At 71.6% G+C, this 56,823-nt stretch carries 52 protein-coding genes and 2 pseudogenes (2 of these 54 only partly in view); 26 read left to right on the top strand and 28 right to left on the bottom strand.

The window, feature by feature from the left end; genetic code table 11:
* The 5 genes from ABTX62_RS18260 to ABTX62_RS18240 all read right to left on the bottom strand — a co-directional run.
* A protein-coding gene (locus ABTX62_RS18260; RefSeq protein ID WP_352117112.1) for a carbohydrate ABC transporter permease crosses the window boundary here: on the bottom strand, window positions 1-193 show its 5' end (the start). The gene continues 659 nt to the left of window position 1, outside the view; 193 of the gene's 852 nt are visible here — the first part of the coding sequence; its start codon is at window positions 191-193; its stop codon lies beyond the left edge, outside the window.
* Window positions 190-1,131, bottom strand: coding sequence for a carbohydrate ABC transporter permease (locus tag ABTX62_RS18255; protein WP_352117111.1), 942 nt, complete (start codon window positions 1,129-1,131; stop codon window positions 190-192). Before ABTX62_RS18255 ends, ABTX62_RS18260 begins: the two co-directional genes overlap by 4 nt.
* Window positions 1,128-2,501 carry an ABC transporter substrate-binding protein gene (locus ABTX62_RS18250; protein WP_352117110.1) on the bottom strand — a complete coding sequence of 458 codons (1,374 nt, stop codon included), beginning with the start codon at window positions 2,499-2,501 and terminating at the stop codon, window positions 1,128-1,130. Before ABTX62_RS18250 ends, ABTX62_RS18255 begins: the two co-directional genes overlap by 4 nt.
* An 82-nt stretch (window positions 2,502-2,583) precedes the next feature.
* Window positions 2,584-3,354, bottom strand: a complete 771-nt coding sequence (locus tag ABTX62_RS18245; RefSeq protein ID WP_352117109.1) for a DeoR/GlpR family DNA-binding transcription regulator — start codon at window positions 3,352-3,354, stop codon at window positions 2,584-2,586.
* A gap of 258 nt (window positions 3,355-3,612) precedes the next feature.
* Complete coding sequence (locus ABTX62_RS18240; RefSeq protein WP_352117108.1) at window positions 3,613-4,437, bottom strand: NAD-dependent epimerase/dehydratase family protein; 825 nt, start codon at window positions 4,435-4,437, stop codon at window positions 3,613-3,615.
* Between the two features lie 224 nt (window positions 4,438-4,661).
* On the opposite strand from ABTX62_RS18240, the gene ABTX62_RS18235 reads away from it, so the two are divergent.
* On the top strand, window positions 4,662-5,603 hold the full coding sequence (locus ABTX62_RS18235; protein ID WP_352117107.1) for a 5-dehydro-4-deoxyglucarate dehydratase: 942 nt from the start codon (window positions 4,662-4,664) through the stop codon (window positions 5,601-5,603).
* Window positions 5,600-6,763 (top strand): hypothetical protein, encoded by a 1,164-nt coding sequence (locus ABTX62_RS18230; RefSeq protein WP_352117106.1) that lies wholly within the window; start codon window positions 5,600-5,602, stop codon window positions 6,761-6,763. Before ABTX62_RS18235 ends, ABTX62_RS18230 begins: the two co-directional genes overlap by 4 nt.
* On the opposite strand, the gene ABTX62_RS18225 is transcribed toward ABTX62_RS18230, so the two are convergent.
* On the bottom strand, window positions 6,700-7,938 hold the full coding sequence (locus ABTX62_RS18225; protein WP_352117105.1) for an MFS transporter: 1,239 nt from the start codon (window positions 7,936-7,938) through the stop codon (window positions 6,700-6,702). The genes ABTX62_RS18230 and ABTX62_RS18225 overlap by 64 nt on opposite strands.
* 132 nt (window positions 7,939-8,070) lie before the next feature.
* Here ABTX62_RS18225 and ABTX62_RS18220 point away from each other — a divergent pair, with 132 nt between their 5' ends.
* The 16 genes and pseudogenes from ABTX62_RS18220 to ABTX62_RS18145 all read left to right on the top strand — a co-directional run.
* Complete coding sequence (locus ABTX62_RS18220) at window positions 8,071-8,667, top strand: TIGR03086 family metal-binding protein (protein WP_352117104.1); 597 nt, start codon at window positions 8,071-8,073, stop codon at window positions 8,665-8,667.
* A 150-nt stretch (window positions 8,668-8,817) separates the two neighbouring features.
* Window positions 8,818-9,477 carry a GntR family transcriptional regulator gene (locus ABTX62_RS18215; protein ID WP_283972184.1) on the top strand — a complete coding sequence of 220 codons (660 nt, stop codon included), beginning with the start codon at window positions 8,818-8,820 and terminating at the stop codon, window positions 9,475-9,477.
* Entirely contained in the window at window positions 9,474-10,385 is a 912-nt protein-coding gene (locus ABTX62_RS18210) for a dihydrodipicolinate synthase family protein (protein WP_352117103.1), read from the top strand. The genes ABTX62_RS18215 and ABTX62_RS18210 overlap by 4 nt, the downstream gene beginning before the upstream one ends.
* On the top strand, window positions 10,382-12,115 hold the full coding sequence (araD, locus tag ABTX62_RS18205; RefSeq protein WP_352117102.1) for an L-arabinonate dehydratase: 1,734 nt from the start codon (window positions 10,382-10,384) through the stop codon (window positions 12,113-12,115). Before ABTX62_RS18210 ends, araD begins: the two co-directional genes overlap by 4 nt.
* Before the next feature lie 112 nt (window positions 12,116-12,227).
* Window positions 12,228-13,163 (top strand): carbohydrate ABC transporter permease, encoded by a 936-nt coding sequence (locus ABTX62_RS18200; protein WP_283972074.1) that lies wholly within the window; start codon window positions 12,228-12,230, stop codon window positions 13,161-13,163.
* A complete protein-coding gene (locus tag ABTX62_RS18195) occupies window positions 13,160-14,059 on the top strand; it encodes a carbohydrate ABC transporter permease (protein WP_283972075.1) in 900 nt (299 codons plus the stop codon). The genes ABTX62_RS18200 and ABTX62_RS18195 overlap by 4 nt, the downstream gene beginning before the upstream one ends.
* Window positions 14,056-15,345, top strand: a complete 1,290-nt coding sequence (locus ABTX62_RS18190; RefSeq protein ID WP_352117101.1) for a pectate lyase family protein — start codon at window positions 14,056-14,058, stop codon at window positions 15,343-15,345. Before ABTX62_RS18195 ends, ABTX62_RS18190 begins: the two co-directional genes overlap by 4 nt.
* Window positions 15,342-16,499, top strand: coding sequence for a Gfo/Idh/MocA family protein (locus ABTX62_RS18185; protein ID WP_352117100.1), 1,158 nt, complete (start codon window positions 15,342-15,344; stop codon window positions 16,497-16,499). The genes ABTX62_RS18190 and ABTX62_RS18185 overlap by 4 nt, the downstream gene beginning before the upstream one ends.
* Window positions 16,496-17,338: a DUF6807 domain-containing protein gene (locus ABTX62_RS18180; protein ID WP_352117099.1), complete on the top strand. Its 843-nt coding sequence runs from the start codon at window positions 16,496-16,498 to the stop codon at window positions 17,336-17,338. The genes ABTX62_RS18185 and ABTX62_RS18180 overlap by 4 nt, the downstream gene beginning before the upstream one ends.
* Window positions 17,335-18,855, top strand: coding sequence for a glycoside hydrolase family 43 protein (locus ABTX62_RS18175; protein ID WP_352117098.1), 1,521 nt, complete (start codon window positions 17,335-17,337; stop codon window positions 18,853-18,855). Before ABTX62_RS18180 ends, ABTX62_RS18175 begins: the two co-directional genes overlap by 4 nt.
* A 29-nt stretch (window positions 18,856-18,884) precedes the next feature.
* Window positions 18,885-20,888 carry a pectinesterase family protein gene (locus ABTX62_RS18170; protein ID WP_502997972.1) on the top strand — a complete coding sequence of 668 codons (2,004 nt, stop codon included), beginning with the start codon at window positions 18,885-18,887 and terminating at the stop codon, window positions 20,886-20,888.
* Window positions 20,889-20,946: 58 nt separating this feature from the next.
* Window positions 20,947-22,302 (top strand): ABC transporter substrate-binding protein, encoded by a 1,356-nt coding sequence (locus ABTX62_RS18165; RefSeq protein WP_352117096.1) that lies wholly within the window; start codon window positions 20,947-20,949, stop codon window positions 22,300-22,302.
* Window positions 22,303-22,492: 190 nt separating this feature from the next.
* Entirely contained in the window at window positions 22,493-23,308 is an 816-nt protein-coding gene (locus ABTX62_RS18160; protein ID WP_352117095.1) for a rhamnogalacturonan acetylesterase, read from the top strand.
* Between the two features lie 32 nt (window positions 23,309-23,340).
* Entirely contained in the window at window positions 23,341-24,651 is a 1,311-nt protein-coding gene (locus ABTX62_RS18155) for a pectate lyase family protein (RefSeq protein WP_352117094.1), read from the top strand.
* Window positions 24,652-24,750: 99 nt separating this feature from the next.
* Window positions 24,751-25,884 carry a pectinesterase family protein gene (locus ABTX62_RS18150; protein WP_352117093.1) on the top strand — a complete coding sequence of 378 codons (1,134 nt, stop codon included), beginning with the start codon at window positions 24,751-24,753 and terminating at the stop codon, window positions 25,882-25,884.
* A 4-nt stretch (window positions 25,885-25,888) separates the two neighbouring features.
* Window positions 25,889-26,401: pseudogene (locus ABTX62_RS18145) on the top strand (hydrolase); the annotation flags it as partial.
* 135 nt (window positions 26,402-26,536) lie between these two features.
* Here ABTX62_RS18145 and ABTX62_RS18140 read toward each other — a convergent pair.
* The 4 genes from ABTX62_RS18140 to ABTX62_RS18125 all read right to left on the bottom strand — a co-directional run bounded on the left by ABTX62_RS18140 (window position 26,537) and on the right by ABTX62_RS18125 (window position 31,620).
* Window positions 26,537-28,753, bottom strand: a complete 2,217-nt coding sequence (locus tag ABTX62_RS18140; protein ID WP_352117092.1) for a glycoside hydrolase family 43 protein — start codon at window positions 28,751-28,753, stop codon at window positions 26,537-26,539.
* A 502-nt stretch (window positions 28,754-29,255) separates the two neighbouring features.
* Window positions 29,256-30,089: a pectate lyase gene (locus tag ABTX62_RS18135; RefSeq protein WP_352117091.1), complete on the bottom strand. Its 834-nt coding sequence runs from the start codon at window positions 30,087-30,089 to the stop codon at window positions 29,256-29,258.
* Between the two features lie 95 nt (window positions 30,090-30,184).
* Window positions 30,185-31,024 (bottom strand): hypothetical protein, encoded by an 840-nt coding sequence (locus ABTX62_RS18130; protein ID WP_352117090.1) that lies wholly within the window; start codon window positions 31,022-31,024, stop codon window positions 30,185-30,187.
* Window positions 31,021-31,620, bottom strand: coding sequence for a SigE family RNA polymerase sigma factor (locus ABTX62_RS18125; RefSeq protein WP_352117089.1), 600 nt, complete (start codon window positions 31,618-31,620; stop codon window positions 31,021-31,023). The genes ABTX62_RS18130 and ABTX62_RS18125 overlap by 4 nt, the downstream gene beginning before the upstream one ends.
* Window positions 31,621-31,890: 270 nt before the next feature.
* Between ABTX62_RS18125 and ABTX62_RS18120 the strand changes: the two genes are divergently transcribed.
* The gene (locus ABTX62_RS18120) at window positions 31,891-33,348 is read left to right on the top strand and encodes an NCS2 family permease (RefSeq protein WP_352117088.1); all 1,458 of its coding nucleotides are present in this window, start codon (window positions 31,891-31,893) and stop codon (window positions 33,346-33,348) included.
* Between the two features lie 73 nt (window positions 33,349-33,421).
* Here the strand turns inward: ABTX62_RS18120 and ABTX62_RS18115 are convergent, their stop codons facing one another.
* From ABTX62_RS18115 to ABTX62_RS18100, 4 genes and pseudogenes are all read right to left on the bottom strand, one after another.
* Window positions 33,422-34,876 carry a peptidoglycan D,D-transpeptidase FtsI family protein gene (locus tag ABTX62_RS18115; RefSeq protein WP_352117087.1) on the bottom strand — a complete coding sequence of 485 codons (1,455 nt, stop codon included), beginning with the start codon at window positions 34,874-34,876 and terminating at the stop codon, window positions 33,422-33,424.
* 73 nt (window positions 34,877-34,949) lie between these two features.
* A pseudogene (locus ABTX62_RS18110) lies at window positions 34,950-35,309 on the bottom strand (LuxR C-terminal-related transcriptional regulator); the annotation flags it as partial.
* Between the two features lie 103 nt (window positions 35,310-35,412).
* Window positions 35,413-35,886, bottom strand: a complete 474-nt coding sequence (locus ABTX62_RS18105; protein ID WP_352117086.1) for a GNAT family N-acetyltransferase — start codon at window positions 35,884-35,886, stop codon at window positions 35,413-35,415.
* Window positions 35,887-35,889: 3 nt separating this feature from the next.
* Window positions 35,890-36,663 carry an IclR family transcriptional regulator gene (locus ABTX62_RS18100; protein WP_352117085.1) on the bottom strand — a complete coding sequence of 258 codons (774 nt, stop codon included), beginning with the start codon at window positions 36,661-36,663 and terminating at the stop codon, window positions 35,890-35,892.
* Window positions 36,664-36,795: 132 nt separating this feature from the next.
* Between ABTX62_RS18100 and ABTX62_RS18095 the strand changes: the two genes are divergently transcribed.
* The 5 genes from ABTX62_RS18095 (at window position 36,796) to ABTX62_RS18075 (ending at window position 41,543) form a co-directional block, all read left to right on the top strand.
* Window positions 36,796-38,325, top strand: coding sequence for an aldehyde dehydrogenase (NADP(+)) (locus tag ABTX62_RS18095; RefSeq protein WP_352117084.1), 1,530 nt, complete (start codon window positions 36,796-36,798; stop codon window positions 38,323-38,325).
* 123 nt (window positions 38,326-38,448) lie between these two features.
* Entirely contained in the window at window positions 38,449-39,057 is a 609-nt protein-coding gene (locus ABTX62_RS18090) for a DUF1349 domain-containing protein (RefSeq protein WP_352117083.1), read from the top strand.
* A gap of 46 nt (window positions 39,058-39,103) precedes the next feature.
* A complete protein-coding gene (locus tag ABTX62_RS18085) occupies window positions 39,104-39,598 on the top strand; it encodes a GNAT family N-acetyltransferase (protein ID WP_352117082.1) in 495 nt (164 codons plus the stop codon).
* A 73-nt stretch (window positions 39,599-39,671) separates the two neighbouring features.
* The gene (locus tag ABTX62_RS18080) at window positions 39,672-40,394 is read left to right on the top strand and encodes a DsbA family oxidoreductase (protein ID WP_352117081.1); all 723 of its coding nucleotides are present in this window, start codon (window positions 39,672-39,674) and stop codon (window positions 40,392-40,394) included.
* A 96-nt stretch (window positions 40,395-40,490) separates the two neighbouring features.
* Window positions 40,491-41,543 carry an aminotransferase class V-fold PLP-dependent enzyme gene (locus tag ABTX62_RS18075; RefSeq protein WP_352117080.1) on the top strand — a complete coding sequence of 351 codons (1,053 nt, stop codon included), beginning with the start codon at window positions 40,491-40,493 and terminating at the stop codon, window positions 41,541-41,543.
* Window positions 41,544-41,790: 247 nt separating this feature from the next.
* Here the strand turns inward: ABTX62_RS18075 and thpD are convergent, their stop codons facing one another.
* The 6 genes from thpD to ABTX62_RS18045 form a co-directional block, all read right to left on the bottom strand.
* Window positions 41,791-42,690 carry an ectoine hydroxylase gene (thpD, locus tag ABTX62_RS18070; RefSeq protein WP_352117125.1) on the bottom strand — a complete coding sequence of 300 codons (900 nt, stop codon included), beginning with the start codon at window positions 42,688-42,690 and terminating at the stop codon, window positions 41,791-41,793.
* Window positions 42,691-42,706: 16 nt separating this feature from the next.
* Window positions 42,707-43,105 carry an ectoine synthase gene (locus ABTX62_RS18065; protein ID WP_352117079.1) on the bottom strand — a complete coding sequence of 133 codons (399 nt, stop codon included), beginning with the start codon at window positions 43,103-43,105 and terminating at the stop codon, window positions 42,707-42,709.
* A gap of 44 nt (window positions 43,106-43,149) precedes the next feature.
* Window positions 43,150-44,421 carry a diaminobutyrate--2-oxoglutarate transaminase gene (gene ectB / locus ABTX62_RS18060; RefSeq protein WP_283972103.1) on the bottom strand — a complete coding sequence of 424 codons (1,272 nt, stop codon included), beginning with the start codon at window positions 44,419-44,421 and terminating at the stop codon, window positions 43,150-43,152.
* A gap of 59 nt (window positions 44,422-44,480) precedes the next feature.
* Entirely contained in the window at window positions 44,481-44,987 is a 507-nt protein-coding gene (ectA, locus tag ABTX62_RS18055) for a diaminobutyrate acetyltransferase (protein ID WP_352117078.1), read from the bottom strand.
* Between the two features lie 339 nt (window positions 44,988-45,326).
* Entirely contained in the window at window positions 45,327-45,863 is a 537-nt protein-coding gene (locus ABTX62_RS18050) for a DinB family protein (RefSeq protein ID WP_352117077.1), read from the bottom strand.
* A gap of 72 nt (window positions 45,864-45,935) precedes the next feature.
* A complete protein-coding gene (locus ABTX62_RS18045; RefSeq protein WP_352117076.1) occupies window positions 45,936-47,036 on the bottom strand; it encodes a pyridoxal-phosphate-dependent aminotransferase family protein in 1,101 nt (366 codons plus the stop codon).
* Window positions 47,037-47,335: 299 nt separating this feature from the next.
* Here ABTX62_RS18045 and ABTX62_RS18040 point away from each other — a divergent pair, with 299 nt between their 5' ends.
* Window positions 47,336-48,427 (top strand): amidohydrolase family protein, encoded by a 1,092-nt coding sequence (locus ABTX62_RS18040; protein WP_352117075.1) that lies wholly within the window; start codon window positions 47,336-47,338, stop codon window positions 48,425-48,427.
* A gap of 162 nt (window positions 48,428-48,589) precedes the next feature.
* Window positions 48,590-49,555: an SCO1860 family LAETG-anchored protein gene (locus ABTX62_RS18035; RefSeq protein ID WP_352117074.1), complete on the top strand. Its 966-nt coding sequence runs from the start codon at window positions 48,590-48,592 to the stop codon at window positions 49,553-49,555.
* An 88-nt stretch (window positions 49,556-49,643) separates the two neighbouring features.
* On the opposite strand, the gene cobC is transcribed toward ABTX62_RS18035, so the two are convergent.
* The 8 genes in view from cobC to ABTX62_RS17995 are tightly spaced (at most 29 nt apart) and all read right to left on the bottom strand, a layout consistent with a single transcriptional unit that may run on beyond the window.
* Window positions 49,644-50,699, bottom strand: a complete 1,056-nt coding sequence (cobC, locus tag ABTX62_RS18030; RefSeq protein WP_352117073.1) for an Rv2231c family histidinol phosphate aminotransferase CobC — start codon at window positions 50,697-50,699, stop codon at window positions 49,644-49,646.
* Window positions 50,689-51,612 (bottom strand): sirohydrochlorin chelatase, encoded by a 924-nt coding sequence (locus ABTX62_RS18025; RefSeq protein ID WP_352117072.1) that lies wholly within the window; start codon window positions 51,610-51,612, stop codon window positions 50,689-50,691. The genes cobC and ABTX62_RS18025 overlap by 11 nt, the downstream gene beginning before the upstream one ends.
* Window positions 51,609-52,196, bottom strand: coding sequence for a precorrin-8X methylmutase (locus tag ABTX62_RS18020; RefSeq protein WP_352117071.1), 588 nt, complete (start codon window positions 52,194-52,196; stop codon window positions 51,609-51,611). Before ABTX62_RS18020 ends, ABTX62_RS18025 begins: the two co-directional genes overlap by 4 nt.
* A complete protein-coding gene (gene cobJ / locus ABTX62_RS18015; protein ID WP_352117070.1) occupies window positions 52,193-53,884 on the bottom strand; it encodes a precorrin-3B C(17)-methyltransferase in 1,692 nt (563 codons plus the stop codon). Before cobJ ends, ABTX62_RS18020 begins: the two co-directional genes overlap by 4 nt.
* On the bottom strand, window positions 53,881-55,119 hold the full coding sequence (gene cbiE / locus ABTX62_RS18010) for a precorrin-6y C5,15-methyltransferase (decarboxylating) subunit CbiE (protein ID WP_352117069.1): 1,239 nt from the start codon (window positions 55,117-55,119) through the stop codon (window positions 53,881-53,883). The genes cobJ and cbiE overlap by 4 nt, the downstream gene beginning before the upstream one ends.
* The gene (gene cobM, locus ABTX62_RS18005; protein ID WP_352117068.1) at window positions 55,116-55,934 is read right to left on the bottom strand and encodes a precorrin-4 C(11)-methyltransferase; all 819 of its coding nucleotides are present in this window, start codon (window positions 55,932-55,934) and stop codon (window positions 55,116-55,118) included. The genes cbiE and cobM overlap by 4 nt, the downstream gene beginning before the upstream one ends.
* Before the next feature lie 29 nt (window positions 55,935-55,963).
* A complete protein-coding gene (gene cobI, locus ABTX62_RS18000) occupies window positions 55,964-56,695 on the bottom strand; it encodes a precorrin-2 C(20)-methyltransferase (RefSeq protein ID WP_352117067.1) in 732 nt (243 codons plus the stop codon).
* On the bottom strand, window positions 56,692-56,823 hold the final stretch of the coding sequence (locus tag ABTX62_RS17995; RefSeq protein WP_352117066.1) for a cobyrinic acid a,c-diamide synthase CobB. Its footprint extends 1,245 nt past the window's final position; 132 of the gene's 1,377 nt are visible here — the last part of the coding sequence; its start codon lies beyond the right edge, outside the window — the gene reads right to left on this strand; its stop codon occupies window positions 56,692-56,694. Before ABTX62_RS17995 ends, cobI begins: the two co-directional genes overlap by 4 nt.

Here is a 56,823-nt window from a genome sequence, read left to right as displayed (position 1 = left end):
CGCGGTAGCCGTCCAGGGTCAGCGAGGCCGCGAAGGACGGCGGGTTGGTCGCCGCGTCCGCCTCCGAGTGCAAGGACGTCAGCGCCATCCACGCGATGGGCAGGAAGAACGTGATGCCGAGCAGCCAGGCCAGCAGGCCCAGGCCCGCTCCCTTGCCACGGACACGGCGGGCACGCGGTGCGGTGGTGCTCATGCGCGGGACACCTCCTCGCGGAACAGGGACGACACCACGCGCAGGGCGAAGGTCGCGATGACGATCGAGCCGATGACCACCAGGACGCCCGCGGCCGAGGCGAGTCCGTTCTCATGGGCCTGGTAGAAGCTCTGGTAGACGGTGTAGGGGAGGTTGGCGGTGCCCAGGCCGCCGGACGTGATCGTGAAGACCGCGTCGAAGTTCTGGACGATGTAGATCGAGCCCAGCAGGGCGCCCAGTTCGAGGTAGCGGCGCAGGTGGGGGAGCGTCAGATGGACGAAGATCTGCCAGTCGCCCGCCCCGTCGACCCGGGCCGCCTCGATCTGCTCGTGGTCCCGGCTCTGCAGGCCGGCGAGCAGGATCAGCATCATGAACGGCGTCCACTGCCACACGAGGGAGGCCTCGACGGCGAGCAGCGGGGTGGTGGAGATCCAGTCGGGCTGTGGGCCGCCCACATAGTGCAACAACCCGTTCAACAGGCCGTATTCAGGGTTGTAGAGCACATGTTTCCAGAGCAGGGCCGCCGCGACGGGCACCACCAGGAAGGGCGCGATCAGCAGGGTCCGTACGAGGCCCCGGCCGCGGAACCTCCGGTCCAGCAGCAGGGCCAGGACGAGTCCGATGACCAGGCTGGCCAGGACCACCGCCACCGTGAGCAGCACGGTCGTCCACACCGACTGGCGCAGGCCCGGATCGGTGAGGACCTCCCGGTAGTTGTCGACGCCGGTGAAGCGGCGGGCGTCGGGATAGAGGGAGTTCCAGTCGAAGAACGAGATCACCAGCGTGGCCACGAAGGGCAGCTGGGTGACGACGATCATGAAGATCAGGGCGGGCAGCAGCGGGGCGCGGATGGCCCAGGCGCGCAGCCGGGTGGAGGGGCGGCGGACCGGGGTGTGCAGCTCTGGTGCGGCCACGGGGGCCGTCGTGGTGGCGGTCATCGTCCCTCGTACTCCTCGGAGATCTTCTCGGCGAGCGCTTGCGACTTCCTCAGGGCCTCCTCGACGGACTGTCGTCCGGCGATGGCCGCGCTGATCTCCTGGGAGACCTTGGTGCCGAGGTCCGTGAACTCGGGGATGCCGACGAACTGGATGCCGGGGGCGGGCCGCGGCTGCACGCCGGGGTCGTTGGGCCGGGCCTTCTCGATGGCCTCCTTGGTCATCTCCTGGAAGGCACCGGCCTCCTTGCGGTAGTCGGGGTTGGCGTAGGTCGACGCCCGCTTGCCGGCCGGGACGTCGGACCAGCCGGAGGTGTCGCCGACCAGTTCCTCGTAGCCCTTGCCGGACGCCCAGGAGACGAACTTCCAGGCGTCGTCCGGGTTGCGGGAGGCCTTCTGAATGCCCCAGGCCCAGGTGTAGAGCCAGCCGGAGGACTTCGTCTTCTCGACGGGCGCGGGGGCGTAGCCGATCTTGCCCTTGACGGGGGAGTTCGCCGCCTCCAGGGAACCGGCCGCGGAGGTGGCGTCGTACCACATCGCGACCTTGCCCTGGGTCATGTTGTTCAGGCACTCGGCGAAGCCGGACTGGGCGGCGCCGGACTCGCCGTGCTCGCGCACCAGGTCGACATAGAACTTCGTCGCCGCCTCGAAGGCGGGGGAGTCGAGCCGGGCTTTCCAGTCCTTGTCGAACCAGGTGCCGCCGAAGGTGTTCACGACCGTGGTGAGCGGGGCCATCACCTCGCCCCAGCCGGGCAGGCCGCGCAGGCAGATGCCCTTCATGCCGGGCTCGGCGCCGTCCGCCTTCGCCGCGAGGTCCGCCACCTGCCGCCAGGTGGGGTGCGCGGGCATCGTCAGGCCCTTCTTCCCGAACACGTCCTTGCGGTACATCAGGAACGACGACTCGCCGTAGAAGGGCTGGCCGTAGAGCTTGCCGTCGTCGGCGGTGAGGGACTGGCGCATCGGCTTCAGGATGTCCCGCTCGTCGTAGGCCGGGTCCTCGGCGACGTAGCCGTTCATCTCGTGCAGCCAGCCGTTGCGGGCGTAGATCGGTATCTCGTAGTTGGACAGCGTGGCGACGTCGTACTGCCCGGCCTGGTTGGCGAAGTCCTGGCTGATCTTGTCGCGGACATCGTTCTCGGGCAGGACCGTGAAGTTGACCTCGATGCCCGTCTCCTCGGTGAAGTGGGCGCGGGTCAGCTTCTGCAACTCGACCATCTGCGGGTTGTTGACCATGAGGACGTTGATGGCGTCGCCGCCGGAACCGGTCCCGCCCGCGCCGACCCAGCAGCCGGACAGCAGCGGGGCGAGCAGCGTCCCTGCGGCGGCCAGGGCGAGCGTGGCTCGCGGTGGCCGTCGTCGGCTCTGGGTTCGCATGGATCGCTCCTGGATGTATGGGGAGATAAGGGGCAACGCAAGGCGTGGGGGCGCCCTGGGAGGTCGTGGGGCCGATGTGCGGTCAGACCCGGATGACCTGCGGTCCGAGCAGCGAGTAGCGGTGGGCCTCGGCGGTCGGCAGCAGGGTGCTCGTCACGATCGCCTCCAGCGCGGCGACCTCGGCGAACCGGCAGAAGCTGACCGCCCCGAACTTGGTGTGCACGCCCGCGAAGACCACACGGCGGGCCGCCCGGATCGCCTGGGCCTTGACCTCGCTGACGGCCGGGTCGGGGGTGGTGAGGCCGTGTTCGCGGGAGATGCCGTTGGCGCCGATGAAGGCGAGGTCGACGACGAAGCCGGACAGCATCTTCGTCGTCCAGTGGTCGACGGTGGCGAGGGTGCCGCGCCGCACCCGGCCGCCGAGCAGCAGCACCGAGATGTGCTCGGCCTCGGCGAGGACGCCCGCGACCGGCAGGGACGCGGTGACCACGGTCAGCGGCCGGTCCCGGGGGAACGCCTCGGCGATGAGCTGGGGGGTGTAGCCCTCGTCGACGAAGACGGTCTCCGCGTCTCCGAGCAGCTCCGCCGCGGCGGCCGCGACCCGGCGCTTCTCGGGGACGTGGCTGGTGGCCCGGAAGGCGAGCGTCGTCTCGAAGCCGGCGCTCTCCACGGGGTAGGCGCCGCCGTGGGTGCGGCGCAGCAGGCCGTGGTCCTCCAGGACGCGCAGGTCCCGCCGCACGGTCTCCTTGGCCACGCCCAGCTCGGTGGCGAGGACGGTGACGTCGACCGTGCCGTCACGTCGTGCGGCCAGCACGATCGCGCGCCGGCGTTCTTCCGCCGTACTGGTACTCATGCCGACACGTGCCTTCCGCTCTGCTGCCCGTTCGGGCCCTGTGCGGCCCATGGGGGAAGTTCTACAGCGGGCGTGCGGCACTGACCAGGCCTGTTGGGGAATGGATGCTGCCCGGTTGTGCCCGTCTATGCGGGGTTGGGCCCGTCACGGACCTGCGTCGGGGTCCCTCGGGAGGTGGGATCGGGCAGCGGTGATGCCCGAACACGAGGGCGGGCGGGCCCGTTCGGTGCCCGCCCGCCTTCGTGACGACTTCTCCGGTCAGTACGGCCAGATCGGCGGGTCCGTCACGAAGTGGCCGCCCAGGTAGGCGTGCGCCTCGTTCTCCGGGTCCAGCTCGCCCTGCTCGGCGATGAGCTTCTCGGCGAACGGCTCGGAGTCGTCCTGCGGCTCGTAGCCGAGCGCTCGGGCGCTGGTGAGATCCCACCACAGCCGGGTGTTGGCGGAGGAGCCGTGGACGACGGTGTGGCCGACGTGCTCGGCGGTCAGCGCCGCGTGGAGGAGGCGGGCGCCGTCGGCGGGGCTCATCCACACCGAGAGCATGCGCACGCTGGTCGGCTCGGGGAAGCAGGAGCCGATGCGCACCGAGACCGTCTCCAGGCCGTGCTTGTCCCAGTAGAACTGCGCGAGGTCCTCGCCGAAGCACTTGGACAGGCCGTAGAAGGTGTCCGGGCGGCGCGGGGTGCCGACCGGGATGAGCGCGCCCGGATCGAGGGGCGCGTCGCCCCGGGGGCGCGGGGTGTAGCCGACGGCGTGGTTGGAGGAGGCGAAGACGATCCGGCCCACGCCCTCCTCGCGGGCGGCCTCGTACAGGTGGTAGGTGCCCTCGATGTTCGCCTTGAGGATCTTCTCGAAAGGGGCTTCCAGGGAGATGCCCGCGAGATGGATGATCGCGTCGACGCCCCGGACCGCCTCGCGTACGGCGTTCCGGTCGGCGAGGTCGGCGGTGATCGCCTCGGGGGCGCCCTCGATCGGGCGCATGTCCAGCAGGCGCAGGTCGTAGCCGTAGTCCGGGAGCAGGTCCCGCATCAGGGTGCCGAGGCCACCGGCGGCGCCGGTGAGCAGGACGGTGCGGGGAGCGGGCATCCTCGGATCTCCTTGATCGCCAACCATGTGCACATGAGCGCACGGCATTCATATGCGTGGACACGCTAAGGATCAGGGGCGGAGCCCGTCAAGTATGTCGTGGAGAGGGGGAATTCGCAGGTGCGTCGCGGGTGGGCGTGCTTGACCGGCCCTGAGGCGGCGCCTTAGCGTGGACTGGTTCAGAAACATAGACGCCAATCATGCATATGGAACCGGGAGAGCTCGTGACGTCAGCCCCTCTCGCCGCTCGACTCGCCATCCCCAGCGGACCGCTGTTCTTCCCGGTCACCGCCTTCGCGCCCGACGGCTCCGTGGACCTCGACACCTACCGCGCGCACGTCCGCCGCGGGGTGGAGGCCGGGGCCGCCGCCGTGTTCGCCTGCTGCGGCACCGGCGAGTTCCACGCACTGACGCCCGAGGAGTTCGAGGCCTGCGCACGGGCCGCCGTCGAGGCCGCCGGCGGTCGCGTGCCGGTCGTCGCGGGCGCCGGGTACGGCACCGCGCTCGCCGTGCGCTACGCCCGCCTCGCCGAGGCCGCCGGTGCGGACGGCCTGCTCGCCATGCCGCCCTACCTCGTCGTCGCCGGGCAGGAGGGGCTGCTGCGGCACTACCGGGAGGTGGCCGCCGCGACCGCCCTGCCGGTCATCGTCTACCAGCGCGACAACGCCGTGTTCACCCCGGAGACGGTCGTCGGACTCGCCCGCACGGACGGGATCATCGGCCTCAAGGACGGGCTCGGCGACCTCGACCTCATGCAGCGCGTCGTCAGCGCCGTCCGCACCGGAACCTCCGGCGACTTCCTCTACTTCAACGGCCTGCCGACCGCCGAACAGACCCAGCTCGCCTACCGCGCCCTCGGTGTGACGCTCTACTCGTCCGCCGTCTTCTGCTTCGCGCCGGAGATCGCCCTCGCCTTCCACCGGGCCCTCGGCACCGGTGACGACACCACCGTGCGCAGACTGCTGGACGGCTTCTACGGCCCGTTCGTCGAACTGCGCGCCCGAGGCCGCGGATACGCCGTCGCGCTGGTCAAGGCCGGGGTACGGCTGCGCGGCCTCGACGTCGGGGAGGTGCGGCCCCCGCTGCACGAGCCGGCCGGGGATCATGTCAAGCAGCTCGCCGAACTGATCGAGCGGGGCTACGCGCTGCTGGAGGAGACCAAGTGAAGGCGTCGGCGTTCGTCTACCCCTGGGACGTCAACGGGGACCCGGAGGCACCCGCGCGCATCGCCGCGCTCGGCGTGCGGCAGGTGACGCTCGCCGCCGCCTACCACTCCACGCGCGCCCTCACGCCCCGCCATCCGCGCCACCGCATCGTCACCGCCGAGCACGCCGCCGTGCTGTACCCGGCGGACGACCGCTGGGCCGGGCGTGAGCTGCGCCCCTACGCGGCCGGTGCCTGGGCCCCCGGCGACGCCTTCGGCGAGGCCGCCGGCGCGCTCACCGAGGCCGGTCTGGAGGTGCACACCTGGGTCGTCCTGGCGCACAACTCCCGCCTCGGTGCCGAACACCCGGACACCTCGGTCGTCAACGCCTACGGCGACCGCTATCCCTGGGCGCCGTGCATCGCGCAGCCCGCCACCCGCGCGTACCTGACCGACCTGGCGGCCGATGCGGCGGTCCGGCCCGGGGCGCGCGGCACCGAACTGGAGTCCCTCGGCTGGTACGGACTGCAGCATCTGCACGCCCACGACAAGACCGGCGGCATCGGCCTCGGGGACGCCGGGCAGTACCTGATGGCGCTGTGCTTCTGCCCGTCCTGCAGGGAGGGCTACGGCCGGCACGGCCTGGACGCCGACGAACTGGCGGCCGCCGTACGGACCGCGCTGGAGCCGGTCTGGCAGGGCGCCCCCTCCGACGGAGGCTGGACGGGCGTCGAGAAGCTCCTCGGTGACACCCTCGCGAACCTCACGCGCGGGTACCGCGACGACACCGCCCGCACCCTCCAGGAGCAGGCCGTCGCGGCGGTCCGCGCGGCGGCACCCGAAGGTTTCCAGGTGCTGCTGCACGCGGATCCGGTGTCGTACCACGTCGGCGCCAATCCCGGGGTCGACCCGGCGCACATCCTGTCCGTCGCGGACGGTGTGGTCGTGCCCTGCGCGGGCGGCACCGGCACGCTGACACCGTTCGCACGGCAGGACCGACGGGGCGCCGTCATCGCGGCCAACTTCACCGTCGTCTCGGGGATGGGCGGCAGCCCGGGCACCCTCGCCGCCGACGCCGCCGGGGCACGGGAGATCGGGGCCACCGAACTGCGGCTCTATCACGCGGGGTTGGCGTCCGACGGCGACCTGGAGGCGGTCCGCTCCGCCCTCGCCGGGCTCTGACACAGCGCGGCCGCCGCCACCAGCAGGGCCGCGCCCAGGGCCACCAGCACCAGCCGGTGGCTCACCAGCTCGACCAGGGCCGCCCCGGCGGCCAGCCCCACCACGTTCGGTGCGTACACCAGGGTGTGGGCGGTGGCCGTGACCCGGCCCAGCAGCGCACCCGGTGTCTCGTGCTGCACGCAGGTCAGCGCGGCGATCAGCACGGCGGGCAGCCCCACGCCGATCGCCGCGCCGCACACCAGCGCGACCGGCTCGGACGGCACCCCCCGCAGGGCCACGGCGACGGCCAGCAGGGCGATCCCGGACGCCGCGAAGCGCCGAGCGCCCAGATGGCGCAAGGCGGTGCCGGAGAGCAGGCCGACCGCGACCGAACCGGCGCCCTGCACGGCGTACAGTACGCCGGTGTACGCGGGGGAGTGCCCGAGGGCGTCGACGACGGCGTACACCATCGCCCCGTTCAGACCGGCGCAGAGCATGGCGGCGCCGCCCGCCAGGACCAGGGGGCGCAGCACGGGGTGCGCCCACAGGTGCCGGACGCCCTCGGCGGCCCGCCGCCGAGGGCGTCCGGTGGGCGGCGCGGGCTTGTCCTCCTGTACGCGTACGGCCGCGTACAGGGCCGTGGCCAGCACGAACGTCGCCGCGTCCAGGAGGGCGACACTCGCGCCGCCGTACGCCGCGTACAGGCCCGCGCCCGCCGGCGGGGCCAGGAGTTTCATGCCCTCGGCGGCCGTCACGCGCAGACCGTTGAAGTCGCCGAGCAGGGACGGGCCGACGGCGGTCGCGACCAGGGCCGACTCTGCCGCGTCGTGGACGACGCCCGCGGTGCCGTATACGAACAGCACGGCGTAGAGCAGCCAGAGATCCCCCGGGCCGTCGACGGCCACGAGGGCGAGCAGGAGGGCGCCCAGCAGCAGGTTCGCGCCGATCAGCAGCGGTTTGCGGCGGACCCGGTCGGCGAGGATGCCCAGCAGCGGTCCGGCCGGCGTCGGCAGCCACATGGCGAGCAGGCACAGCGCCGCCAGGCCGTCCGAGCCGGTGAGGTCCTTGACCCACACGCCGGATGCCAGCCACAGGGCCGAGGCACCGAAGCCGGAGACCACCACTCCGGAGAGACAGAGCCCCGCGTTGCGGTCGCGCAGGACATGCACCACGGGCCAGGTTGTTGAGGTCGTCATGCCTGGTCATCGTGGTTCTAAGGCCCGTTAGCGGGGATCGGGGAAGTGCCGTAGAGATCGGGCGGCCGGGCGATGAGTTCCGCGGTCGCCCTCGGTCTACCTCCCAGGTACCCGAACCAGGAGGAACAGCCGATGACCGACACCACCCCGACCCTCGACCTCGGACCGCAGACGGCGGTCCTGGCGCGCCTGGCCGAAGGCGTCACCGACGAGCGGCTGACGGACCCGACCCCCTGTCCGGAATACGCGGTGCGCCACCTGCTCGGCCACCTGGTCGGGCTGACCGTCGCCTTCCGTGACGCCGGCCGCAAGGACCTGGGTGTCACCACCGACACCAGCCCGGACTCCGCGCTCCCGGACATCGGGCCGGGCTGGCGCGAGGAGCTGCCCAAGGTCCTCGCCGAACTGGCCGAGGCCTGGCGCGACCCGGCCGCCTGGACCGGCATGACCCGGGCCGGGGGCGTGGACCTGCCCGGCGAGGTCGCCGGCCTCGTCGCCACCGACGAGCTGGTGATCCACGGCTGGGACCTGGCCCGCGCGACGGGCCAGGTGTACACCCCCGATCCGGCCGCGCTCCAGGTCTGCCACGACTTCCTCGCCGCGGCGGTCGGCGACCCCGGCCGGGGCGACATCTTCGGCCCCGTCGTCCCCGTCGGGCCGGACGCGCCCCTGCTGGACCGGGCCGTGGGGCTGAGCGGGCGGGATCCGGGGTGGCAGCCCAGGTCGTAGAAAGCGATTGCCACTTCCTGCGTCAGAAGCATTGACGAAACAAACGCGCCCTCCTACCGTCATCGCGTCGTACTTCGTACGTCATATATGAGACGCGATACGCGAGATCCGATACGCGATCCACCGAGACGCGAGATCCGAGAGGCGCGCATGACCTCTGTGCCCACGCCGATCCCCTCCCGCACGCAGTACGTGCTGGAGGGGATCAAACACCGCATCCTCACTGGGCAGTTGACGCCCGGGCAGGCGCTCGTCGAGACCGAGCTCGCCGCGCAGTTCGGGGTGTCCAAGACCCCCGTGCGGGAGGCGCTCAAGACCCTCGCCGGGACCGGGCTGGTCGTGATGAACCAGTACAAGGGCGTCACGGTGCGCATGGTGGACGCGGACATGGCGCGCGAGGTCTACGACGTGCGGCTGCTGCTGGAGCCCGAGGCTCTGAAGCGGGCCGTGCGGCGCGGGGCCTCCCTGGACGCCGCTCGGGACGCCCTGACCCGGGCCGACGTCGCCACCGACACCGCCGAACGCTCCCTGGCCAACCGGGAGTTCCACCGCGCCCTGTACCTGCCGTGCGGCAACCCGCTGCTCGGCCGGATGCTCGACGAGGTGCGCGACCAGGCCGCCCTCGTCTCGGCCGTCGCCTGGGCCGCCTCGCCCTCCTGGGAGCGGGAGGCCGGCGAGCACCGGGAGATCCTGCGGCTCGCCCTCGACGGCGACGCCGACGGCGCGGCGCGTGCCCTGCACGTCCACATCGCCTCCTTCGTGCAGCGCGCCTTCCCCCAGGCGGCACGGGAACAGGAAGGTCAGCAATGAGCAGCGTGGCGTTCGAGACCCAGCGGGCGGCCCTGGCCGACGTGGTGGCGATCCCGGTGACCCCGTTCGCCGAGGACGGCTCCGTCGAGCAGGGCACCTACCGGGCTCTGCTGCGCCGTCTGCTCGACGGCGGCATCACGACCCTCACCCCCAACGGCAACACCGGCGAGTTCTACGCCCTCACTCCCGAGGAGCGCCGGCTCGTCACCGAACTGACCGTCGACGAGGCCGGAAAGCGGGCCGCGATCCTCGTCGGCGTCGGGCACGACGTCCCGACCGCCGTCGCCTCCGCGCGACACGCCCGGGACCTCGGCGCCCAGATGGTGATGGTCCACCAGCCCGTCCACCCGTACGTCTCCCAGGCGGGCTGGGTCGACTACCACCGGGCCGTCGCCGAGGCCGTGCCCGAGCTGGGCGTCGTCCCGTACATCCGCAACGCGCAGCTCTCGGGCGCCCGGCTCGCCGAACTCGCCGACGCCTGCCCGAACGTCATCGGCGTGAAGTACGCCGTCCCGGACGCGGCCAGGTTCGCCGGGTTCGCCCGGGACGCGGGTCTCGAGCGGTTCGTGTGGGTGGCCGGGCTCGCCGAGCCGTACGCGCCCTCCTACTTCTCCGCCGGTGCCACCGGCTTCACCTCGGGCCTGGTGAACGTGGCCCCGGCCGTCTCCCTGAACATGCTGGAGGCGCTGCGCTCCGGCGACTACCCGGCCGCCATGAAGGTGTGGGAGCAGATCCGCCGCTTCGAGGAACTGCGCGCGGCCAACGGTTCCGCGAACAACGTCACCGTCGTCAAGGAGGCCCTCGCCTCCCTCGGGCTGTGCCGCCGCGAGGTCCGCCCGCCGAGCCGCACCCTCGGGGAGGACGAGCGCGCCGCGGTCGCCGCGATCGCCGCGGGGTGGTCGATATGAGCACACCGAAGAAGCGTCCGGAGGACCTGCGCAGCCACCAGTGGTACGGCACCGAGGGACTGCGCACCTTCAGCCACCGTGCCCGCACCCGCCAGCTCGGCTACCTGCCCGAGGAGCACCTCGGCAAGCCGGTCATCGCGATCCTCAACACCTGGTCGGACATCAATCCCTGCCATGTGCACCTCAGGGACCGCGCCCAGGCGGTCAAGCGCGGTGTCTGGCAGGCGGGCGGATTCCCGCTGGAGTTCCCGGTCTCGACCCTGAGTGAGACCTTCCAGAAGCCGACCCCCATGCTCTACCGCAACATGCTCGCCATGGAGACGGAGGAGCTGCTGAGGTCGTACCCGGTCGACGGGGCCGTGCTGATGGGCGGCTGCGACAAGTCGACGCCCGCCCTGCTCATGGGCGCGGCGAGCGCGGACCTGCCGGCGGTGTTCGTGCCGGCCGGGCCGATGCTGCCGGGCCACTGGCGGGGCGAGACCCTCGGCTCCGGTACCGACATGTGGAAGTACTGGGACGACAAGCGGGCCGGGGTCATCGGCGACTGCGAGATGCAGGAGCTGGAGAGCGGCCTCGCCCGCTCGCCCGGCCACTGCATGACGATGGGCACGGCCTCCACGCTGACCGCCGCCGCCGAGGCGCTCGGTGTCACGGTCCCGGGCGCCTCCAGCATCCCGGCCGTCGACTCCGGGCACGACCGGATGGCCGCCAGGGCGGGCATGACGATCGTCGAACTGGTCCACAAGGACCGCAAGCCGAGCGACATCCTCACCGCCGAGGCCTTCGAGGACGCCGTGACGACCGTGCTCGGCCTCGGCGGCTCCACCAACGCCGTGATCCACCTGATCGCCATGGCCGGCCGCGCGGGCGTCCGGCTCACCCTCGACGACTTCGACCGCGTCGCCCGCACGGTGCCGGTGCTGGCCAACGTACGGCCCGGCGGCCAGACGTACCTGATGGAGGACTTCCATTTCGCGGGCGGCCTGCCCGGGTTCCTCTCCCGGATCACGGACCTGCTCCACCTCGACCGCCCGACCGTCTCGCACGACACGCTGCGGGAGCAGCTCGCCGGCGCCCAGGTGCACAACGACGACGTCATCCGGACCCGGGACAACCCGGTCGCCGCCGAGGGCGGGGTCGCGGTGCTGCGCGGCAACCTCTGCCCGGACGGCGCCGTCATCAAGCACATCTCCGCCGAGCGGCACCTGCTCAAGCACACCGGACCCGCCGTCGTCTTCGACGACTACAGGACGATGCAGCGCACCATCAACGACCCGGCGCTCGGCATCACCCCCGACCATGTGCTCGTGCTGCGGGGCGCCGGCCCCAAGGGCGGCCCGGGCATGCCCGAGTACGGCATGCTGCCCCTGCCCGACTACCTGCTCAAGCAGGGCGTCCGGGACATGGTCCGCATCTCCGACGCCCGGATGAGCGGCACGAGTTACGGCACCTGTGTGCTGCACGTCGCTCCCGAGTCGCATGTGGGCGGACCGCTCGCCCTCGTGCGCACCGGCGACTCCATCACCCTCGATGTCGCGGCCCGCACCCTCCGTCTCCATGTGGACGACGAGGAGCTGGACCGGCGCAGGGCGGACTGGACGCCCCCGCCCACCCGCTACGAGCGCGGTTACGGCGCGCTCTACGACGAGCAGATCACACAGGCCGACACCGGCTGCGACTTCGAGTTCCTGGCTCGCCCGGGCACGGTGCGGGACCCGTACGCGGGCTGAACCACCGCACCGCCCAGATACCTCAGCACGACCCGGCACGACCCCGCACAGCGGGAAAGCGCTTACCGCGCCCGCATGACGTACCACGACGTACTGAGAACGGAGAACAGTCATGGCCCAAGCCGCAGCCGTGGCGAAACCGCCCGCGCCACCGAGGCGGCGCCGTGCCTCCGCCACCCCGCGCAGGCTTCCCTACCTGCTGATCGCACCGGCCGCCCTGCTCATGCTGGGCTTCATCGCCTACCCGGTCATCAGCGTCTTCTACTACAGCCTGCAGAACTACAACCCCACCAAACCGTGGCGGAACGGATTCGCGGGTTTCGACAACTTCGTCCGCATCTTCACCGACGACCCGCTGTTCTGGGACAGTCTCGTCTTCAGTGCCAAGTGGGTCTTCGTCGAAGTGGGCCTGCAGCTGATGTTCGGCCTGGCGCTGGCCCTCATCGTCAACCAGACCTTCGTCGGCCGGGGCCTGGGACGCGCCATGGTCTTCTCCCCGTGGGCCGTCTCCGGCGTACTGACCTCCGCGATCTGGGTGCTGCTCTACAACTCCCAGACGGGCATCACCCGTTACCTCGCCGACATGGGCATCGGCTCCTACGGCACCAGCTGGCTGTCCGACACCTCGACCGTGTTCCCCGCCGCCGTCGTCGCCGACCTGTGGCGCGGTGTGCCGTTCTTCGCGATCCTGATCCTCGCCGACCTCCAGTCCGTCTCGAAGGACCTCTACGAGGCCGCCGAGGTCGACGGGGCCAGCCGGTTCAAGCAGTTCTGGCACATCACACTGCCCCATCTGAAGGACGCCATCATCCTGTCCACGCTGCTGCGCGCGGTCTGGGAGTTCAACAACGTCGACCTGCTCTACACGCTGACCGGCGGCGGACCCGCGGGCGTCACCACGACCCTGCCGCTCTACGTCGCCAGCACCAGCGTCGAGTCCCACAACTTCGGCTACGCGTCGGCCCTGACCACGGTCGCGTTCGTGATCCTGCTCTTCTGCTCGGTCGTCTATCTGCGGATGAGCAAGTTCGGAGGCGAGAACAAGTGAGCACCAAGGTGGCCACCAAGGCCGCGCCCGCCCCCGCACCCGCCACCCCCGAACCGCCGCGGCCGGCGAGCACGTCCCGCCGCGCCTGGGACGAGGCGCCCCGCTGGCAGATCTACCTGCCTCTGGGTATCTACCTCGTCTTCACGCTGATCCCGTTCTACTGGATCCTGCTGTTCTCGCTGCGCCCGGCCGGCTCCACCTCGCTGGTGCCCTGGCCGATGACCTTCGACCACTTCGAGAAGGTGTGGACGGAGCGCAGCTTCGGCGTCTACTTCCAGAACAGCGTGCTCGTCGGCGTCGCCACGCTGGTGATGACGACCCTGGTCGCGCTGGCCGGGGGCTACGCCCTCGCCCGGTTCGACTTCAAGGTCAAGCAGCTCTTCATGCTGGCCCTGCTGTGCTCCCAGTTCGTCCCGGGCGCGCTGCTGCTGGTCCCGCTGTTCGAGATCTTCGCCGAGCTGCAGATGATCAACTCGCTGGGCAGCGTCATCATCGCCGAGACCGTCTTCCAGCTGCCGCTGTCGATGATCCTGATCAGCAACTTCATCAAGAACGTGCCGTACTCCCTGGAGGAGGCCGCCTGGGTCGACGGCTGCAACCGGTTCAAGGCCTTCCGGATCGTCGTCCTGCCGCTGCTGCGGCCCGGCCTGATCGCCGTCGGTTCCTTCGCCTTCGTACACTCCTGGAACCACTTCCTGTTCGCCCTGATGTTCCTCAACAACCAGCACAAGCAGACCATCCCGGTCGGCCTCAACACCCTGATGGGAGCGGACAGCGTCGACCTCGGCGCCCTCGCCGCCGGCGGCATCATCGCGGCCGTGCCCGTGGTGCTCGTGTTCGCCTTCATCCAGAAGTGGCTGATCACCGGGTTCAGCGCGGGGGCGGTGAAGGGATGAGAGCACGTCACCTCGCCGTGGCCACCGGCCTGCTGGGGCTGCTGTGCGTCCCCGCGCACGCCGAGGCCCGGGACATCGGCCGCGACACCCTGCCCGCGCACGACGGCTGGGCGGCGGCCGCGGGCGGCACCACCGGAGGTGCCGCGGCCGACGACGCGCACGTCCACACCGTGACCGACCGCGCCGGGCTGGTCCGCGCCCTCGACGGCGGCAGCGACACCCCGAAGATCATCAAGATCGCCGGGACCGTCGACGCCAACACCGACGACGACGGCGACCGCCTGGACTGCGCCGACTACGCCACCGACGGCTACGGCCTGAAGAAGTACCTCGCCGCCTACGACCCCCGCACCTGGGGCCCGGCCAAGCCCAGCGGCCCGCAGGAGGAGGCCCGCCAGGCGTCGGCGGCCCGGCAGGCCGAGCGGATCGTGCTGCCCGTCGGCTCCAACACCACGATCGTCGGGCTGGGCTCCCGCGCGGTGCTCAAGGGCGCGAGCCTCCAGGTCAAGGACGCGGACAACGTGATCATCCGCAACCTCGACCTGCGCGACGCCTACGACTGCTTCCCCGTCTGGCAGCCCAACACCGGCGGCCTCGGCGACTGGAAGACCGCCTACGACAACATCTGGCTGCGCGGCGCCACGCACGTCTGGATCGACCACGTCACGCTCTCCGACCAGGGGCACCCGGACGAGAGGGAACCCACCCACTTCGGCCGCAACTACCTGCGCCACGACGGCCTGCTGGACATCACCAACGGCTCCGACCTCGTCACCGTCTCCTGGAGCCGCTTCACCGGCCACGACAAGGCCGTGCTCATCGGCAACAGCGACTCGGCCACGAGCGACCGGGGCAGCCTCCGGGTCACCCTGCACCACAACGAGTTCACATCGGTCGTCCAGCGCGCCCCGCGGGTCCGCTTCGGCCAGGTGCACCTCTACAACAACCGGTACGTCGTGCCCGACGGCGCGCCCTACCGCTACTCCCTCGGCGTGGGCACCGAGTCCGCCCTCTACGCCGAGAACAACGCCTTCACCACGCCCGGCCACGTCGAGGCGGCCGACCTGGTCAAGAGCTGGAACGGCAGCGCCCTGCACCAGAGCGGCACCCTCTTCAACGGCTATCCGGTCGACCTGCTCGCGATCCACAACGCCTACAACTCGGGCGGCGAGCGCGACCTGACCGCCGACGTGGGCTGGACACCGACCCTGCACACGAAGATCGACAGCGCCCGGACGGCCGACCGAGTGGTGGCCCGCGGCGCGGGAGCGGGGAGGAACCCGTGAGCACACCCCTGCCCGTCGTCCTCGCCGGCGCCCGCGGCCACGGCCGCTGGCACCTGGAGAACATCCGCCGGCTCGGCCGCGCGGGACTGGTCCGGCTGGTCGGCATCTGCGAGCCGACCCCGCTGACCGAGGACGAGTTCGGCGGCGAACTCCCCGAGCAGTCGGCCGACTTCGGTGCGTTGCTGGAGTCCACCGGCGCCCGGATCGCGGTGATCTGCACGCCGATCCCGACGCACACCGACCTCGCGCTGACGGCCGCGCGCAACGGCGTCCACATCCTCCTGGAGAAGCCGCCCGCGCCCTCCTACGCCGAGTACCGCCGCATGGCCGACGGTGTCGCCGAGGCCGGTGTCGCCTGCCAGATCGGGTTCCAGTCGCTGGGCTCGCAGGCCCTGCCCGCCATCCGTGAACTGATCGCCCAGGGCGCCGTCGGCCAACTCGTCGGGGTCGGCGGAGCCGGTGCCTGGGTGCGCGACGAGGCCTACTTCCGCCGGGCGCCCTGGGCGGGCAAGCGACGGATGAACGGCGCCGACGTGATCGACGGGGCGCTGACCAACCCCCTCGCGCACGCCGTCGCCACCGCCCTCGCCCTCGGCGGCAGCACCCGCGCCGAGGACGTCACCGCCGTCGAGAGCGAACTGCTGCGGGCCAACGCCATCGAGTCCGACGACACCTCCTGCGTCCGCGTCACCACCGCGCAGGGACACCCGGTCACCGTCGCCGCGACCCTGTGCGCCGAACGGGCCGACGAGCCGTACGTCCTGGTGCACGGCAGCAGCGGCCGGATCACCTTCTGGTACAAGCAGGACCGGGTGCTGCTCCAGCGCGCGGACCACGGCCCGCAGGAGTACGAGTACGGCCGCACCGACCTGCTGGAGAACCTCGTGGCGCACCTCACCACCGGGGCCGGCCTGCTGGTCACCCCGGACGCGACCGGCGCCTTCATGAAGGTCGTGGAGGCGATCCGGCAGGCCCCCGACCCGGCCCCGCTGCCCGACACCGCCTGGCACCGGATCCCCGGCGAGAACCGCAGGGTCGTGCCCGGCATCGACGGACTGGTGGCGGCCGCCGCCGACACCCTCTCCCTGTACTCCGAACTGGGTGCTCCCTGGGCGCTCCCGCCCGCCCGCCGGAAAGAGGTGAGCACCCGATGACCACCGACACCGCGGTCCTGCATGTCGCGGGCCGGCCGGTCGGCCGGTACGTCACGCGGCCCGAGCTCCCCGCGCGCCTGTCCCCGCGCCCGTACCTGCACCCCGTCACCACCCTGGCCGGCACGGCCGTGACCGAGCTCGGCCCGGCCGACCACGCACACCACCTCGGCGTCGGTGTCGCCGTTCCCGACGTCGAGGGGCACAACTTCTGGGGCGGGCGCACCTTCGTCCGCGACCAGGGCCCGACCGAGCTGGACAACCACGGCTCGCAGCGGCACTCCGCCTTCCGGCTGCGCGACCCCGACGGCTTCGTGGAAGAGCTGCGCTGGGTGGCGGCGGGAGGTGAGCTGCTGCGTGAACGCCGCACGGTCGCGGCCACCGGACTCACCGACAGCGCCTGGGCGCTGGACCTGACCTTCTCCCTCACCAACGTCACCCCGGGCCCGCTGTCCATCGGCAGCCCCGCCACCAACGGGCGCCCGGGCGCGGCCTACGGCGGCTTCTTCTGGCGGGCCCGCAAGGAATCCGGGGCCCCGGACGTCTTCACCGCCGACACCGAGGGCGAGGCCGGGGTCCACGGACGGCGCGCCGACTGGCTCGCCCTGGCCGGCTCCACCTGGACGCTGGTCTTCGCCGGGGCCACCGCGCGGACCCGGCGGGACCCGTGGTTCGTACGCACCGGGGAGTACCCGGGCGTGGGCTCGTCCCTCGCGCACGACGAGCGGCTGCCGATCCCGCCCGGTGACACCGTCGTACGCCGTGTCGTCACCGTCGTCGCCGACGGCCGCCTCGACCGGGACGCGGCCGCGTCCCTCGTCCGCAAGGCGGTGGGTCCGTGAGCGCCGAGCAGACCGACGTCACGTACCGCAACCCGGTCCTCGACGCCGACTGGTCCGACCCGGACGTCGTGCGCGTCGGCGACGACTTCTACCTGACCGCCTCCAGCTTCGGCCGCGTCCCCGGCCTGCCCCTGCTGCACTCCCGCGACCTGGTCAACTGGACCCTGGTCGGCCACGCCCTCGAACGCCTGGAACCGGCAAACGAGTTCCGGGCACCGCGTCACGACTGTGGCGTCTGGGCGCCCTCGTTGAGGTATCACGACGACCGCTTCTGGATCTTCTGGGGCGACCCCGACCAGGGCATCTTCCAGGTCAACGCCCCGGCGGTCCGGGGCCCGTGGACCCGCCCGCACCTGGTGAAGCCGGGCCGGGGCCTGATCGACCCGTGCCCCCTGTGGGACGGCGAGACCGGCGAGGCGTACCTCGTGCACGCCTGGGCCAAGTCCCGCTCCGGCGTCAAGAACCGCCTCACCGGCCACCGCATGCGCCCCGACGGCACCGAACTCCTCGACGAGGGCAAGGTGATCGTCGACGGCGACCGCATCCCCGGCTGGTTCACCCTCGAAGGGCCCAAGCTCTACCGGCACGACGGCTGGTTCTGGATCCTGGCGCCCGCCGGGGGAGTGGAGACCGGCTGGCAGGGCGCCCTCCGCTCGCGCGGCTTCTTCGGGCCGTACGAGGAGAGGATCGTCCTGGAGCAGAAGGACACCGACGTCAACGGCCCCCACCAGGGCGGCTGGGTGCGCACCCCCTCCGGCGAGGACTGGTTCCTGCACTTCCAGCAGCGCGGCGCCTACGGCCGGGTCGTGCACCTCCAGCCGATGCGCTGGGGTGCCGACGGCTGGCCCGTGCTCGGTCACGAGGGCGCCCCCGTGGCCGAGCATCAACGGCCCGGCCTGCCACCGCAGCCGCCCGCCGCGCCCGCCACCGACGACGACTTCCCCGGCGGACGCTTCGGCCGCCAGTGGCAGTGGACCGCCAACCCCCAGGACGGCTGGGCCCCCCGGCACTCCGGCGACGGACTCCGGCTGACCTGCGTCCGCTCGGCCGACGCGCACGACCTGCGCCGGCTGCCGAACGTGCTCACCCAACGGCTGCCCGGCACGCCCTGCGTGGTCGAGGTGGACCTGTGTCTCACCGGCGAGGAACCCGGCGCGCGGGCCGGACTCGCGGTCCTCGGCGACGCGTTCGGCTGGATCGGGCTCCAGCGCGGCGCGGACGGGACGGTACATCTGGTGCACCGGTTCGCCGAGGCGGTCGCGGAGCAGGAGCGGGACGCCGCACATCCCCGCGAGGCGCCCGAGGGCCGGGCCCGGCTGCGCGTCGAGGTCGGCGCCGGGGCGCGCTGCCGTTTCTCCTGCGACGTCGGGGACGGCTTCCGTCCCTCCGGCCAGGTCTTCGCCGCCACCCCGTGGCGCTGGGTCGGTGCCCTGCTCGGCCTGTTCGCCCTCGCGCCCGCCGGTTCCGGACACGCCGGCGCGGCCATCTTCACGCAGTTCCGGATCAGCCCCCTGTAACCGTCACCACCCGCCTGTTGGGAGCCGCAATGACGCACCTCCGAAGCAAGCGCTTGCCGGGATCCGGCAGAACCATGGCCGCCGTGTTCGGCCTGGTCGCCGCCCTGGCCCTGGGGACGGTGGGGGAGGCGAAGGCCGCCGCCCCCGCCACGGACACGGCGCGGACCACCCCGGCCACCACGACCGCCGACCGTTTCACCGACCGGCCGCACGGTTTCGCCGCCCTCGCCGGCGGCACCACCGGAGGCGCGGGCGGCAAGGTCGTCACGGTCACCGACCAGGCCTCGCTGGCCCGATACGCGGCGGCCGAGGAACCGTACGTCATCCGGGTCAAGGGCTCGATCGCCGTCGAACCCTTCGGCTCGGACATCGTGGTGGCGTCCGACAAGACCCTCATCGGCGTCGGCGACACCGGTGAGATCGTCCACGGCGAGCTGCACCTCAAGCCCGGCACGCACAACGTCATCATCCGCAACCTGACGATCCGGGACTCCTACGTCGAGGGCGACTGGGACGGCAAGACCACCGACTTCGACGCCATCCAGATGGACTCCGTCCACCACGTCTGGATCGACCACAACCGCTTCACGCGCATGGGCGACGGGCTGCTCGACGTGCGCAAGGACAGCGAGTACGTCACCGTCTCCTACAACCGGTTCGCCGACCACAACAAGGCGTTCGGCATCGGCTGGACGGACAACGCCAAGACGCAGATCACCATCGACCACAACTGGTTCACGGGGACGAAGCAACGCAATCCGTCCGCCGACAACTGTGCCTACGCGCACCTGTACAACAACTATTTCTCGCGTCAGGTGGCCGACGGCGACCCGCAGTGGACCTACGGCAGCTGGGCGCGCGGCAGGACCGAGATGGTCATCGAGAACAGCTACTACGACGGCGTGCAGCACCCCCACCAGGCCGATGCCACGGCCGAGTTGGTGCAGCGCGGCTCGATCCTGAAGAACACCACGGGGCGGCACGACACCCGGGGTGACGCCTTCGACCCACGGGCGTTCTACGACTACCGCCTCGACCCGGCCGCGGCCGTCCCCGCGCTGGTCAAGCGCTTCTCCGGCCCGCAGAAGCGGATCGGTGGCGCGGTGACGCTGCACGTCCCCGCCGCGTACCCGACGGTGCAGTCGGCCGTGGACGCCGTGCCGTCCGGCAACGACGTGCCCGTGACCGTCGCGGTCGCGCCCGGCACGTACCGCGAGAAGGTGCTCGTTCCCGCGGACAAGCCGGGGATCGTGCTGCGCGGGACCGGACAGGACCGCTCGGACACCGTCATCGTCTACGACACACCCGCCGAGTACGGCGGCTCCACCGGGAGCGCGACCGTCCGGATCGCCGCGAGCGACGTCACCGCACGCAACCTCACCTTCAGCAACGACTTCGACGAGGCAGCGCACGAGCTGAAGGGCGAGCAGGCACTGGCGATGAAGACGACCGGCGACCGGATCGTCTTCGAGGACACCGCGTTCCTGGGCAACCAGGACACCCTGATGACCGACAGCCCCAGGCTGACCACCGTCAGCCGCGTCTACATCCGCGACTCGTACATCGAGGGCGATGTCGACTTCATCTACGGGCGGGCCACCACCGTCATCGAGCGGTCGGTGATCCGGGCGCTGAGCCGGGGATCGGCGACGAACAACGGCTACATCACCGCCGCCTCGACCTGGAAGGACAACCCGTACGGGTTCCTGATCACCCGGTCGGAGATCCTCAGCGACGCACCCGCCGGATCGTTCCACCTGGGGCGGCCCTGGCACCCGGGCGGCCAGCCGGACGCCATCGCCCAGGTGCTGATCCGGAACACGAAGCTGCCCGCCGCGATCAAGGCCTCGCCGTGGACCGACATGAGCGGCTTCTCCTGGCGGGACGCGCGGTTCGCCGAGTACGGCAACCACGGGCCCGGCGCGTTCCTGACGGCGGACCGGCCGCACCTGAGTGACGCCGAGGCCCGGTCGCACACCGTGGCCCGCTACCTGAACGGGTCGGACGGCTGGGCGCCGTACGACCGCCACTGACACCCCCACACCCCCACACCGCACATCTCCGTTGGATCCGGAAGAAGAGAGCCGACCCATGAGGATCAGCAATCACAGCACCAGCACAGGAAGGCGCCGGACGTCGGCCGCCGTCGCTCTGGGGGCCGTACTCGCCCTGACCGCCACCGCCTGCGGTGACGACGGCAGCGGCGGGGGTGACGGAGCCGAGGGCAGCGGCACCGGGAAGATCGTCTTCTGGGACAACAACGGCGGTGTCCGCACCGACATCTGGAAGGAGATCATCGCCGACTTCGAGAAGGCGAACACCGACATCGAGGTCGAGTACGTCGGGATCCCCTCCACCGAGGTGCAGTCCAAGTACGACACCGCCATCCAGGGGGGCGGACTGCCCGACGTCGGCGGTGTCGGCGCGGCCATGCTCGCGGGCATCGCGGCGCAGAACGCGCTGGAGCCGCTGGAGGACCGGCTGGCCGAGTCCTCCCTGGGCGGCAAGCTCAACGAGGACATGGTCGAGTCGGTCAAGGTGGCCGGCGGCTCCGGCGACAACATGTTCACGATCCCGACCTCCGCGAACAACGGCACCCTCTACTACCGCACCGACCTGTTCGACAAGGCGGGTCTGGAGGCGCCCACCACGTGGGACCGGTTCTACGAGGCCGCCGAGGAACTCACCGACGTCGAGAAGAACGAGTTCGGCTACACCATCCGCGGTGGCGCGGGCTCCATCGCGCAGGCGCTGGACGCCATGTACGGGCAGTCCGGCATCACGTCGTTCTGGGACGCCGGCGGTGAGAAGACCACGCTCAACGACCCGAAAAACGTCGAAGCGCTGGAGAAGTACGCCGGCCTGTACAAGAAGTACACGCCGGCCGCCGACCTCAACAACGACTTCACCAAGATGGTCGCCCAGTGGGACTCCGGCACCATCGGGATGCTGAACCACAACCTGGGCTCCTACCAGGACCACGTGAAGGCGCTCGGCACCGACAAGTTCCGCGGCATCCCGCAGCCGACCGGTCCCGGCGGCAAGCGCGTCCAGGTCTCCAACCCCGTCGACGGCCTCGGCCTGTTCAAGAGCTCCAAGAACAAGGAGGCCGCCTGGAAGTTCATCGAGTTCGCCGCCTCGCACGAGTCCAACTCCAAGTGGAACGAGTCGGCCGGCGCCATCCCGTCCCACACCGAAGCGGCCAAGGACGCCTGGATCTCCAAGGCCGAGCCGACCAAGCTCGCCGCCGAGGCCCTCAACGACGGCTCCACCACCATCGTTCAGTTGCCGTACTACCTGCCGGACTGGAACACCATCTCCAAGGCCGACAACGAGGCCGGCTTCCAGAAGGTCCTGCTCGGCGACATGAGCGCCAAGGACTTCCTGGACAAGATGGCCGAGCAGCTGAACGAGGCCCAGAAGGAATGGAACGAGCAGAAGGGCTGATCCCGGCCCGCTGATCCCCCCACGCCCACCGGATCGGGCCGGCGGCGGACCCATCGCGCCCCGCCGTCGGCCCCACCCCTCAACCCCTCCACCCCCCACCCCACACCCCCCCACCCCCCCACAACCCTCCACACCCGAAGTAAGAGGCACTGCCGAAAGCCCCGAAACACCGCCCTGAAAGGCCGCCCCCATGTCTCTCACCCGCAGACAGGTCGCCGCCGCGGCGCTCATCGCCGCCATCCCCGTCGTCGCCGCCGCCTCCCCCGCGCACGCCACAGCCTCCTCCTACGGCGGCGCCCCGCGCACCCGCACCCTCTACATCGCCGGCGACTCCACCGCCGCCCAGAAGTACGCCGACGCCGCCCCCGAGACCGGCTGGGGCATGGCACTGCCGTTCTTCCTCCGCGAGCCCCTGAAGGTCTCCAACCACGCCGTGAACGGCCGCAGTTCGAAGAGCTTCATCGACGAGGGCCGCCTCGACGCCATTCTCGACGCCATTCGGCCCGGCGACCTCCTGCTGATCCAGTTCGGCCACAACGACGCCAAGTCCGACGACCCCACTCGCTACACCGAGCCCTGGACGACGTACCAGGATTACCTGCGGCGATACATCGCCGGCGCCCGTGCACGCGGCGCGCGCCCCGTGCTGGCCACGTCCGTGGAGCGCCGCAGATTCGATGCGAACGGCAACGCCCGGTCCAGCCACGGCGAGTACCCCGCGGCGATGCGGGCGCTCGCCCAGGCGGAGGGCGTGGCGCTGCTCGACATCCAGGCCCTGTCCCTCGCGCTGTGGCAGGAACTCGGGGTCGAGGAGACGAAGAAGTACTTCAACTGGACCGAGACCGAGCAGGACAACACGCACTTCAACCCGCCCGGCGCGATCGCCGTGGCGCGGCTGGTGGTGCGGGAACTGCTGCGCACCCGGGTGCTGGCACCGCGGGACGTGCGCCGGCTGGACGACGACATCCCGGAATCCTGGATCACCTGGCCCCAGCCCACCGCCTGACCCCACCCGTCCTGTACTAGGAGAGCCGCACCATGAATGCACGCAACTGGCATGGGCATGCCACAGTGAGAGCCGCCGCGCTCGTCGGATGCACCGCCCTGGTGCTGTCCCTGACCGGCGCCACCGCTCAGGCGGGCGGCCGGGACCTCGGCCGTGAGGTACTCGCCGCGAAGGACGGCTGGGCCTCTCAGGGGACGGGCACGACGGGCGGCTCGGCCGCCGACGCCGCGCACGTCCACACCGTCACCACCTGGGAGGAGTTCAAGGCCGCCCTGAAGGCCGGCGGTGACGCCCCGAAGATCATCAAGGTCAAGGGGATGATCGACGCCGTGGCCCAGGGCTGCGAGGCCTTCGAGGCCGAAGGCTACGACTTCCAGCAGTACCTCGCCGACTACGACCCCGCCGTCTGGGGCCACGACACCCCGGTCAGCGGGGAGCAGGAGGACCTGCGGGACGCGTCCTCGGACAACCAGGGCAAGGCCATCAGGGTGAGCGTCCCCTCCAACACCACCATCGTGGGCGTCGGGGAGAACTCCGGGATCCTCGGCGGCAGCCTGCAGATCAAGGGCGTGCACAACGTCATCCTGCGCAACCTCACCATCGAGGCCCCGATCGACTGCTTCCCGCAGTGGGACCCGACCGACGACAACAACACCGGCGCCTGGAACTCCGAGTACGACGGTGTCGTCGTCTACGGCTCCACCCATGTGTGGGTCGACCACAACACCCTCACCGACGGCCGCCACCCCGACAGCTCCCTGCCGAAGTACTTCGGCAAGGTCTACCAGCAGCACGACGGGCTGCTCGACATCGTGCGCGGCACCAACCACGTGACCGTGTCCTGGAACTCCTTCCAGGACCACGACAAGACCATGCTGATCGGCAACAGCGACAGCGCCGCCGCGGACGACGCCGGCAAGCTCAAGGTCACCCTGCACCACAACCGCTTCGAGGGCATCGTCGAGCGTGCGCCCCGCGTGCGGTTCGGGCAGGTCGACTCGTACAACAACCACTTCGTGGTGACCAAGGACCAGCCGTTCGGCTACGTCTTCGGCATCGGCATCGAATCGCGGCTGTACGCCACGGACAACGCCTTCTCGCTGGCGAAGGGCGTCAGCACGGCCAAGATCCTGAAGAAGTGGAAGGAAGCCCCGCTGACCGCCGAGAACAACTACGTCAACGGCAGGCTCACCGACCTGATCGCCGTGCACAACGCGGAGATCCCCGAGGAGAAGCTGCAGTCCGGCGCCGGCTGGAAGCCGACCCTGCGCACCCGGGTCCACTCGCCGCGGGCGATCCCGTGGCTCGTCGACCACTTCGCGGGCGCCGGTCGCCTGCGCTGACGTCACCCGCACGCCCCGGGCCGGGGCGGACCGCCCCGGCCCCCCCCACCCCCCACGCGAGGAATCACCGCCCGAGCCGCACCCCCAAGGAGCACCCCCATGTCCTCGCCCCACACCCCGCCCTCCCCGCCCAGAAGGGGAATCCTGCTCGCGGGCGCCGGTGCCGCGGCCGCGCTCGCCGTCGGGGCGGCCGCCCCCGCCCAGGCCCGGCCGCGCCCCTTCGGCCGGTACGGTTCGCCGGCCGCCCGCCGCACCCCGCGGACCCTGTACGTCCACCCGCACGGCCACGGCGACTTCACCTCCGTCCAGGCCGCCGTGACCGCCGTCGCGGGCAGCGGCTGGACCCTGGTCATCGCGCCCGGCACCTACCGGGAGACGGTCTCCGTGGACCGCTCCCGCACGGAGATGACCTGGCTCGGCGCCGGGGACGGTCCGCGTGACGTCGTCATCGTCTACGACAACGCGGCCGGCACCCCGAAGCCGGACGGCTCAGGCACCTACGGCACCACCGGCTCGGCCACCACCACCGTCCGGGCCGACGGTTTCACCGCCCACCGCATCACCTTCGCCAACGACTTCCTGCGCGAGGAGCACCCCGAGATCAGCGGCACCCAGGCCGTCGCCATCAAGGTGCAGGGCGATCGCTCGGCCTTCCACCACTGCCGCTTCCTCGGCCACCAGGACACCCTGTACGCCGACTCCAACGCCGCGAGCCTCTTCGCCCGCCAGTTCTTCTCGCACTGTCACATCGAGGGCGACGTCGACTTCGTCTTCGGCCGGGCCTCGGCCGTCTTCGAGCACTGCCGCTTCCGCACCCTGAACCGCACGGACGCGTCCGGCGCCCCGTACGGCTTCGTCTTCGCCCCCTCCACGGAGGCGGACAATCCGCACGGCTACCTCGTGACGCGTGGTCACGTCGGCAGCGACGCCCCGGACGGTTTCTACAAACTGGCCCGTCCCTGGGTGCCCGGTTCCAGCACCACCGCCCGCCCGATGCTCACGGTGCGCGACACCTGGCTGGGCCCGGGCATCGACGCGGTCGCGCCCTACGCCAATATGCGGGACGCCCACCCCTGGCAGGCCCAGCGCTTCGCCGAGTACCGCAACACCGGGCCGGGCGCGCACATCACGGTCCCCGCCGAGCGGCCCCAACTCACCGCCCGACAGGCCCGGTCCGCGACCCGCGCCGCCTGGCTCGGCGACTGGGAGCCGTGGAAGACGGCGTGCCCATGACGCCCTGGGGTGCCGGACGTCCGTGCCCGGGGCGGGGGCCGCGCCGCCGGGCGGGGCGGCGGTGAGCGGGGTGGCGGTGAGCGGGGTGGAGGTGGCGGTGAGTGGGACGCGGGCGGCGGTCGTGGACGGACCACTGCCGGACTTCCACCCGGCCCTGAAGGCCGCCCTGACCTTCCCGCCCGCCCGGGGCCGTTCCCCGGTCCGCGACCTTCGCGCCTGGCGGCGTACCGCCCGGGCCACCGTCGAGGAGCACCTCCTCGTCGAGCGGCAGGACGGGACGCCGCACGCGCCGGAGTTCACCGGCCGTTCCCGGACGCGGGACCACACCCGCGAGCTGGTGACCGTCTCCCTCACCCGCTACGAACGGGTCCGCGGCGCCCCGCTCACCCCGCACGGCCACGGGCCCTTCCCCGCCGTGCTGCTCCTGCACGACCACGGCGCCGGGTTCGACATCGGGAAGGAGAAACTCGTCCGGCCCCGGTACGACGACACGCGGCTCGCGTCCGCCCGCGCGTGGGAGCTGCGTGCCGTCTGGCGCTCGCACCACGCCGAGGAGCGGATACGGATGAAGACGTGGCCGGAGCTCGGCCACGTCTTCACCCACGCGATGCAGGACGAGGTCGTCAGCTGGCTCGACGACGTCCTGCGAGCGTCACCGCCGTACCGGCTCGATGCCCTCCAGCGTCGGCACCACCGGCTTGATCGTGCCGTCGGCCGCGAACTCCATGCGGTCGATGGTCGTCTCGCGGTGCATGCCGTCGCCGCCCGGCCTGCCGGGGCCGTTGAGGGCGAAGCGGTGGTAGACGGCGTACCAGTCGTCGGTGCCGGGGGCGTTCACCACCGAGTGGTGGCCGGTGCCGAGGATGCCGTACTCGGACCGCTTCTCGAGGATCGTCCCGCGCTTGGTCCACGGACCGAGCGGGGACGGTCCCGTCGCATACGCCACGTGGTAGTTCTCGCTGCGGGTGTCGTCCTCCGACCACATGAAGTAGTACGTGCCCTTTCGCTTGATCACGAAGGAGCCCTCGCGGAAGTTGTCCGGGGTGATGTCCCGCACCGTCGACGCGTCGTACGACACCATGTCGTCGTTCAGCGGCACCACGTACCCACGGCCGTTGCCCCAGTACAGGTAGGCCTGGCCGTCGTCGTCCGTGAAGACCGACGGGTCGATCATCTGGCCCTTCAGCGAACCGCCCTTGGCGACCAGCGGCCTGCCGAGCGCGTCCTCGAAGGGGCCGGCGGGGGAGTCCGCCACCGCCACGCCGATCTGCTGCTCGGCGCAGTAGTAGAAGTAGTACTTGCCGTTCCGTTCGGCGATGGCGGGGGCCCAGGCGTTCTTGTCGGCCCAGCTCACGTCGGGCCCGAGGTCGAGGATGACGCCGTGGTCCTTCCAGTGGACCAGGTCCTTCGACGAGTACGCCTTGAACTTGGTGCCGCTCCAGCCCTGGAAGCCGTCCGTGGTCGGATAGATCCAGTACCGGCCGTTCATGTAACGCACGTCGGGGTCGGCGTTCAGGCCGGGCAGGATCGGGCTGCGGGTGCGGACCGCCTCGACCGTCCATGTGCGCCTGGTGCCGTCGGCGGCGGTGACCGTGTACCTCTGCGGCGTGCGGAAGTCGCGTCGGGTCCCGGACTTCGGGCTGAGCTTCGCGCCCTCACCGACCCACAGCTTCGGGGCGAGGCGCCGTAGGTCGGCGTGGGGCTCCATCGGCAGGACGACCTTCGAGGCACTGTCCGTGACGATGGCGTAGCCCTTCTGGCGCTTCGCCGTCGCGTCCACGACCGAGGTGGCCGTGGCCGGGTAGGCGGCCAGCAGACGGTCGTACTCCCGCTGCGTCACCGGCAGGACCGTGCCGTGCCGGGGGCTCGCCGGGAGCTGGTAGTTCGTGGACGGGGTCCACTTGCCCGAGGCGAGGTCGGTGGTCTCGAAGGGGACGTAGCCGCGGCCGCCGTACTCGTCGATGAACAGGTACCACTTCTTCTCGGTGTTCGACTTGAACACCGTCGGGCCCTCGCCGCGGTCCATCGCGCCCTTGCCGATGCAGTCGGCCACGAAGTCGTACGTCGTCGCGGTCAGGGAAGTGGACTTCTCCCCGGTGATGAACTTCGAGCAGGGACTGGAGGAGCTGGGGTCCCGCTCGTCCTTGGTGTAGCGGTAGTACTCGTCCTCGTACTTCACCACCGTGGAGTCGATCACCGAGTAGCCCGGGTCGTTCCAGACCTTCGGCTCGCTGAAGGTGCGGAAGTCCTTGGTGGTCGCATACAGCATCTTGTTGTACGTGCTGCCCTCGTGGTTTGGGTCGTCGTCGGCGTACAGTTTCGACGCCCAGAAGACCACGTAGGCGTCGAGCTCGTCGTCCCAGTAGGCCTCCGGGGCCCAGGTGTTGCCCGCGCTGTCCGGGGAGACCTTCACCAGGCGCTGGTCGGTCCAGTGGACCAGGTCGGTGGACTCCCACACCATGATCGACTTGCTGCCGTGCCGTTGCACCTGGTCCCAGCTGCCGCTGGAGTTCTTGTACATCCGCAGGTCGGTGGCGATCAGGTAGAACCTGTCGCCCTCGGGGGAGCGGATGACGAACGGGTCGCGCAGGCCCTTCTCGCCGATCGTGGAGGTCAGGACCGGCTTGCCGGAGTTCAGTTCACGCCAGTGCAGGGGGTCGTTGCCGCGGCTGAGGGCGTAGCGGATCTGCTCGCCGTCGGCGGTGCCCTCGCCAGTGAAGTAGGCGAAGAGGTAGCCGGCGTACCTGCTGTGGTTCACGGGTGGTGCTCCGGGGTCTGCGGTGCTGGGCGGTGCCGTGAGAAGGGTCAGGAGCAGGCCGGTCAGGGCCAGGAAGGGAAGCAGGAGCGTGCGGGCGATGCGGGGGCGCATGACACTTCCTGTCGGAGTGTGGGGGGTTCTGTTGGATAGCGGCCCTCGGAGTTTCACCGGAGGGGTGCGGGGCGTCAACGGGTGTGTGTGAGGACGGTGGTTCCGAAACTTTCGAAACGCCGGTGCCTCCGGCGCAGACGACGGTCACCGTCTCCATCACCGCCCGGCTCGAGAAGGCCGTGAACAACGCCGGCACCGGCACCGTGATGGCGGGTGCGCGGCGGCACCCGCCACCCCGACGCAACCCTCGGATCCACCGTGAACGGCCCTGGTGGGAGCCCGCCGCGGGATGTCCGCACGCAGGGCGACGCCCCCGCCGGTGCGAAACGGCGGGGGCGTCCTAGCGACCGGTCGAGGGGGGCTCGACCGGTACCGTCCGGCCGTCCGGAGGGGTGCTCCGGAGGGCCGAGGTTCCGGGACGCCCGACTGGGGGGTCGGAGACCCGGCATCCGGCCGGCCCGTGGGGGGACCAGGGCCAACCGGAGTCACAGCGGGGCAGGGCCTACCGGTAGCTGATGTCGGAGGCCTTGAACAGGCAGCTCTTGCCGTCCGGGCCGGGTGGCGTCAGCTCCTTGGGCTCCTTGCCCGTGTTGTTGCCCTCGAAGCGCACACACGTCTTGATCTTCTTCTTGCCGTCGCCGTGGACGCGGATCCTCGACAGCGTCGCCGTGTCGCCGTAGTTGACGTTCACCCCGACGATCGAGTTCATCGGCGCCGTCACGTCGATGTCGCTGAGCACGATCGTGCGCTTGTGCTGCGTCTTGCAGTTGCCGCAGGAGCGGACCAGCTTGCCGGCGTTCTGCACCTGGAAGCCCGACACGTTCAGCGTGCCGGCGCCGTTGAACTGCAGCACCTTGTCGTCGGCGTTCCTCGCGCCGCCGCCGATCACCCTGTACACCGCGGACGAGGACTTGCCCTTGAAGCTGGCCGCGTCCTCGCCGACGTCCGTCCACCACACGTTCTGCAGGGTGCAACTGCCCTTGCAGTGCACACCGTCCGCGGCCGGGGTGCCGATGACGACGTTCTTGAGGACCGCGCCGTCGGCCAGCTCGAAGAGCGGGGCCTGCCCCTCGTCCTGGCTGCCGCCGCCGAGCGCGCCGGTGCCGTAGAACATCTTCATGCCGCCGTCGCGCACACCGGAGACCGAAATGGTCTTCGGCACCGGCGTCTTGCCCTTGTCCGCCGGCCAGGAGGACGCGGCGCCCGCCGTCGACAGCATCGACGTGGTGACGATCGCCGCTCCCGTGATGCCGAAAGCGGACACCGCGGCGATCACCGCCCGCCGCTTGGTGACACCACGGCGGTGGCGGACGCGCTGCTCTGCTGGTGCAGTCATGTACCGATTCCTCAGAAGGGGGGTGACTCTTGCGCCTGGTGGTCGTCACCGGTGAAGAAAGGGTTGCCGCCTCTTCATGTCTTTTTACGAGTCTTTTACGAGCCGCCGCCGTCGGCCACGGCGGCGAACCCGCCGCCCACCGACAACTGCCGCGAACCTGCGGTGGCCGTCACCGCGTAGGCGTCCTCTCCCGCGTCGCGGCCGCCGCGGGCGTGGGCGAACTGGCCGGCGAACACCCACTCGCCCGCCGGAACCGTACGGCCCTCCTTGAGGGTCCAGGTGTAGACGAGGAAGCCGTCCCGCTCGGCGACCGTGAGGGTGAAGTCGTTCTCGGGCAGGGAGCGCCAGGCGCCCGCGTCGGAGACCCCGCCGGTCTGGGCGACCTTCAACCGCACGCTCAGCGCGGTCAGTTGCTCGCGGGTCTTGAGGGTGACGTTGCTCTGCGCCCAGTAGTCGTTGCTGTGCGGGTCGACCGAGCCGTCCGACCACAGCGGCCCGTCCTCGGGGGCGGGCGGCCGCTGGGCGGCCGGGGCGTCGGGCGTCCCCGACGGCGGAGGGCCGGACTCGCGGTGCTCGGGCGACCGGCTGGGCGCCGGTTCCACGGGCGGAGGCACGGGGGGCCGGCTCGTCGCCTCCGGGGAAGGCGTGGGCGTCGGCGACGTCGCCACCTCCTGCTGAGGTGCGGCTTCGTCCTTCACCGCGGACGCCACCGCGTAACCGCCCACCGCGAGCACACCGGCGACCGCGGCCGTCGCACCGGCCACCCGCATCCAACCGAATACCGGGGGACGCTTCGCCCGGTGGCCGGAAACGGCCGGACCGGCCATGCCGCGCTCGATCCGGGCCAGCATGCGCTCCCGGTCGGGCTCGTGCGCTCCGGCCGCCTCGTGCAGCCGTGTGCGCAGTTCCTCGTGTACGTCCCGCCGCATGGTCATCGGTCCCTCCCTCCGGCCTCACCGGTGCGCGTGCCCTCCACGGCGGCCGAACAGCGGGGAGCCCCCAGCGTCGCGTGCATCCGCTGCGGCACCCCCCGCGCCCCCAGCAACCGCTGGAGTTCGGCCATTCCCTTCGAGGTCTGGCTCTTCACCGTACCCACCGACACCCCCAGCGCCAGGGCGGTGTCCTTCTCCGACAGGTCGAACGCGTGCCGCAGCACCACACAGGCCCGCTTGCGGAACGGCAGCCTGCGCAACGCCTCCTGCACGTCGACCACGCCCGCGACGTCCGGGTTCTCGGTGTTCTCCTCGCGCTGAGACCAGAACAGGGCGATGCGACGCCGCTCGCGCACCGCGCTGCGGATGCGGGTGCGGGCCAGATTGGCGACCACACCGCGGGCGTACGCCGCCGGGTGGTCGGCCGCGCGCACCCGGTCCCAGCGGTGCCACAGCGCCAGCAACGCGTCCGCCGCCAGATCGTCGGCGGTGTCCGACTCGCCCGTCAGGAGGTGGGCGAGACGGGACAGTTCGGCGTAGTGACGCTCGAAGAAGGCGTGGAACTCCACGGAGGCGGCGTCGTCGACGGCTGTGCCCACGGGCGACCTCTCCTCGCGGCGGCTGAGGGCGCTCCCGGCCGGGGCGCCCGGTGACTGTCATGCAGATGACATGTGATCATCCGGGGGAGACCCGGACGAGATCGGGAAGCGTAGCAGCGATCGTCGAACGGTTCGTACGGAGCTTCGAACGGCGTATGGCGGGCCGGACTCCGATTCCGTAACACGGAGAAAACCCGAACAGGGTTCACGGCGGGCACAATCCGGCCAGCATCCGCACACCGATGACCCAGGCACCGAGGAGCACGCGCCATGTCCGAACCGCAGCAGGTCACCGACCGGCCTCCCGTGGAGGAACCGCCGGCGAACGGCGTCGACCGGTTCTTCCGGATCTCCGAGAGGGGCTCCACCTTCGGCCGGGAGATACGCGGCGGCTTCGCCACGTTCTTCACGATGGCTTACATACTCGTCCTGAACCCCCTCATCCTGGGCGGAGCGAAGGACAAGTTCGGACACCAGCTGGACGCCGTCCAGCTCACCACCGCCACCGCCCTGGTCGCCGCGGTCATGACGATCATCATGGGCGTCGGCGGCAACCTGCCCCTGGCGCTCGCCGCCGGACTCGGCCTGAACGCCGTGGTCGCCTTCCAGATCGCCCCGTTGATGAGCTGGGACGACGCCATGGGCCTGATCGTCCTCGAAGGCCTGCTGATCTGCGTGCTGGTGGTGACCGGTCTGCGCGAGGCCGTCATGCACGCGATACCACAGCCGCTCAAGCAGGCGATCAGCGTCGGCATCGGCCTGTTCATCGCCTTCATCGGCTTCGTCGACGCCGGGTTCGTCAGCCGCATCCCGGACGCCGCGAACACCACCGTGCCCGTCCAACTGGGCGGCACCGGCACCCTCGCCGGCTGGCCGATGCTCGTCTTCTGCCTCGGCGTGCTGCTGACGATCGGACTGCTCGCCCGCAAGGTCAAGGGCGCCATCCTGATCAGCATCGTCACCATGACCGCGCTGGCGATCCTGATCAACTCCCTGGCCGACATCAAGTCCTGGGGCCTGACCGCACCCTCCTGGCCGGACCGGCTCGTCGACGCCCCCGACTTCGGGCTCATCGGCGACTTCGACCTGTTCGGCGCCTTCAGCGCACCCGGCGTCGGAGTCGTCACCGTCGTCCTGCTGATCTTCACACTGATCCTGTCCGACTTCTTCGACACCATGGGCACGGTCGTCGGCATCAGCGCCGAGGCCGGCCTGCTCGACGAGGACGGCAAGGTCCCGAACCTGGGCCGGGTGCTGCTCATCGACGGAGCCGCCGCGGTCGCGGGCGGTGCGGCCTCCGCGTCGTCGGCGACCTCCTACATCGAGTCCGCGGCCGGTGTCGGCGAGGGCTCGCGCACCGGCTTCTCCAACCTCGTCACCGGCGGCCTGTTCGGTCTGGCGCTGTTCCTGACCCCGCTGCTCACCATCGTCCCGCTCCAGGCCGCAGCCCCGGCCCTGGTCGCCGTCGGCTTCCTGCTGATGACCCAGGTCAAGCAGATCGACTGGGACCGCTACGACATCGCCATCCCCGCGTTCCTCACCATCGCGGTGATGCCGTTCACCTACTCCATCACCAACGGCATCGGGGCGGGTTTCCTCGCCTACGTGGTCGTCAAGACCGTGCTCGGCCGGGCGAAGGAGGTCCACTGGCTGCTGTGGGGGACCTCGGCGCTGTTCCTCGTGTACTTCGCGATCGACCCGATCGAGCGGCTCCTGGGAGCGAGGTGACGAGGACGGGCCGCCCCCGGGGGGAGGGGGCGGCCCGTCTCGTCTCTACAGACGGATTGTCGGCGGCCGAGGTTCAGTCCTTGAGCGCCGCTTGCATCATCGCCTTGGCGACCGGCGCCGCGAGGCCGTTGCCGCTGACCTCCGAGCGGGCCGCGTCCGACTGCTCGACGACCACCGCCACGGCGACCTCCTTGTCCGACGAGTCGGATTTGCCGTACGAGGTGAACCAGGCGTACGGCACCTGGCTGTTGTTCTCGCCGTGCTGGGCCGTCCCCGTCTTGCCGCCCACGGTCGCGCCCGGCACCTGGGCGTTGGTGCCCGTGCCCTTGTTCACCACGGTCTCCATCGCCGACTGCAGCTGCTCGGCGGTCGAGGAGCTGACGATCTGCTTCGAACCCGCGTCGCCGTAGTCCTCCAGCACATCACCTCCGCTGTCGGTGATCTGCGCAACCATGTGTGGCGAGACCAGCTTGCCGCCGTTGGCTATGGCCGCCGACACCATTGCCATCTGCAACGGCGTGGCGGTGACATCGAACTGGCCGATGCCCGTCAGGGCCGTCTGCGACGGATACATGTCCGATGGGTACACGCTGGTGTAGGCCCGCACCGGAACATCCAGCGTGTCGTCGTTGAAGCCGAACCTCTCGGCCATCGCCTTCACCTTGTCCTGGCCCAGCTTCACGGCCATCTTCGCGAAGACGTTGTTGCACGAGTACTCCAGCGCCGTGCGGATCGTGGCGTTCGTGCAGGGCGCGTTCGGGTTCTCGTTCGTCAGCTCCCGGCTGGTGCCCGGCAGCGTGTACGGGTCGGGGCTGTCCGTCCGCTCGTCCACCGACGTGTACAGCCCGTCCTCCAGCGCGGCCGCAGCCACGACCAGCTTGAACGTCGAGCCGGGCGGCAGCGGTTGCCGCAGCGCACGGTTGACCAGTGGTTTGTCCGGGTCCGAGGTGAGCCTCCGCCAGGCCGCTCCCGCGGTGTTGGCGTCGGTCAGCGAGGACGGGTCGTACGACGGCGTCGACACGACCGCCAGGATCTTCCCGGTCTTCGGGTCGATGGCGACGGCACCGCCCTTCTTGTCGCCGAGCGCCTCGTAGGCCGCCTTCTGCACGTCCGGGTCGATGGTCGTGACCACGTTGCCCGGCTCGGCCCGCTGGTTGGTGAGCGTGTCCATCACGGACTTCAGCCGGCTGTCCGTGCCGTTGAGCAGATCGTTGTAGATGCCCTCCAACTGGGTCGGGGCGTACGCCTGCGACGCGTATCCCGTGACCGCCGCGTACAGCGGACCGTCCGTGTACGTCCGCTTGTACTTCAGGTCGCCCGTCTTCGTCGGGCTCGAGCCGGTGACCGACCGGCCGCCCACGATGATGTTCCCGAGCGGCGCCGAGTACGTCTCGATCGCGTTCCGCCGGTTGTCCTTGTCGTCTGCCAGCGCCCGGCCCTCGTAGAACTGCACCCAGGTCGCCCTGATCAGCAGAGCCAACACCAGGAGCAGTGCGAAGACCGAAGCGCGCCTGATCGTCTTGTTCATACGAACCGAAGGACGAGCCACACCGGGCGGATCGTTCCCGTCCGTCCCGTTTCTCATCCGACGCGCCGTTTTCTCATCCGCCGTTCAGAAAACCCGCCTCGCACGCCGCGATCACCGCCTGTGTGCGGTCCCGGGTGCCGGTCTTGGCCGGCACCGCCGCGACGTGCGACTTCACGGTGGCCGGGCCGACCTCCATACGGCGCGCGATCTCCGCGTTGGTCAGCCCGTCCGCCATGTGCCGCAGCACCTCCCGCTCGCGTCCGGTGAGCCTCGCCACCCACGCGGGCGGTGCCGGGTGCGCGCGGGCGTGCTCGGTCGCCAGGGTGCGGACGGCCGCCGGGAAGAGCAGGCTGTCACTGCGCGCGACGAGCCGGACCGCCTGCACGAGCGCGTCGGCGTCCGCCCGCTTCAGCAGGAACCCGGCGGTGGGAGCGATCGACTGCGTCATGCGATCAGGCTCCCGCGGAGCGGGTCCCCGGCACCTCCTGCCCGGCGACGATCCGCCTCCGCCGGACGGGGGAGAACCCCGGGGCCGCTCAGCCCTCCAGGATCATCACCGTCTCGTCGATCTCGGCACCCCGGGCCGTTGCGTACCCCCGGGCCGCAGCCGCCACCCGGAAGCCGCACTTCTCCAGCACGCGCAGCGACCCCGCGTTGTCCGACGCCGCCCGCGCGTACAGCGGGCGCTCGGGCACCTGGGCCAGCAGTGCCCGCAGCGCCTGCGTGGCGATGCCGTTGCCCCAGTACGCGCGGTCCACCCAGTACGTCACCTCGCGCTCGCCCGGCTCCCCGTACACCCCCGCGCTGCCGACCACGTCCCCGTCGGCCAGGACCGTACGGACGACGACGTCGGGCGCGGAGCGCATCCGGGACCAGCGGGTGTCGAAGGCGGCCCGGTCGGCCGGATCCTCCGGGGTGAAGGCCGCCATGCTCAGGGACTCGGGATCGTTCATCTGCCGGAAGAAGACCGGGAGATCGCTGTCGTGGACCTGGCGCAGCTCGACATCCATGACTCAGAGCCTACGGGTGGCCAGTGTCAGCCGGTCCCGCGCGTCGAAGAGCGCGTCCTTGACCAGCTGTTCGTGCGCCGGTGTCAGCCGCGCCACCGGCACCGAGCAGCTGATCGCGTCCCGCGCCGGCGTGCGGTACGGGATCGCCACGCCGAAGCAGCGCAGCCCCAGCGTGTTCTCCTCGCGGTCGACCGCGAAGCCCTGGTCCCGCACCTGGCGCAGCTCCTCGATGAGCCTCTCCCGGTCGGTGATCGTGTGTTCGGTCAGCGCGGGCAGCGTCTCCGGGAGCATCTTGCGGACCTGCTCGTCCGAGTAGGTGCTCAGCAGCGCCTTGCCGAGGGACGTGGAGTGCGCGGGCAGCCGGCGGCCGACCCGGGTGAAGGGGCGCAGGTAGTGCTGGGACTGGCGGGTGGCCAGGTAGACGACGTTGGTGCCGTCGAGGCGGGCGAGGTGGATCGTCTCGGTCGTGTCGTCCGAGAGCCGGTCCAACGTCGGGCGGGCCGCCGCGACGACCTCGTCGCCGTCGATGTACGACGTGCCCACCAGCAGGGCCCGCACGCCGATGCCGTACCGCGTGCCCGTCGCGTCCGTCTCCACCCAGCCCAGCTCGACCAGGGTGCGCAACAGCATGTAGAGGCTGGACTTGGGATACCCGACGGCCTCCTGGACCGCCGCGAGGGAGTGCATGCCGGGGCGCCCGGCGAAGTATTCGAGCAGTTCAACCGTTCTCACCGCGGACTTGACCTGCGCCCCGCCACCCGTCTCGCCAGCCGACATCGCCCTTGACCCCTTCGTTGGACGGGAAATAGTCTCCCCAGCATATTCATCATCAGAGACAGCGTTCAGTATATCGAACGTCCCTGGTGGATGACCCAGTACTGCGGCAATACATGTGTGGAGGGACCCGCGGTGGCAGCAGCACCAGTCTGGAGTGTCGACCCCCGAACCGGGAAGCAGCGTGAACAGGTTGCGGTGGAGGCCACAGCCCAGGAGGTGGACACCGCCGTCCGCGCCGCGCACGAGGCGCGCGGCGCCCTGGCCGACCGCACGGTCCGCGCGGCCTTCCTGCGCACCGCCGCCGAGGAGCTTCAGGCGGCCAAGGACGGCCTCGTCGAGACCGCCGACGCCGAGACCGCCCTCGGCCCGGTCCGGCTGACCGGCGAGCTCGCCCGCACCTGCTACCAGCTGCGCGCCTTCGCGGACATCGTGGACGAGGGCGCCTTCCTCGACGTCGTCATCAACCACCCCGACGACACCGCGACCCCGCCGATCCCGGACCTGCGCCGCTACAAGGTGGCGCTGGGCGTCGTCGCCGTCTACTCGGCGTCGAACTTCCCCTTCGCCTTCTCCGTCGCGGGCGGCGACACCGCGAGTGCCCTCGCGGCCGGCTGCCCGGTCGTCGTCAAGTCCCACCCGGACCACCCGGGCCTGTCCGAGTACGTCGCCAAGGTGCTGCGCCGCGCCGCCGCCCGGCACGACATCCCCGAGGGCGTCGTGGGCCTGGTCCACGGCTTCGAGGCGGGCGTCGAGCTGATCAAGCACCCGCTGGTCGCGGCGGCCGGCTTCACCGGTTCCGTGCGCGGCGGCCGGGCCCTCTTCGACGCGGCGGCCGCCCGCCCCGTCCCGATCCCCTTCCACGGCGAGCTGGGCTCCCTGAACCCGGTCGTCGTCACCGAGGCCGCGGCCGCCGAGCGGGCCGAGGCGATCGGCACGGGCCTCGCCGGCTCGATGACGCTGGGCGTCGGCCAGTTCTGCGTGAAGCCGGGCCTCGTCCTCGCGCCGGCCGGTGCCGCCGGGGACGCCCTGCTGAAGTCCCTGACCGACGCCGTCAGCGACACCGACGCCGGGGTCCTGCTCGACCACCGGATGCGCGACAACTTCGTCGCGGGCGTCGCCGAGCGGGCCGGACTGCCCGATGTCGAGTCCCCCGTCACCCCGGGCGCGGGCGGCGAGCACACCGTCAGCGCGGGCTTCCTCACGGTGCCCGCGAGCAGGCTGGCCGCGGAGGGCGAGCACGATCTGCTCCTGGAGGAGTGCTTCGGGCCGGTCACCGTGGTGGCCCGCTACGAGGACGAGGCCGAGGTGAAGGCGGTGCTGTCGCGGCTGCCGGGCAACCTCACGGCGACGGTGCAGCTGTCCGAGGAGGAGGCGGCGGGCGAGGGCCGCGGCGCCGACATCCTCGCGGAGCTGACGCCGCTGGCGGGGCGCGTGCTGGTGAACGGCTGGCCGACGGGTGTCGCCGTCGCGCCGGCCCAGCACCACGGTGGTCCGTACCCGGCCACGACGTCCACGTCCACTTCGGTGGGCGGGACGGCGATCGAGCGGTGGATGCGGCCTGTCGCTTACCAGAACACGCCGTCGGCGTTGCTTCCCCCGGAGTTGCGGGACGAGAACCCGCTGGGTCTGCCGCGGCGGTTCAACGGGCGTTTGGAGCGTTAGCGCCGTGGGGGTGCGGTGGATCGCGGGCTGCCGGTTCGTCGTGGTTGATCGCGCCCACGCGGCGGAGCCGCAAATTGACACAGTCCCGCGCCCCGTCAGGGCGGACCTGGAACACTTGGCCGAATGGATCTGGAACTTCCTGAACTTCCCTTCCCTCTGCGCACCTACGGGCCTGATGCCCATTGGTCCTATGAGCAGGGGGTGCTCACCGGGTGGGCCGGGGCGCGGCAGGACCGGTTCGTTCCGCCCACCGATGAGGGGCTGGACCCCGCCTCCGACGCGCCCCGGCTGCTCGGGGCGCCCGAAGGCGACTTCCAGCTGATCGCCAAGGTCACCGTCGGGTTCGGCGCGGCCTTCGATGCCGGTGTGCTCTACGTGCACGTGGGGGAGCGGGCCTGGGCCAAGCTCTGCCTGGAGTACTCCCCGGACGTCCCCACCGTCTGCACGGTGGTGACCCGGGGTCACTCCGACGACGCCAACTCCTTCGCGGTTGACGGCAGTTCCGTCTGGCTCCGGGTGAGCCGCACCGGCCGCGCCTTCGCCTTCCACGCCTCCCGCGACGGTGAACGCTGGGTCTTCGTCCGTCTCTTCACCCTCGCCGGCGAGAAGGAGACGGAGGCGGCGCTGGTCGGCTTCATGACCCAGTCCCCGATGGGCGAGGGCTGCGTGGTGACGTACGACCACATCGAGTTCAGGCCGTCCTGGCCGAAGGATCTGCGCGACGGCAGCTGAGGCCGGGCCGGGAACCACCGTCCCGCGCGATCACGTCATCGGTTCCATGATCAGGAACCGAGTGACTCCAGGCCGAGTGATCCGTACCGTCCTGCCCGCCGAGGTGGCGGACGTCGTCGCGCTGCACGCGCGGGCCCGGGCGACGTACTACCCCGGCGGGCTGCCGCAGGACGGCACCGACTGGACCGCCGCCTGGCGCGGCGCCCTCACCCGGCCCGACGGGCGGGTGCTGTGCGTCGTGGAGGCGGGCCGCATCATCGGCCTGGCCTCCTTCCGCGTCCCCGAGGACGCACCGGCGGACACGGTGAAGCTGTTCCAGTTCCACGTCGACCCCGGCCACTGGCGTCGCGGGGTCGGCGCCGCGCTGCACGCGGCCTGCGTCGAGGAGTGGCGGGCCGACGGCCGTCGGGAGGCCGTCCTGGACGTGCACGTGGACAACCTGCGGGCCCAGGGGTTCTACCGGCGGCTGGGATGGGTCCCGGAGCCGGCCGGGCCGGAGGACCACCATGTGCGGATGCGGTGTGCCCTGTCCGGGGAATGAATCCCACTGCTTGAACGTTCATGCACTTGGCGGAGGGAGTCTCCGTTCCGTACGACCTGGAGAGAGTCGAGACATGCGCGTCGAGATCTGGAGCGACATCGCCTGCCCCTGGTGCTACGTGGGCAAGGCCCGCTTCGAGAAGGCGCTGCGGGACTTCCCGTACCGCGACGAGGTCGAGGTGGTGCACCGCTCCTTCGAGCTGGACCCGGGCCGCGCCAAGGACGACGTCCAGCCCGTGATCACGATGCTCACCGAGAAGTACGGGATGAGCGCCGCGCAGGCGGAGGCCGGGGAGGACAACCTCGGGGCCCAGGCCGCCGCCGAGGGGCTCGACTACCGCACCCGGGGCCGCGACCACGGCAGCACCTTCGACATGCACCGCCTGCTGCACCTCGCGAAGGAGCAGGGCCGCCAGGAGCAGCTCCTCGACCTGCTCTACCGGGCCAACTTCGCCGAGGAGCGCTCCGTCTTCGACGACGACGAGCGGCTGGTGGAACTCGCCTCGGCCGCGGAGCTGGACGCCGAGACCGCGCGCGCGGTGCTCGCCGACCCGGTCGCGTACGCCGACGAGGTGCGTGCCGACGAGCGCGAGGCCGCGGAGCTCGGAGCGAACGGCGTGCCCTTCTTCGTCCTCGACCGGAAGTACGGCGTCTCCGGCGCCCAGCCCGCCGAGGTGTTCGCCCGGGCCCTCACCCAGGCGTACGGCGAGCGCTCGCCCCTCAAGATCGTCGAGAGCGGCGACGCCGATGGCGCGGACGCCTGCGGACCGGACGGCTGCGCCGTGCCTCAGCCCTGAAAAGCCCAGCTCGGAGCGCATCCATAAGCGCTCCTTGGCCGCATCACGCAGAAATCGGCAATGGACGGGGAGATCGCGGGGACGCAGAGTGGTCCCATGGAGACCTTCGAGAACCTCGTCCGTGCCGAGTTCACCCCGAAGCACACCTTCCTCAACACCGCGAGCAACGGGCTCCTGCCCGCCCGCACCGTCAGCGCCGTGCAGCAGGCGGTGCGGATGCGCGCCGAGGGCACGCCCCTGGGTCCCCTGTACGAGGACGTGGAGGCCGCCCGCGCGTCCTTCGCCCGGATGGCGGGCGTGCCCGCCGAGCGGGTCGCGACCGGGGCCTCGGTCGCCGAGTACGGCGGGCTGATCGCCGCGTCCCTGCCCGCCGGAGCCGAAGTCCTCACGGCGGAGGGCGACTTCTCCTCGCTGGTGAACCCGTTCCACGCGCGCGGCGACCTCAAGGTGCGGGCCGTGCCGCTGGAGCGGGTCGCCGAGTCCGTCCGCCCCGGCACCGCGCTCGTCGCGGTCAGCGCCGCCCAGTCCGCCGACGGCCGCCTCGCCGACCTGCCGGCCGTGCGCGAGGCCGCCCGGGCGCACGGTGCCCGCACCTACGTCGACGCCTCCCAGTCGGCCGGCTGGCTGCCGATCGAGGCCGACGCCGACGGCTTCCTCGCCGCCGTCGGCTTCAAGTGGCTGCTGGGCCCGCACGGCGCCTCGTTCTTCGTCGCCCCGCGGGACTTCGGCGGGCTCACGCCGCTGCTCGCCGGCTGGGTCGCCGGGGAACGCCCCTGGGACAGCTGCTACGGCCCGGTCGAGGAACTCGCCCACTCGGCGCGGCGGTTCGACGTCAGCCCCGCCCTGTTCACCTATGCCGGGCTGCGGGCCTCGCTGGAACTGCTCGAAGAGATCGGCGTCGACGTCGTGCACGCCCACGACGTCGGCCTCGCGGACCGCTTCCGCGCCGGACTCGCCGGGCTGGGACACGAGCCGGTGCCCGCGCCGGGCTCGGCCATCGTGTCGGTGCCGGGGCTCGGTCACCGGCAGGGCGAACTGAGCCGGGCGGGCATCGAGGTCTCCGACCGGGCCGGGAACCTGCGGGCCGCGTTCCACCTCTACAACACGCCCGCGGACGTGGACCGGCTTCTGGAGATCCTCGCCGCATGACACAACCGGGTGGGGCCTCCCGTCCCACAGGAGGAGGCCCCACCCGGCAGCTCTGTCACACGGTCACTTCACCGCTGTCACGCGGTCACTTCACCGGCGTGAAGTCCCGCGCTCCGATGCCGTGTCCTCCGGGGGGCGACCCCCGGACCCCCGGCAGAGAAGAGCGGTCACTTCACCGGCGTGAAGTCCCGCGCTCCGATGCCGTGTCCTCCGGGGGACGACCCTCGGACCCCCGGCAGAGGAGCGGTCACTTCACCGGCGTGAAGTCCCGCGCTCCGATGAACTCCGGTCGCCGCACCGGTGCCGCGAACGGTTCCACCGCCGTGTTCTCCACGCTGTTGAACACGATGAACACGTTGCTGCGCGGGAACGGCGTGATGTTGTCGCCGGATCCGTGCATGCAGTTGCAGTCGAACCAGGTCGCCGAACCGGCCTTGCCCGTGAACAACTTGATGCCGTGCTGGGAGGCCAGCTGGGTCAGCGCCTCGTCCGAGGGCGTGCCCGCGTCCTGCATCTGCAGCGACTTCTTGTAGTTGTCCTTCGGCGTGGCCCCCGCGCACCCGAGGAACGTCTTGTGCGATCCCGGCATGATCATGAGCCCGCCGTTGGTGTCGTAGTTCTCGGTCAGCGCGATCGAGACCGACACCGTGCGCATCCGCGGCAGACCGTCCTCGGCGTGCCACGTCTCGAAGTCCGAGTGCCAGTAGAAGCCACTGGCGCCGAACCCCGGCTTGACGTTGATCCGCGACTGGTGGACGTACACGTCCGAGCCGAGGATCTGCCGCGCCCGTCCGACGACCCGCTCGTCGCGGACCAACCGGGCGAACACCTCGCTGATCTTGTGTACCTCGAAGACCGAGCGGATCTCCTTGGACTGCGGCTCGACGATCGACCGCTCGTCCGCACGGATGTCCGGGTCGGTGACCAGCCGGTTCAGCTCGTCCCGGTACACGGCGACCTCATCCGGGCCGATGAGCTCGTCGATGGCCAGGAAACCGTCGCGCTCGAAGGACAGCAGATCGGCCGGCGCGACCGGGCCCGGGGCGTCGGGGGCGCCCCAGACGACCGGGTCCTGACGCGGCGTGAGCACCTCGGTGGCGCCGCGACTGGGATAGAGGTCGGTGATACCGGTGGTGGTCTCGGTGATGGCGGTCATGGAAACGTCACACCTCCTCGGTGAGCAGCGGGTACACGCCGTTCTCGTCGTGGTCCTCGCGTCCGGTCACGGGTGGGTTGAACACGCAGAGGCAGCGGAAGTCCTTCTTGACCCGCAGCGTGTGCCTCTCGTGCCCGTCCAGGAGGTACATGGTGCCGGGCGTGATGGTGTGCGTCTGCCCGGTCTCGTGGTCGGTCAGCTCGGCCTCGCCCTCCACGCAGACCACGGCCTCGATGTGGTTCGCGTACCACATCGACGTCTCCGTACCCGCGTACAGGACCGTCTCGTGCAGGGAGAAGCCGACCTTCTCCTTGGCGAGGACGATGCGCTTGCTCTCCCACGTGCCGGACGCCGCCTTCACGTGCCGGTCGGTACCTTCGATCTCCTTGAACGAACGGACAATCACGGTGCTGCGATGCCTCCTAGATGGGTGGTGCTCTCGGTTCGGTGTCAGGCGGTCTCTCGGACGGCGCGGGCCAGCGTGCTCAGGCCCTCGTCCAGTTCCTCCGGCGTGATGGTGAGGGCCGGAAGCAGCTTCACGACCTCGCTCTCCGGGCCGGACGTCTCGATGAGCAGTCCGAGCTCGAAGGCGCGCTTGGCGACCTTGCCGGCGCGTGCCTTGTCGTGGAACTCCAGGCCCCACACCAGGCCGCGGCCCCGGTACTCCTTCACGTCGGCCAGGTTCTCCTCGGTGATGGAGATCATGGCCTGCTCGACCTGCTCGCCGCGCTTGCGGGTCTGCTTCTCCATCGCGGAACCGTCGGCCCAGTACGTCTCCAGGGTCGCGGTGGCCGTGACGAACGCGGGGTTGTTGCCGCGGAAGGTGCCGTTGTGCTCGCCGGGCTCCCAGACGTCGAGCTCGGGCTTGAACAGGCACAGCGACATGGGCAGGCCGTAGCCGCTGATCGACTTGGAGACGGTGACGATGTCCGGCGTGATGCCCGCCTCCTCGAAGGAGAAGAACGCGCCGGTACGGCCGCAGCCCATCTGGATGTCGTCGACGATCAGCAGCATGTCCTGCCGCTCGCACAGCTCGGACAGGGCGCGCAGCCACTCGGGCCGGGCCACGTTGATGCCGCCCTCGCCCTGCACGGTCTCGACGATCACGGCGGCGGGCTTGTTGAGGCCCGATCCCTGGTCCTCCAGGAGCCGCTCGAACCACAGGAAGTCCTCGACCGTGCCGTCGAAGTAGTTGTCGAACGGCATCGGGGTGCCGTGCACCAGCGGGATGCCGGCGCCGGCGCGCTTGAAGGCGTTGCCGGTCACGGCCAGCGAGCCCAGCGACATGCCGTGGAAGGCGTTGGTGAACGACACGATCGACTCGCGTCCCTTCACCTTCCGCGCCAGCTTCAGCGCGGCTTCCACGGCGTTGGTGCCGGTCGGGCCGGGGAACATGACCTTGTACGGCAGGTCACGCGGGCGCAGCAGCAGGTTCTGGAAGGCCTCCAGGAACGTGCGCTTGGCGGTGGTCGACATGTCGAGCCCGTGCGTGACGCCGTCCCGCTCCAGGTAGTCGATCAGCGCGCGTTTCAGGACCGGGTTGTTGTGCCCGTAGTTCAGTGACCCGGCTCCTGCGAAGAAGTCGAGGTACTCATGACCGTCCTCGTCGTACATGCGGCTGCCCACCGCACGGTCGAAGACGGTGGGCCAGCCGCGGCAGTAGCTGCGCACCTCGGACTCGACGGTCTCGAAGACGCTCAGGTCGGGCTGGGTGATGGTCACGACGAATCGCTCCTCGGTACGTGGGGGAAGTCTGCGGAAGTGGGGCGGCGCGGGAAGTCTCAGTGGGGCAGAGGGCCGATGCGGTACAGCACCTCCGCGTCGTGCGGCCCGTCGGGGAACAGGCCCGTGTCGAACAGCACCTCTCGCTCCAGCCGTGCGCTGTGACGCTCGGCGAACGAGGTGAACAGGCGCTCAGAGGCGGTGTTGCCCGGGGTGATCGTGGTCTCCACCGTCGTCACCTCTCGCTCGGTCGCGGTCCGCGCGACCAGACCGTCGAGCAGCGCGGCGGCCAGTCCGCGCCCGCGGTGGGCCTCGTCCACCGCCACCTGCCAGACCAGCAGGGTGCGCGGGCTGTCCGGCCGCACGTACCCGGTGATGAAACCCATCGGCTCGCCGCGCTCGTCACGGGCCACGGCCGATGTGGCGGCGAAGTCGCGGCACCACAGCAGATAGCTGTAGGACGAGTTCACGTCGAGAACCTTCGAGTCCTTCGCCATCCGCCAGAGTGCGGCTCCGTCAGCCACCATGGGGCGGTCGATTTGCGGATCTGCTTGTACGGCAGTCATGCGAAACGAACTTACCCAGCGAAATTCGAAATTGCATCGCCGATGAGGGTTACATATGGGCCACGTCTGTGTTATCACGCGAGCGCGAGGATCCCCTCGGCGAAGGGGAGGAATGCCCGGTATTGACCGGTAATTACCGGGCAAAGCGGTCACGATGTGTAACGCGTCACAGCTGTGCAACCCTCGCGACACCTGCTGGAATTGCGCCGCCGAGCATCCCTGAAACCTGTGCGTTTAGGATTGGCAAAAGCGGGCAGGAGAGTACGGGAAGCTGTTCTCGAAAGAATTGCCAATTGTGTGTCAGCTTACATGTGGAATGTATCGGAAAGCGCGTGGAATTCAGGCCCCGGTCACTCCGTCGATACGTTCCCGCAGGAGATCGGCGTGACCGTTGTGCCGCGCGTACTCCTCGATCATGTGAATGAGAACCCAGCGCAGACTGACCTCCATGCCGGGCACCGGCCCCTCGGCGACCCGCCCGAGGTGGTCCAGCGGCAGCCCGGCGCACAGCTCCCGCCCCCGCGCGATCTCCCGCCGCCAGATCCCGAGCGCCTCGTCGAGCCCCCGCGCCGGATCCAGCGTGTAGCCGGTCGCATCCTCGAACACGGGCGGTACGGACAGCCCGCCGGCCACCCGCTGGAACCAGTTCCGCTCGACCTCCGCGAGGTGCTGCACCAGCCCGAGCAGCGTCAGCGACGACGGCTCGGCCGCCGCCACCCGCACCTGAGCGTCGTCCAGCCCGGCACACTTCAGCACCAGAGTGGCCCGGTGGAAGTCCAGCCAGCTCTCGAGCATGGCCCGCTCGTCACCGCTGAGGTGGGGGACGGGGCGGCCGTCGGGAAGGGCGGGGGCGTCAGCGGGTGTGTCGGCGGTCATACGGGGAGCATGACACGGGGCACCGACAGCGCTGCCCCGGTGCCCGGAGGTCCGATGCCTTTCGGCCGGGGACTACCGCCACGCCTCCTCGGCGGCCCGCAGCGCGCCCTCCACGTCGACCGGCAGGCCCTGCTCGGCGAGCGCCACCCCCAAGGCCGCCAGACTCGCGCGCACGGCCCCGGGCGTCGCCTGCGCGCCGTAGTGGTTGACCCGGATCATCTCCTTGGCCAGCGCGCCTCCGCCCGCGGCCAGCGGCACCGCCGGATCCGCCGCCAGCGCCCGCCGGACCAGCTCCGACGCCACCAGCCCGGACGGCGCCCGCAGCGTCGTGGCGACGGGCGCCGCGTCCCGGGCCTCGTACACGTACGGCTCCAGCCCGCCACCGAGCGCGACCGCGCCGGCCCGCGTCGCCGCCGCGGCGGAGGCGTGCCGGGCCGTCACCGCCTCCAGCCCCGCCGTCTCGATCCGCTCCACACACGCCTCCAGGGCCAGCATCTCCAGCTGCGCGGGCGCGTGCGGCAGCGCCGTGCGACCGCCGTCGATCCACCGCTCCTTCCAGTCGAGCAGCGACAGGTACGACCGGCGGGGCGCCTTCGGGTTCGCCGCCATGCGGGCCCAGGCCCGCTCGCTGACCGACACCGCCGACACCCCGGCCGGGCCGCCCATCGCCTTCTGCGCGCCGATCACGCACAGGTCCACGCCCCAGGCGTCCGGCAGCACCGGTTCGGCCCCGATCGACGCCACGGCGTCCAGGTAGAACAGCGCCCCGTGCGCCCGCGCGACCTCGCCGATCTCCGCGACCGGGTTGGTGTTGCCGGTCGCCGCCTCCGCGTGCACCAGGGACACGAAGTCGATGGCCGGGTGCTCGGCGAAGGCCTGCCGGATCTCCTCGGCCGTCACGGCCGTGTGGAAGGGCACCGCCAGGTCGATCACCGTGGCGCCGCAGTCCCGCAGCCAGTCGCCGAAGGTCTGGCCGTACGGTCCCGTGACGACGTTGAGCGCCGTGGTGCCCGGACCGGCCGCGGCACGGATCGCGCCCTCCAGCGGCAGCAGCGCCTCACCCTGCATGATCACGACGTCCTGCCGGGTGTCCATCAGCCGTGCGACACGGTCCTCGATCGCGGCGAAGCGGTCCGCGCCGAGCGGGGCCAGGTCCAGGAACGGATGCGTCACGGCAATGCTCTCTTCACTCACAGCAGGTTCGATCGCATCGAGGGTAACCGGCCGGCCCCACCCCCTCACGTGGCGAGTCCCGCGGACACCGGCCTCCTTAGGGGTCCTTTCACTATGCCCGTCCGGGTCGCGCGGCCTGGCACCGCACCTCGCCGCGTTGCCGAAACGCCCTAGTAGCTCCGCTACGAGGGCTTCCCGGCGCCTTGCGATGCACGGCACCAGACCACGTGCCCTGATCGGACGCTCATAGTGAAAGGACCCCTTAGAGGCTCGGCGGCCGGCTCACTAAGGTGCGGTACATGAGCGATCGCACGGTGCTGCACGTGAAGGGACGGGTGCTCGTCGGGCCCGAGGACGTCCGGGACGAGCTGTGGGTGGTCGACGGCCGCGTCTCCTACGACCGTCCCGGCGGCGCCCGCGACGTCCGCACCGTCGTCGGCTGGGCCCTGCCCGGCCTCGTCGACGCGCACTGCCACGTGGGACTCGACCGGCACGGCCCCGTCCCCGCGGACGTCGCCGAGAAGCAGGCCCTGACCGACCGGGACGCGGGCACGCTGCTCATCCGCGACGCCGGCTCGCCCTCCGACACCCGCTGGATCGACGACCGCGAGGACCTGCCGAAGATCATCCGTGCCGGGCGGCACATCGCCCGGACCCGCCGCTACATCCGCAACTACGCCTGGGAGATCGAGCCGGGGGACCTGGTGGCCTACGTCGCCCAGGAGGCCCGGCGCGGCGACGGCTGGGTCAAGCTGGTCGGTGACTGGATCGACCGCGACCTCGGCGACCTGTCGGCGTGCTGGCCCCGCGACGCCGTCGAGGCGGCGATCTCCGAGGCCCACCGCCTGGGAGCCCGCGTGACCGCGCACTGCTTCGCGGAGGACTCCCTGCGGGACCTCGTCGAGGCGGGCATCGACTGCATCGAACACGCGACGGGCCTGACCGAGGACCTCATCCCGCTGTTCGCCGAGCGGGGCGTGGCCATCGTGCCGACCCTGGTCAACATCGCCGGCTTCCCGCAGCTCGCCGAGGGCGGCGAGGCCCGGTTCCCGCGCTGGTCGGCCCATATGCGCCGGCTCCACGAACGCCGCTACGACACCGTCCGGGGCGCCTACGACGCGGGGATCCCGGTCTTCGTCGGCACCGACGCCGGCGGCAGTCTCGCCCACGGCCTGGCCGCCGCCGAGGTCGCCGAACTGGTCACCGCCGGCATCCCGGCCGTCGAGGCCGTCGCGGCGGGCACCTGGACGGCCCGCGCCTGGCTCGGCCGCCCCGGCCTGGACGAGGGCGCCCCCGCCGACCTCGTCGTCTATGACGAGGACCCGCGCGCGGACGTACGGGTCCTGGCATCGCCGCGCCGGGTGGTGCTGAACGGGCGCGTGGTCGGGTAACCGCGAGGGGTGACGGCGGGGAACGCCTGTGCCGTGCCGGGCGGTCAAGGTCTCCTACGATCTTGCCACGTTGGAGTGAAGTGGCGTCAGATCACTCAGGGTGTACGCACCGCGAGACGAATGTTTCAGGGACCCGAGCCTGTCTCTCCTGGAGCCTCCACCGTGAACAGCACTTTCTTCCGTGTGCCCGTACGCCGTCTGGCGACCGTCGCGACGGTCATGGCCCTGGCCGCCGGGCCCGCGACACTGACCGGCGTGGGCCCGGCGTACGCCGCCGACGACCACGGCCGCGCGAGCGCGGTCACCCTGCGCACCGGCTTGGACGTCTCCCTGCTGAACAAGTCGGTGAACGTCCCGCTCGCCGTCTCCCTCAACGAGGTCCAGGCTCCGCAGAGCGCCGAGGAGACCACACTGACGGCCCGTCTGGACGCGGTGAACGGCGGCCGGCCCTTCAGCGTGCTGCGCGCCGAGGTGGCTCGGGCGCGAGCCACGACGAGCGCCACGAAGGCCGAGGCGGCCTCCACCCTGGTCCATGCCCGCCTGCACGTCCCCGGCCTGCCGCTGCTGGCGGTGATCGAGGTCGAGCAGATCACGTCCAAGGCCACCTGTGAGGTCGGGGAGAAGCCGGTCGCCACGACCGCCATTCCCGGCTCGGTGACCGTGCTCGGCGAGCGCGTGAACCTCACCGCCGAGGGCTCGGCGGACGTCGAGGTGCCGGGCGTCGGCGAGGTGCGTCTGGATCTGTCGAGCACCCGGACGACGGCCCGTTCGGCCGCCGCCACCGCCCTCGAACTCAAGGTGTCGGTCAACCCGTCGAAGCTGAACGTCGCCGAGGTCGACGGCACGCTCACCCTGGCCGAGGCGGCCTGCAAGACGCCCGCACCCGCGTCCGAGCCCGCATCCGCCTCCGAGCCCGCGGCCGAGCCTGCGGCCGAGCCCGCGGCCGGCGCACAGCCCTCGGCCGATGCGCCCGCCCCGCGGGCCGACGCCAAGCCGCAGGGAGCAGTCGCCGAGGAGAGGCTGGCCGAGACCGGCGGTGACGCGACGACGCCGTACCTCGTGGGCGGCGGGATCGCCCTGCTCGTGGCAGGTGGGGGAGCGGTGGTGCTGGCCCGCCGCCGCGGCTGATCCCGTAGCCGGGGGTGGCGGCGAGAGGTTGAGGAGTCGGTGCCGCAAGGGCTCCAAGGCCTGTTCCAGTGCCACGGAAGCCCGGGCCTCAGTGCCGCAGCGCCCGCTCGAGCGCCCGCAGGAACCCGTCGGTCGTGGCGCGGTCCCGCACCGCCAGCCGCAGCCACTCCTCGTCCAGGCCGGGGAACGTGTCCCCGCGGCGCACGGCGTAACCGAGGTCGCGCAGGCGTCGGCGCACCTCGGACGCCCGCTCCAGGCGGATCAGGACGAACGGGCCCTGCGAGGGCCCGGCGACCCGCAACCCGGCCGGGGCGAAGCGGGCGAGGCCGGCCAGCAGATGCGCGCGGTCCGCGGCGATGCGATGGGCCGCGTGGGCCGCCTCCGCCACCGCCCGTGGCCCCACGCACGCCTCGGCCGCGGCCAGCGCCGGGGTCGACACCGGCCACAGCGGCTGCGCGCGCTCCAGGTCCTCGACGGTCTCCGGCGCCGCCAGCACGTACCCGATCCGCAGCCCGGCCAGCCCCCATGTCTTGGTCAGACTGCGCAGCACCACGAGGCCGGGCACGTCGGCACGGCCGGCCAGGGCCTCGTGCTCGCCCGGCACCGCGTCCATGAACGCCTCGTCCACCACCAGCACCCGCCCGGGGCGGGCGAAGCCGGTGATCGTGTCCGCCGGGTGCAGCACCGAGGTCGGGTTGGTCGGGTTGCCGATCACGACCAGGTCCGCGTCCTCGGGGACGGCCGCCGGGTCCAGCCGGAAGCCGTCCTCCTCCCGCAGCAGCACCCGGCCGACCGTGTGCCCGGCGTCCCGCAGCGCCGCCTCGGGCTCCGTGAACTGAGGGTGGACGACGACCGGCCGGCGCACCTTCAGCGCCCGCGCCAGCAGCACGAACGCCTCCGCCGCTCCCGCCGTCAGCAGCACCCGCTCCACCGGCAGCCCGTGCCGGGCCGCCACCGCCGCCCGCGCGGCACGCCCGTCCGGGTAGGCGGCCAGGCCGCCGAGCGACGCGGCGATGTGCTCCCGCAGCCACTTCGGCGGTGTGTCCGCGCGGACGTTCACGGCGAGGTCGACGAGCGAGCCGCCGTCGTCCCGGACCTCCGCGTCGCCGTGGTGGCGCAGATCGTGCCCGCTCTCAGTGCGCATGCGAGTGAGCGCCGTGGTGGTGGTGCCCGTGCCCGTGGTGGTCGTCGTCGTCCGGGTGGAAGTGCGGCTGCTGCGGCATGCCCACCTTGTCCTCGAAGCCGGGCAGCGCGATGCGGTACACGCACGAGTCGCAGTTCATCCGCAGATCGCCCTTGACGGCCTCCTCGTACCGCTCCCACACCAGGTCCAGCAGCTCCGGCTCCGGCCCGATGACGTCGGCGGAGAGCACCTCGACCTCCGGGTGCGCGGCCGCCCAGCCCTCCGTCTGGTGCCGCACCCGGTCCGGCAGGATGCCCGTGAACAGGAAGTAGGGCAGGACCACGATCCGGCGGGCGCCCAGCCGCACACAGCGGTCCAGCCCGCTGGGCACGTCCGGCGCCGCCAGCGACACGAACGCCGTCTCGACACCGGCGTACCCGCGCCCCTCCCACAGCAGCCGGGCCGCCTTGTGCACCTCGGCGTTGGCGTCCGGGTCCGTGGAGCCGCGCCCGACCAGCAGCACCGTCACGTCGGCACGGTCCCCGGGCGTGCGGTCCGCCGACCCCAGGGCCTCGTCCAGCCGCCGCTCCAGCACGTTCAGCAGCGCCGGATGCGGGCCGAGCGGACGCCCGTAGGTGTAGGAGATGCCGGGGTGCCGCTCCTTCTCACGGGCCAGGGCCGCCGGGATGTCGCCCTTGGCGTGCCCGGCGGACACCAGCATCAGCGGGACGGCGGCGAAGCGCCGCACGCCCTGTTCCACCAGCTCGGTGACGGCCTCGCCCAGCGGTGGCGGGGACAGTTCGATGAAGCCGCCCGCGACGGGCAGCCCGGGGTGCCGGGCCCCCAGCCGCCGTACGAAGTCGCGGAACGCCTCCGCTCCGGCGTCGTCGCGGGTGCCGTGGCCGGCGATGAGCAGGGCGGGCGGGGTGGTCACAGGTTCTCCTCGGCGGAAGTGGGGTGGTACAGCAGGGCGTTGAGCGCGGCGGCGGCGACCGCCGACCCGCCCTTCTCGGACACGTTGCTCACGGCGGGCAGTCCGCTCTCGCGCAGCGCGGCCTTCGATTCGACGGCTCCGACGAAACCGACGGGCAGGCCGATGACGAGCGCGGGGTCGGCGTCGAGCGTCAGCAGTTCCTCCAGCGCGGTCGGCGCGTTGCCGATCACCCAGAGGGCGCCGGGGCCGACCTGCTCGTGGGCGAGCCGGATCGCGTGCGCGGAACGGGTCAGCCCCGGACCGGACTCGGCGTCCCTCAGACGGCAGACGGTCTCCCGCCGGGTGATCCCGGCGCCGACCATCTCCACGTCCACGACCACGGGCGCCCCGGCGTGCAGCGCCGTGTGCGCCTTCCGCAGGGCGGCCTCGTCCATGACGAGGTCGGTGGCGTAGTCGAGGTCGGCGGCGGAGTGGATGACCCGCTCCACCACCGCCCGGGTCAGCGGCGGGAAGTGCGAGGTGTCCAGCCGGGCGCGCAGCCGCCGGTAGGACTCCACCTCGATCGGATGAACGACGCGGTTCACTCGGAGCCCTCCCGCGCCGACTGCCAGCGGTAGCCGCGCGGGGTCACCATGCGCCCCGCGATGTCCCTGGTCGCCGTGTTGCCCACGGTCACGACCGTCATCATGTCGACCGTCGCCGGGTCGAGAGCCCCCAGCGTCGTGAGCCGGCTGGACTCGTCCGGCCGCGAGGCGTTGCGTACGACACCGACCGGCGTCGTCGGCGTCCGGTGCTCGGCGAGGATCCCCAGCGCCTTGGGGAGCTGCCAGTCGCGGCCGCGCGAGCGCGGGTTGTAGAAGGTGACCACGAGGTCCGCCTCGGCCGCCGCGCGCACCCGCCGCTCGATGACCTCCCACGGTGTGTGCAGGTCGGACAGGCTGATCGACACGTGGTCGTGGCCCAGCGGGGCGCCCAGGATCGCGCCGGCCGCGAGCGCCGCGGTCACGCCGGGCACTCCGACCACGTCGATGTCGTCGGAGGCCTCGGCCAGCGCGGGGGAGGCCATGGCGTAGACGCCGGCGTCCCCGCTGCCGATCAGGGCGACGGCCTGCCCCTTGCGGGCCTCCTCGACCGCCGTGCGCGCCCGCTCCTCCTCGGCCCCGAGCCCCGACTCCAGGATCAGGGTGCCGGGCCGCAGCAGGTCACGGATCTGGTCGACGTACTGGTCCAGCCCCACGAGCACGCGGGCACGCCGCAGTTCGGCCTTCGCGCGCGGTGTCAGCAGGTCCCGGGCGCCCGGCCCGAGCCCGACCACCGCGAGCCGCCCGCGCCCCGGCCGCCGTACGACGGCACAGGTCGCCATGGCCGGGCTCGCGGCCGACTTCCGCTTGGGGACGAGGAGTTCGCCCCCTCCGGCGAGCGCGGCGGCCTCCGCGACGGACGGGGTGCCGACGGCCGCGAGCGGCGCGTCGGACGGGTTGGGCACATCGACCCCGGCCAGCTCCTCGGCGCAGTACGTCACCAGGGGCACCCCGAGCCGCCGCGCCGCCTCGACGATGCCGGGCTCCGCGGCCTTGGCGTCGACGGTGGCCAGCTCGGCGACGGACGCCGGGGACAGCCCGGCCTCCCGCAGGGCGTCCCCGACCAGCCCGAGGACCTCCTCGACGGGGGCGCCCTTGGACGCCCCGACCCCGACGACCAGGCTCGGCGGACGCAGCACGACCTCGCGCCCGGCCGCCTCCACGAGCCGGTCGGTGAGCCGGATCGTGTACGGGCCCTCGTCCGTCACCGGCAGCGGGGGCAGCGGCCAGGCCACCTCGGCCCGGAGTGCCACCGCCTCACCGTCCAGCAGCGCCCGCGACACCCCCGCGACATCGCCCTCGACGGGCAGGCCGAGGGTGTCCAGGCCCGGCAGGTCCACGGCGTCCGTGGCCGTCGTCACGACCGGCTCGGCGCCCAGCACCTCGCCCACCTCGCGGGCCAGTTCATTGGCCCCGCCCGCGTGCCCGCCCAGCAGGGACACGGCGAACCGCCCGCCCTCGTCGACGCACACCACGCCCGGGTCCTCGGTCTTGCCGGACAGCAGCGGTGCCACCAGCCGCACCACCGCCCCCGTCGCCAGGAAGCACACGAGCTGCTCGCACTGCGCGAACGCGGCCCGTACGGCGTCCCCGACGGGACCGTCGTACACCCGCGTGCGGTCCGGCCACGCCGCGGCCAGCCGGTCCCGCGCAGCCGCTCCCGCCGCGGTGGCGGAAATGAGGCCGATCACTGAGCGACTCCTTCTTCGACAGCTGCCGGAGGCCGGACGCCCCACAGCAGGAAAACGGGGTTGGTCGCCGCGAGCCGGGTCACGTCCCCGGGCAGCGGCGCGAGCCGCGACGACTGCAGCAGCACGCCGTCGCAGGTGAGACCGGCGCTCGTCAGGGCCTCGCGTGCGGCCGGTACCCGGTCGAGCGCCGCCATGGCGACGACCACCGTGCGCCGGGCACGCCGCGCACACGCGGCGACGACGGCGGGCAGCTCGCGCCCGCCGCCCCCCACGAACACGGCGTCCGGGGCCTCGGCGAGATCCGCCAGCACGTCCGGCGCCGTGCCCCGTACCACGCGGATGTCCAGGCCGTGCGCGGCGGCGTTGGCGCGGACCCGCTCCACCCCGTCCGCGGCCTTCTCCACGGCGGTGACGGCCGCACCCAGCCGCGCGCACTCCACGGCCACGGACCCCGAACCCGCGCCCACGTCCCACACCAGATCACCCGGGCGCGGCCCCAGCCGGGCCAGGGCCAGCGCCCGCACCTCGAACTTGGTGATCATCGAGTCCCGGTGGGTGAACTCCGCCTCCTCCAGGGCCCAGCCGGCGGGCCGTTCCCCAGGCCCCGCGACGGTCCGCACGGCCCCGAGGGCGCGCGTCTCGTCCAGGCACAGCACCACGTTCACCGCCGTGCCCCAGTCCCGGGCGGCGGCCTCGGCGGGCGTCACCCGCTCCACGCGCTCCGCCGGCGAGCCGAGCCCGGAGGCGACGACCAGCACCCGCGGCGCGTCCCGCAACGCGGCACCCAGCTCCGCGGGGCCCGCGCCCGGCCCGGTCAGCACAGCCGTCTTCGCCTGCGCCCGGCACACGTTGACGGCCGTGCGCAGCTCCCGCCCGTGGGCGCTCACCACCACGGCGTCCTCCCAGGGCAGCCCGATCCGCGCGAACGCGACGGCCACGGACGACACCCCGGGCCGCACCCGAAGCCGCTCCGGCCCGAACCGCTCGGCCAGCACCCGCACGATCCCGAAGAACCCGGGGTCGCCGGAGGCCAGGACCAGAACGGGACGGTCCTTCGCGACGTACGTGCCGATGGTGTCGAGAGCCGGTGCGAGCGGCCCGAGCACGACCCGCTCCGCCCGCTCGGGCAGCCGCACGGCATCGAGATGCCGCCGCCCGCCCACGACCAGCTCGGCACCGGCGAGCACGTCGTCACAAGGCGCCGCCCCCGTCCCCGTGCCGACCACGGTGATCATGTACTGGCACCCCGTTCACGCAGGGCCCTGCGGGCCTCCGGGTCGGCCTTGCGGTAGCCGTGGAAGTGACCCGGGTGGTACAGGTGCGAGCGTGTGCCGTGCGCGTCGAGCGCCGGACCGACCAGGAACAGGGTGTGCTTCCAGAGCTTGTGCTCTTTGACCGTCTCCTCCAGCGTGCCGATCGTGCACTTCACGATCAGCTCCTCGGGCCAGGTCGCCTGGTACGCCACCACGACCGGGGTCGTCGTCGGGTAGCCGCCCTCCAGCAGCTCCCGCACGAGCTGCCCGCTGCGGGCGGCGGAGAGGAACACCGCCATGGTGGTGCCGTGCTTGGCGAACTCACGGACCTCCTCCCCGGGCGGCATCGGCGTCTTGCCGCCACCGAGCCGGGTCAGCACGACCGACTGCGCGACCTCGGGGATGGTCAGCTCGCGCCGGGCGAGCGCCGCGACGGCCGAGAAGGAGGACACCCCGGGCACGATCTCGGTCGCGATGCCGATCTCGGCACACCGGTCGACCTGCTCCTGCGTGCCGCCCCACAGGGCCGGATCACCGGAGTGGATGCGGGCGACCTTCAGGCCCTCGGCGCGGGCTCGCTCGTACACGGCGACGACGTCCTCCAGGGACATGGTCGCCGAGTCCAGGATCTCCGCGTCCTCGCGGGCGTGCTCGAGGACCTCCTCCTGGACCAGGCTGGCCGCCCAGATCACCACGTCGGCCTCGGCGATGGCGCGCGCGGCGCGGAACGTCAGCAGGTCGGCGGCGCCGGGTCCGGCGCCGACGAAGGTCACTGTGCCGGCGGGGGCGTCGGCCATGGGATGGGTCCTCTCGTGGTTCACGGGTGTCACAACTTGCCGCCGCGTCCGCCGTCGCGCCGCGCGGGGGCGATGAGCGTCGACAGGTACGGCAGGGGAGCGCCGTCCAGCGCGGCCGCCGGGCGGATGGACTCCTCCGGCAGCCCGAGCGCCGACCCCCACACGGCGTCGGCGAGCCGCCCGGTCTCCCGCAGCGCCCCGGCGACCTCGTGCGCCTGCCGCCCGAACTTGTAGGCGACGACGGTCCCTGGCCCCGCCAGCGCCTCCTTCAGCACGGTCGCCCCCGCGGTGACGGGCACGAGCGTCAGCGGCTCGGTGCCTTCGGTCAGCACGGCGCCCGACCGGGCCGCGAGGTCCTGCATGGCGGTGATCCCGGGGACGGTCTCCACGACCACGCCCGGCACCAGCTCGACGATGGTCTGCGCGAGGTACGTGAAGGTCGAGTACACGTTGGGATCGCCGATGGTCGCGAAGGCGACGCCGCCGTGATCCCTCAGCAGCTCGGCGACCCGCCCCCCGGCCGCGTCCCACGCCGCCTCGCGCCGCCCCCGGTCGCTGCGCTCGTTCAGCGCGAACACGACCCGGACGACCTTCTCCTCGGGCACGTAGTGCGACACGGTCGCCTCGGCCCGACCGCGCTCCAGGGTGTCCATCACGGGCACGACGACCACGTCCGCCTCCCGCAGGGCGTTCACGCCCTTGACGGTCACCAGCTCCGGATCACCGGGGCCCACCCCGACTCCGACCAGCCTGCTGCTCATGACGTCCGGCACCTCTCCACGAACCGACGGGCGACACCGGGCTCGGACGCCCAGTGCGTGTGCAGATAGCTCGCGTGCACACCGCGCTGTACGAAACCTTCGACCCGCGGCCGGGGGCCGCGGACCCC

This window comes from Streptomyces sp. NPDC096046 (genome assembly GCF_040303285.1).
Classification (GTDB): Bacteria; Actinomycetota; Actinomycetes; order Streptomycetales; family Streptomycetaceae; genus Streptomyces.
This window is presented reverse-complemented; position numbering and strand designations above follow the sequence as displayed.

Excerpts from the sequence above, each read along its gene's own strand:
- ABTX62_RS18255 (WP_352117111.1), bottom strand. The coding sequence starts at position 1,131 with ATGACCGCCACCACGACGGCCCCCGTGGCCGCACCAGAGCTGCACACC.
- ABTX62_RS18250 (WP_352117110.1), bottom strand. The coding sequence starts at position 2,501 with ATGCGAACCCAGAGCCGACGACGGCCACCGCGAGCCACGCTCGCCCTG.
- ABTX62_RS18245 (WP_352117109.1), bottom strand. The coding sequence starts at position 3,354 with ATGAGTACCAGTACGGCGGAAGAACGCCGGCGCGCGATCGTGCTGGCC.
- ABTX62_RS18240 (WP_352117108.1), bottom strand. The coding sequence starts at position 4,437 with ATGCCCGCTCCCCGCACCGTCCTGCTCACCGGCGCCGCCGGTGGCCTC.
- ABTX62_RS18225 (WP_352117105.1), bottom strand. The coding sequence starts at position 7,938 with ATGACGACCTCAACAACCTGGCCCGTGGTGCATGTCCTGCGCGACCGC.
- ABTX62_RS18220 (WP_352117104.1), top strand. The coding sequence starts at position 8,071 with ATGACCGACACCACCCCGACCCTCGACCTCGGACCGCAGACGGCGGTC.
- ABTX62_RS18215 (WP_283972184.1), top strand. The coding sequence starts at position 8,818 with ATGACCTCTGTGCCCACGCCGATCCCCTCCCGCACGCAGTACGTGCTG.
- ABTX62_RS18210 (WP_352117103.1), top strand. The coding sequence starts at position 9,474 with ATGAGCAGCGTGGCGTTCGAGACCCAGCGGGCGGCCCTGGCCGACGTG.
- araD (WP_352117102.1), top strand. The coding sequence starts at position 10,382 with ATGAGCACACCGAAGAAGCGTCCGGAGGACCTGCGCAGCCACCAGTGG.
- ABTX62_RS18200 (WP_283972074.1), top strand. The coding sequence starts at position 12,228 with ATGGCCCAAGCCGCAGCCGTGGCGAAACCGCCCGCGCCACCGAGGCGG.
- ABTX62_RS18190 (WP_352117101.1), top strand. The coding sequence starts at position 14,056 with ATGAGAGCACGTCACCTCGCCGTGGCCACCGGCCTGCTGGGGCTGCTG.
- ABTX62_RS18180 (WP_352117099.1), top strand. The coding sequence starts at position 16,496 with ATGACCACCGACACCGCGGTCCTGCATGTCGCGGGCCGGCCGGTCGGC.
- ABTX62_RS18170 (WP_502997972.1), top strand. The coding sequence starts at position 18,885 with ATGACGCACCTCCGAAGCAAGCGCTTGCCGGGATCCGGCAGAACCATG.
- ABTX62_RS18165 (WP_352117096.1), top strand. The coding sequence starts at position 20,947 with ATGAGGATCAGCAATCACAGCACCAGCACAGGAAGGCGCCGGACGTCG.
- ABTX62_RS18160 (WP_352117095.1), top strand. The coding sequence starts at position 22,493 with ATGTCTCTCACCCGCAGACAGGTCGCCGCCGCGGCGCTCATCGCCGCC.
- ABTX62_RS18155 (WP_352117094.1), top strand. The coding sequence starts at position 23,341 with ATGAATGCACGCAACTGGCATGGGCATGCCACAGTGAGAGCCGCCGCG.
- ABTX62_RS18150 (WP_352117093.1), top strand. The coding sequence starts at position 24,751 with ATGTCCTCGCCCCACACCCCGCCCTCCCCGCCCAGAAGGGGAATCCTG.
- ABTX62_RS18140 (WP_352117092.1), bottom strand. The coding sequence starts at position 28,753 with ATGCGCCCCCGCATCGCCCGCACGCTCCTGCTTCCCTTCCTGGCCCTG.
- ABTX62_RS18135 (WP_352117091.1), bottom strand. The coding sequence starts at position 30,089 with ATGACTGCACCAGCAGAGCAGCGCGTCCGCCACCGCCGTGGTGTCACC.
- ABTX62_RS18130 (WP_352117090.1), bottom strand. The coding sequence starts at position 31,024 with ATGACCATGCGGCGGGACGTACACGAGGAACTGCGCACACGGCTGCAC.
- ABTX62_RS18120 (WP_352117088.1), top strand. The coding sequence starts at position 31,891 with ATGTCCGAACCGCAGCAGGTCACCGACCGGCCTCCCGTGGAGGAACCG.
- ABTX62_RS18115 (WP_352117087.1), bottom strand. The coding sequence starts at position 34,876 with ATGAACAAGACGATCAGGCGCGCTTCGGTCTTCGCACTGCTCCTGGTG.
- ABTX62_RS18105 (WP_352117086.1), bottom strand. The coding sequence starts at position 35,886 with ATGGATGTCGAGCTGCGCCAGGTCCACGACAGCGATCTCCCGGTCTTC.
- ABTX62_RS18100 (WP_352117085.1), bottom strand. The coding sequence starts at position 36,663 with ATGTCGGCTGGCGAGACGGGTGGCGGGGCGCAGGTCAAGTCCGCGGTG.
- ABTX62_RS18090 (WP_352117083.1), top strand. The coding sequence starts at position 38,449 with ATGGATCTGGAACTTCCTGAACTTCCCTTCCCTCTGCGCACCTACGGG.
- ABTX62_RS18085 (WP_352117082.1), top strand. The coding sequence starts at position 39,104 with ATGATCAGGAACCGAGTGACTCCAGGCCGAGTGATCCGTACCGTCCTG.
- ABTX62_RS18080 (WP_352117081.1), top strand. The coding sequence starts at position 39,672 with ATGCGCGTCGAGATCTGGAGCGACATCGCCTGCCCCTGGTGCTACGTG.
- ABTX62_RS18075 (WP_352117080.1), top strand. The coding sequence starts at position 40,491 with ATGGAGACCTTCGAGAACCTCGTCCGTGCCGAGTTCACCCCGAAGCAC.
- ectA (WP_352117078.1), bottom strand. The coding sequence starts at position 44,987 with ATGACTGCCGTACAAGCAGATCCGCAAATCGACCGCCCCATGGTGGCT.
- ABTX62_RS18050 (WP_352117077.1), bottom strand. The coding sequence starts at position 45,863 with ATGACCGCCGACACACCCGCTGACGCCCCCGCCCTTCCCGACGGCCGC.
- ABTX62_RS18040 (WP_352117075.1), top strand. The coding sequence starts at position 47,336 with ATGAGCGATCGCACGGTGCTGCACGTGAAGGGACGGGTGCTCGTCGGG.
- cobC (WP_352117073.1), bottom strand. The coding sequence starts at position 50,699 with ATGCGCACTGAGAGCGGGCACGATCTGCGCCACCACGGCGACGCGGAG.
- cbiE (WP_352117069.1), bottom strand. The coding sequence starts at position 55,119 with ATGATCACCGTGGTCGGCACGGGGACGGGGGCGGCGCCTTGTGACGAC.
- cobM (WP_352117068.1), bottom strand. The coding sequence starts at position 55,934 with ATGGCCGACGCCCCCGCCGGCACAGTGACCTTCGTCGGCGCCGGACCC.
- cobI (WP_352117067.1), bottom strand. The coding sequence starts at position 56,695 with ATGAGCAGCAGGCTGGTCGGAGTCGGGGTGGGCCCCGGTGATCCGGAG.